At 40.9% G+C, this 46470-nt stretch carries 47 protein-coding genes and 1 riboswitch; of the genes, 34 read left to right on the forward strand and 13 right to left on the reverse strand.

Annotated elements, in window-relative coordinates:
• Positions 1-587 (forward strand): hypothetical protein (locus tag B7E07_RS01655; RefSeq protein WP_080843758.1); only part of this gene is annotated, 587 nt, incomplete at its 5' end.
• A 405-nt stretch (positions 588-992) separates the two neighbouring features.
• On the opposite strand, the gene B7E07_RS01660 is transcribed toward B7E07_RS01655, so the two are convergent.
• Both B7E07_RS01660 and B7E07_RS01665 read right to left on the reverse strand, forming a co-directional pair.
• Complete coding sequence (locus tag B7E07_RS01660) at positions 993-2741, reverse strand: ABC transporter ATP-binding protein (protein ID WP_080843759.1); 1749 nt, start codon at positions 2739-2741, stop codon at positions 993-995.
• On the reverse strand, positions 2725-3507 hold the full coding sequence (locus tag B7E07_RS01665) for a MerR family transcriptional regulator (protein WP_176215086.1): 783 nt from the start codon (positions 3505-3507) through the stop codon (positions 2725-2727). The genes B7E07_RS01660 and B7E07_RS01665 overlap by 17 nt, the downstream gene beginning before the upstream one ends.
• Positions 3508-3683: 176 nt before the next feature.
• On the opposite strand from B7E07_RS01665, the gene B7E07_RS01670 reads away from it, so the two are divergent.
• From B7E07_RS01670 to B7E07_RS01685, 4 genes are all read left to right on the forward strand, one after another.
• Positions 3684-3878: a hypothetical protein gene (locus B7E07_RS01670; protein WP_080843761.1), complete on the forward strand. Its 195-nt coding sequence runs from the start codon at positions 3684-3686 to the stop codon at positions 3876-3878.
• 515 nt (positions 3879-4393) lie between these two features.
• Positions 4394-5248: a Cof-type HAD-IIB family hydrolase gene (locus B7E07_RS01675; RefSeq protein WP_080843762.1), complete on the forward strand. Its 855-nt coding sequence runs from the start codon at positions 4394-4396 to the stop codon at positions 5246-5248.
• Between the two features lie 15 nt (positions 5249-5263).
• Complete coding sequence (locus tag B7E07_RS01680) at positions 5264-6322, forward strand: PQQ-dependent sugar dehydrogenase (RefSeq protein ID WP_080843763.1); 1059 nt, start codon at positions 5264-5266, stop codon at positions 6320-6322.
• Between the two features lie 72 nt (positions 6323-6394).
• Positions 6395-6859 (forward strand): SRPBCC family protein, encoded by a 465-nt coding sequence (locus tag B7E07_RS01685; protein WP_080843764.1) that lies wholly within the window; start codon positions 6395-6397, stop codon positions 6857-6859.
• Positions 6860-6977: 118 nt separating this feature from the next.
• Here B7E07_RS01685 and bshB2 read toward each other — a convergent pair whose 3' ends face one another.
• The 3 genes from bshB2 to pdxK form a co-directional block, all read right to left on the reverse strand.
• Positions 6978-7643 carry a bacillithiol biosynthesis deacetylase BshB2 gene (bshB2, locus tag B7E07_RS01690; RefSeq protein ID WP_080843765.1) on the reverse strand — a complete coding sequence of 222 codons (666 nt, stop codon included), beginning with the start codon at positions 7641-7643 and terminating at the stop codon, positions 6978-6980.
• A 50-nt stretch (positions 7644-7693) separates the two neighbouring features.
• Complete coding sequence (locus tag B7E07_RS01695) at positions 7694-8041, reverse strand: YojF family protein (protein ID WP_080849073.1); 348 nt, start codon at positions 8039-8041, stop codon at positions 7694-7696.
• A 586-nt stretch (positions 8042-8627) separates the two neighbouring features.
• Positions 8628-9446 carry a pyridoxine/pyridoxal/pyridoxamine kinase gene (pdxK, locus tag B7E07_RS01700; RefSeq protein ID WP_066442195.1) on the reverse strand — a complete coding sequence of 273 codons (819 nt, stop codon included), beginning with the start codon at positions 9444-9446 and terminating at the stop codon, positions 8628-8630.
• A 323-nt stretch (positions 9447-9769) separates the two neighbouring features.
• Between pdxK and fdhD the strand changes: the two genes are divergently transcribed.
• From fdhD to B7E07_RS01780, 15 genes are all read left to right on the forward strand, one after another.
• Positions 9770-10537, forward strand: a complete 768-nt coding sequence (gene fdhD, locus B7E07_RS01705; protein ID WP_080843766.1) for a formate dehydrogenase accessory sulfurtransferase FdhD — start codon at positions 9770-9772, stop codon at positions 10535-10537.
• Positions 10538-10713: 176 nt separating this feature from the next.
• Positions 10714-13701: a formate dehydrogenase-N subunit alpha gene (fdnG, locus tag B7E07_RS01715; protein ID WP_139785553.1), complete on the forward strand. Its 2988-nt coding sequence runs from the start codon at positions 10714-10716 to the stop codon at positions 13699-13701.
• On the forward strand, positions 13701-14513 hold the full coding sequence (locus tag B7E07_RS01720; protein ID WP_080843769.1) for a 4Fe-4S dicluster domain-containing protein: 813 nt from the start codon (positions 13701-13703) through the stop codon (positions 14511-14513). The genes fdnG and B7E07_RS01720 overlap by 1 nt, the downstream gene beginning before the upstream one ends.
• Complete coding sequence (locus B7E07_RS01725) at positions 14506-15192, forward strand: formate dehydrogenase subunit gamma (protein ID WP_080843770.1); 687 nt, start codon at positions 14506-14508, stop codon at positions 15190-15192. Before B7E07_RS01720 ends, B7E07_RS01725 begins: the two co-directional genes overlap by 8 nt.
• Before the next feature lie 91 nt (positions 15193-15283).
• Positions 15284-16087, forward strand: a complete 804-nt coding sequence (locus B7E07_RS01730; protein ID WP_080843771.1) for a formate dehydrogenase accessory protein FdhE — start codon at positions 15284-15286, stop codon at positions 16085-16087.
• 18 nt (positions 16088-16105) lie between these two features.
• Entirely contained in the window at positions 16106-16705 is a 600-nt protein-coding gene (gene mobA / locus B7E07_RS01735) for a molybdenum cofactor guanylyltransferase (RefSeq protein ID WP_080843772.1), read from the forward strand.
• Positions 16702-17931 (forward strand): molybdopterin molybdotransferase MoeA, encoded by a 1230-nt coding sequence (locus tag B7E07_RS01740; protein ID WP_080843773.1) that lies wholly within the window; start codon positions 16702-16704, stop codon positions 17929-17931. The genes mobA and B7E07_RS01740 overlap by 4 nt, the downstream gene beginning before the upstream one ends.
• Positions 17932-18008: 77 nt before the next feature.
• Complete coding sequence (locus tag B7E07_RS01745; protein ID WP_080843774.1) at positions 18009-19922, forward strand: molybdopterin biosynthesis protein; 1914 nt, start codon at positions 18009-18011, stop codon at positions 19920-19922.
• Between the two features lie 32 nt (positions 19923-19954).
• Complete coding sequence (locus B7E07_RS01750; protein WP_080843775.1) at positions 19955-20419, forward strand: molybdenum cofactor biosynthesis protein MoaE; 465 nt, start codon at positions 19955-19957, stop codon at positions 20417-20419.
• Positions 20412-20645: a molybdopterin converting factor subunit 1 gene (gene moaD / locus B7E07_RS01755; protein WP_080843776.1), complete on the forward strand. Its 234-nt coding sequence runs from the start codon at positions 20412-20414 to the stop codon at positions 20643-20645. Before B7E07_RS01750 ends, moaD begins: the two co-directional genes overlap by 8 nt.
• 6 nt (positions 20646-20651) lie before the next feature.
• On the forward strand, positions 20652-21671 hold the full coding sequence (locus B7E07_RS01760; protein WP_080843777.1) for a thiazole biosynthesis adenylyltransferase ThiF: 1020 nt from the start codon (positions 20652-20654) through the stop codon (positions 21669-21671).
• Positions 21672-22060: 389 nt separating this feature from the next.
• Complete coding sequence (locus B7E07_RS01765) at positions 22061-22504, forward strand: Lrp/AsnC family transcriptional regulator (RefSeq protein WP_373886036.1); 444 nt, start codon at positions 22061-22063, stop codon at positions 22502-22504.
• A 180-nt stretch (positions 22505-22684) separates the two neighbouring features.
• Positions 22685-24292, forward strand: a complete 1608-nt coding sequence (locus B7E07_RS01770) for a gamma-glutamyltransferase family protein (protein ID WP_080843779.1) — start codon at positions 22685-22687, stop codon at positions 24290-24292.
• Between the two features lie 74 nt (positions 24293-24366).
• Positions 24367-24900, forward strand: a complete 534-nt coding sequence (locus B7E07_RS01775; RefSeq protein WP_080849074.1) for a chromate transporter — start codon at positions 24367-24369, stop codon at positions 24898-24900.
• Complete coding sequence (locus B7E07_RS01780) at positions 24897-25445, forward strand: chromate transporter (RefSeq protein WP_080843780.1); 549 nt, start codon at positions 24897-24899, stop codon at positions 25443-25445. The genes B7E07_RS01775 and B7E07_RS01780 overlap by 4 nt, the downstream gene beginning before the upstream one ends.
• Before the next feature lie 48 nt (positions 25446-25493).
• On the opposite strand, the gene B7E07_RS01785 is transcribed toward B7E07_RS01780, so the two are convergent.
• On the reverse strand, positions 25494-25826 hold the full coding sequence (locus B7E07_RS01785) for a YflT domain-containing protein (RefSeq protein WP_080843781.1): 333 nt from the start codon (positions 25824-25826) through the stop codon (positions 25494-25496).
• 167 nt (positions 25827-25993) lie between these two features.
• On the opposite strand from B7E07_RS01785, the gene B7E07_RS01790 reads away from it, so the two are divergent.
• The 5 genes from B7E07_RS01790 (at position 25994) to B7E07_RS01815 (ending at position 29623) form a co-directional block, all read left to right on the forward strand.
• Positions 25994-26665 carry a uracil-DNA glycosylase gene (locus B7E07_RS01790; protein WP_080843782.1) on the forward strand — a complete coding sequence of 224 codons (672 nt, stop codon included), beginning with the start codon at positions 25994-25996 and terminating at the stop codon, positions 26663-26665.
• Between the two features lie 264 nt (positions 26666-26929).
• Complete coding sequence (locus B7E07_RS01800) at positions 26930-27235, forward strand: YwdI family protein (protein WP_080843784.1); 306 nt, start codon at positions 26930-26932, stop codon at positions 27233-27235.
• A gap of 53 nt (positions 27236-27288) precedes the next feature.
• The gene (locus B7E07_RS01805) at positions 27289-27660 is read left to right on the forward strand and encodes a DUF423 domain-containing protein (RefSeq protein WP_080843785.1); all 372 of its coding nucleotides are present in this window, start codon (positions 27289-27291) and stop codon (positions 27658-27660) included.
• Positions 27661-27725: 65 nt separating this feature from the next.
• Positions 27726-27915, forward strand: a riboswitch (cobalamin riboswitch).
• A gap of 216 nt (positions 27916-28131) precedes the next feature.
• The gene (locus B7E07_RS01810; RefSeq protein ID WP_080843786.1) at positions 28132-28659 is read left to right on the forward strand and encodes a hypothetical protein; all 528 of its coding nucleotides are present in this window, start codon (positions 28132-28134) and stop codon (positions 28657-28659) included.
• A 10-nt stretch (positions 28660-28669) separates the two neighbouring features.
• The gene (locus B7E07_RS01815) at positions 28670-29623 is read left to right on the forward strand and encodes an ABC transporter substrate-binding protein (RefSeq protein WP_080843787.1); all 954 of its coding nucleotides are present in this window, start codon (positions 28670-28672) and stop codon (positions 29621-29623) included.
• 85 nt (positions 29624-29708) lie between these two features.
• On the opposite strand, the gene gerQ is transcribed toward B7E07_RS01815, so the two are convergent.
• The 3 genes from gerQ to hemQ all read right to left on the reverse strand — a co-directional run bounded on the left by gerQ (position 29709) and on the right by hemQ (position 31729).
• Positions 29709-30203 (reverse strand): spore coat protein GerQ, encoded by a 495-nt coding sequence (gerQ, locus tag B7E07_RS01820; protein ID WP_080843788.1) that lies wholly within the window; start codon positions 30201-30203, stop codon positions 29709-29711.
• 39 nt (positions 30204-30242) lie between these two features.
• The gene (locus B7E07_RS01825; RefSeq protein ID WP_080843789.1) at positions 30243-30665 is read right to left on the reverse strand and encodes a cell wall hydrolase; all 423 of its coding nucleotides are present in this window, start codon (positions 30663-30665) and stop codon (positions 30243-30245) included.
• 317 nt (positions 30666-30982) lie between these two features.
• Entirely contained in the window at positions 30983-31729 is a 747-nt protein-coding gene (hemQ, locus tag B7E07_RS01830; RefSeq protein ID WP_080843790.1) for a hydrogen peroxide-dependent heme synthase, read from the reverse strand.
• Positions 31730-32072: 343 nt separating this feature from the next.
• Between hemQ and pta the strand changes: the two genes are divergently transcribed.
• Positions 32073-33050, forward strand: coding sequence for a phosphate acetyltransferase (gene pta, locus B7E07_RS01835; protein ID WP_080843791.1), 978 nt, complete (start codon positions 32073-32075; stop codon positions 33048-33050).
• A 444-nt stretch (positions 33051-33494) separates the two neighbouring features.
• Positions 33495-34340, forward strand: a complete 846-nt coding sequence (locus B7E07_RS01840; RefSeq protein WP_080843792.1) for an octanoyl-[GcvH]:protein N-octanoyltransferase — start codon at positions 33495-33497, stop codon at positions 34338-34340.
• A gap of 524 nt (positions 34341-34864) precedes the next feature.
• On the opposite strand, the gene B7E07_RS01845 is transcribed toward B7E07_RS01840, so the two are convergent.
• Positions 34865-35638 (reverse strand): RsfA family transcriptional regulator, encoded by a 774-nt coding sequence (locus B7E07_RS01845; protein ID WP_080843793.1) that lies wholly within the window; start codon positions 35636-35638, stop codon positions 34865-34867.
• Positions 35639-35972: 334 nt separating this feature from the next.
• On the opposite strand from B7E07_RS01845, the gene B7E07_RS01850 reads away from it, so the two are divergent.
• From B7E07_RS01850 to B7E07_RS01860, 3 genes are all read left to right on the forward strand, one after another.
• Positions 35973-36197: a YuzB family protein gene (locus B7E07_RS01850; RefSeq protein ID WP_080843794.1), complete on the forward strand. Its 225-nt coding sequence runs from the start codon at positions 35973-35975 to the stop codon at positions 36195-36197.
• 284 nt (positions 36198-36481) lie between these two features.
• Positions 36482-37792 (forward strand): HD domain-containing protein, encoded by a 1311-nt coding sequence (locus B7E07_RS01855; RefSeq protein ID WP_080843795.1) that lies wholly within the window; start codon positions 36482-36484, stop codon positions 37790-37792.
• 55 nt (positions 37793-37847) lie between these two features.
• Positions 37848-38357, forward strand: a complete 510-nt coding sequence (locus tag B7E07_RS01860; RefSeq protein ID WP_080843796.1) for a YwgA family protein — start codon at positions 37848-37850, stop codon at positions 38355-38357.
• A gap of 46 nt (positions 38358-38403) precedes the next feature.
• Here B7E07_RS01860 and B7E07_RS01865 read toward each other — a convergent pair whose 3' ends face one another.
• A complete protein-coding gene (locus B7E07_RS01865; RefSeq protein WP_080843797.1) occupies positions 38404-38592 on the reverse strand; it encodes a 2-hydroxymuconate tautomerase in 189 nt (62 codons plus the stop codon).
• A gap of 192 nt (positions 38593-38784) precedes the next feature.
• On the opposite strand from B7E07_RS01865, the gene B7E07_RS01870 reads away from it, so the two are divergent.
• Positions 38785-39444 carry a site-2 protease family protein gene (locus B7E07_RS01870; RefSeq protein WP_080849075.1) on the forward strand — a complete coding sequence of 220 codons (660 nt, stop codon included), beginning with the start codon at positions 38785-38787 and terminating at the stop codon, positions 39442-39444.
• 16 nt (positions 39445-39460) lie between these two features.
• Positions 39461-39967 carry a YwhD family protein gene (locus B7E07_RS01875; protein ID WP_080843798.1) on the forward strand — a complete coding sequence of 169 codons (507 nt, stop codon included), beginning with the start codon at positions 39461-39463 and terminating at the stop codon, positions 39965-39967.
• Between the two features lie 183 nt (positions 39968-40150).
• On the opposite strand, the gene B7E07_RS01880 is transcribed toward B7E07_RS01875, so the two are convergent.
• Positions 40151-42235 (reverse strand): transglycosylase domain-containing protein, encoded by a 2085-nt coding sequence (locus B7E07_RS01880; protein WP_080843799.1) that lies wholly within the window; start codon positions 42233-42235, stop codon positions 40151-40153.
• A gap of 476 nt (positions 42236-42711) precedes the next feature.
• On the opposite strand from B7E07_RS01880, the gene speE reads away from it, so the two are divergent.
• Positions 42712-43539 carry a spermidine synthase gene (gene speE, locus B7E07_RS01885; RefSeq protein ID WP_066442262.1) on the forward strand — a complete coding sequence of 276 codons (828 nt, stop codon included), beginning with the start codon at positions 42712-42714 and terminating at the stop codon, positions 43537-43539.
• Between the two features lie 54 nt (positions 43540-43593).
• Positions 43594-44469, forward strand: a complete 876-nt coding sequence (gene speB, locus B7E07_RS01890) for an agmatinase (RefSeq protein WP_080843800.1) — start codon at positions 43594-43596, stop codon at positions 44467-44469.
• A gap of 447 nt (positions 44470-44916) precedes the next feature.
• On the opposite strand, the gene B7E07_RS01895 is transcribed toward speB, so the two are convergent.
• Complete coding sequence (locus B7E07_RS01895) at positions 44917-46368, reverse strand: IS1182 family transposase (RefSeq protein ID WP_080843532.1); 1452 nt, start codon at positions 46366-46368, stop codon at positions 44917-44919.
• Positions 46369-46470 lie beyond the last annotated feature (102 nt).

The raw sequence follows: 46470 nt of genomic DNA on the forward strand, positions 1-46470 counted from the left end.
TGACCATATTAAGAAACTTTGAAGAACACTCCAATCTTGCGACTGTTTTTATGAAGGAACAAACACATACGTTAAATATGGAACTGATTATGAAGCTTCATTTTTATGATAAACAAATCAATCGTGCCATCCTGAAAATGATTGATCAAATTTATGGTGATTCAATTGCGGCCACAAAGTTTGATTTGCTTTATTGTGTAAAGGGATTTATGAAAATGTACTCGGAGCTTTTTATCTTTTCAAAGCTTCCGCTTGATTTGAAGTTGCTGGCCAGCTCACTTGTTGAAAAAACAAATTTGCTTGCAAAGCATTCTACGGTCCCTTTTGTTACAAAAGAGCTTGTTAATTTGCTCGATCTGCCGGCAGAAGGTCCTCCGACACAAGAAACCTTAGTCAAACATATAAATGATCTCATTGCTGAGGTACAAGAAGGATTTGTAAAAGATGCACTGCATGAGTTAAAAGAACAAATAAATAAACAAACATTAGATATCCTGCTGATTAACGGATTAGTAGAAATCGTGCGCCAAGATGCTCAGTGCATGTGGGTTGCATTTCTCCTTCGCCGCTATTTTAATTTAAGCTGAGATTAACGATTAAAAAATTAGTGCTGATTCAGTGATAAGGTTCATTTCACGGAACCGAGACATGATTTCAAACGAATAAATGAAGCTGGGACAAAACAAAATTAATCTTTCTAAAACACGAATATTAATATTTTGATTTAGATATTTAAACAAGTCCGTTCCACCTGCGCTGCGGCCCCTCGCTTTCCGTGGGGAGGAAGCTGAGCCTCCTCGAAGCAAAGCTTCTGCGGGGTCTCACCTTTTCCTCTATTGCCCACAGGAGTCGAGGGTCCTCCGCTCCATTTCACTCATGTTCATAAAATATATTTTATAATCATAAATAAAAAACCGAATGATTAGAAAGATAACTTCCTAACCATTCGGTTCTATGAGTGTGTTAAATACTTATGTCCCAACCTCTCCATGCTATGCTTCTGTTTTTAACTGTTGTTTCGCAAGCTTTTGGTACAATTCATGCGTTTTATACAGTTCCTCATGTGTCCCAATTCCTGTAATATTGCCTTTTTCCAAAACCACAATTTGATCCGCATCAAAAACGGTCGAAAGTCTATGAGCTATTACTAAAGTGGTTCTATTCTTCATCAGCTGCTGAAGAGCTTCCTGTACAAGCTGTTCAGAGGCGCTGTCCAGGTTAGACGTAGCTTCATCTAATAATAAAATTTTTGGATCCCGAATGACTGCTCTTGCGATAGCAATTCTTTGGCGCTGTCCGCCAGATAATTTTATTCCTCGTTCACCTACCTCTGTTTCGTACTGATCTGGCAGGTTTTCGATAAACTCAGCTGCATTGGCTACCTTTGCAGCCTGAAGCAATTCGTCATCTGAAACAGGACGGTCCAATCCGTAGCAGATATTGTCACGAATTGAACCGGACATAAGCGGGCTTTCCTGAGATACATAGGCAATTTGACTGCGCCAATTGTGAAGGTCAAAATCATCTATATTCTGATCTCCCAGGAAGATGGCTCCGTCTGATGGGGAGTAAAAGCGTTCAAGCAAGGCAAAAAGAGTGGTTTTTCCGCTGCCGCTTGGGCCTACAAAAGCTGTTGTTTTTCCTGCTGGAACCTGGAGATTAATATTTTGAATAACGGGTTTGTCTTGATAGGAAAAAACAAGTTCTTGAAAAGAAATATCTTGAGTACTGCTGTTATCGGGCTTTGCCAAGCCAGTCGCTTCACTGTTAAGTTCCAGCATTTCTTGTATTCTTTCCGTTGCTCCAAGTGCCTTCTGATAGGCTGTAAAAAAAGAAGCCATTTGTGTAAATGGAACAATAATCTGAAACAGATAAATAATGATGGCTACTAGTGCACCTGCTGATAGAGTTCCTGCTGCGACTTTTACTCCTCCATATCCAATGAGAATAACAAGAACGAGCATCATAATCAGTGTCATAAAAGGAGAAACAATGGCTTGAATTTTAGCTTCTTTTAACCCGAACTGAAAGAGATGAGTAATTCCCTTTTCACCGCGTTCAATTTCTGTTTTTTCAGCATGATAGGCCTTTACAAGCCGGATATCAGCCAATACCCTGCCTAAATTTCCCGAGAAATGAGCCATTTCATCTTGTGTAGAAAGAGAGATTTTATAAATTTTTTGCCCTAATGGCAGGATGATCAGGACGGATATAGGAACAGATATCAGCATAATCAACGTCATTTTCCAATCAATTACAAGCAAAATAATAATGGCTCCAATGATGGAAATGAACCCTGTAATAAAGGTGACTAAATGCTGAGTAATCAATGCTTTCACAATATTCGTATCCTGTGTAATCCTGCTCATGGTTTCTCCGGATTCGTGCTGGTCAAAATAAGGGATCGGCAAGGTTAACACATGCCGCCAAAGCCGCTGCCTTAGGGAAGCGACAATTTTTTCCCCCATATATGTCATAAAATAATAAGAAAATCCTGAGGAAATGGTCTGCAGAATAAAAGCTGCTGCAAAAAAGATAATGAGTGAAGCTTCAAGTGCAGAAGCTGCCATCTGGTCAACAAGTGATTTAGTTAAAAGGGGTACAACCAAACCAGCCGCAGTCTCTACAAGACTTAACACAATGGCTATGATGAAGAGCCATTTCGGAGGATTGGACATTTTAATTAACTGCCAGAAGGATTTCCACGCTCCAGCTGAAGCCTTCTCAGGATGTGCTGCCATATGGATCAGCTCCTCTGCTGTCTAAATAGATTTCCATTGCTTTTGCAAGCCATTCTTCTTCTTTTTTTGAAAATGGTGAAGCGAGGAAAAGCGGATCATTTTCCAGTTCTGCTTCTACGAGTTGTTCATTCTCCAAAATTTCTTGAAACAGCACTTCTTCTCCACCTACTATTTCTGCAGTCAGCATGAATATTTGACCTACCAGTTCTTGAACCTTAGGATCCTCTGGTTTTCCACCAACAGCTTCTTTAAGCTGTGTGATGAGAACTGCTGTTAGTCTGTTTAATTCCCTTTCTCTGTCATCAGAAATATTAAAGATTTCTTCAACCCGTTCTCCTGGTAATAGTCCTTTCAGCCAATCTTTAAATTCATTCTCCATTTGGATGTTGTGAATGATCATAAGAAAAATGGAGGAGTTCACTTGCCCCTGTGACTCTGTGATATCAATGGCATTATCCAAAGCCCGAATGACCCGTTCAATATGTGCCTTCTTTTTAAGCATCTCCTCTCTTTGAAAGAGAAGAGAGTCCATTAAATTCCAATCATTTAAATGCAAAAATTCTTTAATCTCCTCTAAAGAATAGCCTAAAAATTTTAGTGAGATGATTTTTTGAAGCTGAACGATATTTTCCTCCGAGTAATATCTGCGTCCAGATTCTGTCGTAATTGAAGGCTTTAGCAGATTAAGTTCATCATAATAGTGAAGAGTTCGGATGGTCGTTCCTGTCTTTTTCGAAAATTGGCCAATCGAGTATGTGTCACTCATTTTTTCCCCTCCTGAAAACTTATCTGTCTTTATCATAAAACCTCACGTAACGTAGGAATCAAGCGGTAAATGAAATTATTTTTTGTTTTTTTTTGTCTAAGATAATTGTATAGCAAGAAAAGAGTAAAAATGGAAACAATGTCAATAAACTGGTATAATAAAAAGGGGTGATATAAATGTGGGTTATAATCCTTTGTGCAGCATTACTGGGAATCGGTTTTTTAGTAGACTGGGGAGCCAAGAGAAAGGGACTTACCAACTATGATCCGGAAGAAAATGCAAAACATGTGTCACCATCAGAACGAGCTTACGCAGAATCATATATGGACCAAATAAAAGATAATAACAATAACGGTGGAGGCGGATTTTAAGTCTCCATTAGTAAATAGTTGGGACACACTACAATAGAACTGAATGGTTAGGAAGTTTTTCTAATCATTCGGTTTTTTATTTGTTATTTTAAAAATCTTTCTTTTTAAACATGAGTGAAATGGAGCGGAGGACCCTCGACTCCTGTGGGCAATAGAGGAAAGGCGAGACCGCAGGAGCGCCAGCGACGAGGAGGCTCAGCTTGTGATCCCACGAAAAAACAGGGTCCGCAGCGCAGGTGAAACGGGCTTGTGTAAACTCGCAAACCATAACTATGAATATTCGTGTTTTAGGTTGTCCCAGCCTGTTTTTTTTGAACCCTATAAGGAGCGAACCGAGCTTTCTTATGTGGAATTGGTAAGCTATTTTTGCCAATGGAAGCCTTATGTTTTTTAGAAATATAGTAAAAACTATACATATAGGACATGTTTCATGCTTTGTGTATTATTTTGGTTCATGTCAGGAACATGATAAAATGGCAAGATAACAGGTGACTAAATGATGAGGTGAATACGGAATGATTAAATGTATTGCAAGTGATATGGACGGTACGTTATTAACCGCAACTCAAACGATTACAGATGAAAATATTGCAGCGATAAAAAAAGCGCAGGAAAAGGGAATAGAAGTAGTTGTGGCTACAGGCAGATCCTATCAGGAAGCGATCTTTGTCTTAGAGGAGGCGGGATTAGAGTGTCCGATTATCTGTGCAAATGGAGCAGAAGTCCGTTCAGCACAAGGACAAATAGTATCTAACAGCCCACTTGATAAGGATTTGGCTAAGCGTACTGCAAATGCGTTAACAAAACTGGAAGTATATTATGAGGTCTACACAAATCAAGGTACATATACAGTAGATAAAAATAAAGGCATTAAAATTATGGCGGATATATTTCTAAGCGGCAATCAGGAAGCAGATGTTGAAGAGGTACTGAAGGCGGCTGAAGAAAGATTCGAAAAAGGGCTTGTACATAAAGTAGACAGCTATGATGTTCTTTTTGAAAGTGAAGATCATCAAATATATAAGCTTTTAGCCTTTACATTTAACCCTGAAAGTATGAAAGAGGCAGAGGAAGCATTGCAGGACTTCGAAGGTTTAATTATCAGTTCATCCGGGCATGGAAACCTAGAACTCACGAGTAAAAGTGCACAGAAAGGTGTTGCGCTAGAAGCGTTTGTAAGAGAAAAGGGGATTTCATTAGAAGAAACGATGGCACTTGGCGATAATTATAATGATCTTTCAATGTTTAAGGTTGTTGGAAGAGCAGTTGCGATGGGCAATGCAGATGACTATATTAAGTCACAATGTCATACGGTTACTCTCACGAATGAAGAGAGCGGTGTAGGAAAGGCGATTTTAGACGTATTATAAACAAGAGGTGATAGGATGAAAAAAGCAGCTGCAATTGTTTCCATGGTATTGATTCTATCTGGATGTTCTGATGAAAATAGCAGCCGGCAGGAAGATCAGGAAGTCACAACCAATTCAGTTGAGAATGAGGAATCTTTAGCAGCAAAGCTTAACACACCTTGGCAAATTAACCATCTAGATGGTGGTTTTTACTTATCTGAACGAACAGGCACGATTACAAAAGTGGAAAAAGGAGAAAGTATACGGCAGTCTGTACAGCTTGAAAGGCCACTTTCTTCTGCTGCAGAAGCAGGACTGCTCGGATTTGTGCTCGCACCTGATTTTTTAGAAACAAACGAGGCGTATGCCTATTACACGTATGAAGAAGATGGGCAGCCATTTAATTCCATCATTGTTCTGGAGCTGCAAAATGATCAGTGGATTGAGACCGAGGTTCTCATTGATGGTATACCAAGCGGCAGTTTTCATCACGGCGGCAGACTTGCGCTTGGCCCAGATGAAAAGCTTTACGCTACTACAGGTGATGCCTCTAATCCAGAACTGGCTCAAGATCTAAATTCACTGGCAGGGAAAATTCTTAGGATAAATTTAGATGGATCGATCCCAGATGATAATCCATTCACTGACTCTTATATATACAGCTATGGACATCGCAATCCTCAGGGGCTCACATGGGCAGATGACGGTACGATGTATGCAAGTGAACATGGTCCATCTGCGAATGATGAGATCAATAGGATCACAGCTGGATCAAATTACGGCTGGCCGGAAATAACAGGGAATGAAAGCAAGGATGGAATGGAATCTCCCCTATTTACATCTGGTGATGACCAGACATGGGCACCATCTGGGATTGCATACTATCAAAATCAGCTGTATGTTGCCGGATTAAGGGGAGAAGCCGTAATACGCTTTGACCTGGAAACTGGTGAGAATGATGAACAGATTTCTAATCTTGGCAGAATTCGCGATGTGCATATTACTGATGGACAGCTCTACTTCATCAGCAACAATACAGACGGACGCGGCACACCGGGCGAAAACGATGACCAGCTATACAGCATCCCATTATAACGTTTTATGAAAAGATCAGTATTTTGTTATATACTAAACATATAATACTGAGACTAATTGAGGTGCAGATAGATGGCAGATTTTCGTTCAAGCATAGTTATTCATAAGCCGGTAGAGGAAGTATTTCATTATGTCGTGAGCATGGAAAATGTGCACGAGCTCATGCCAAATGTAGTGAAAATGGAGAAACAGACGGAGGGGCAGCTTAAAGCTGGCACCATATTTTTAGAAACACGTCTAATTAGCGGAAGAAATATTCAGGCAGAGGTCGAAATGACGGAGTATACAGAAAACCGGTCATTTGCCACAAAAACTAACTCAAATGGCTTGATTACTGAATATCAATATCATTTCCACCCAGTGGAAGAAGGAACACAGGTAGACCTGGAAGCTACAATTACAACAACAGGTTTAAAGATGAGGATGACAAAGCCAATCTTAGTAAAAATGATTAAACGTGAAGACGGCAATCAGCTTGTGTACTTAAAAGAAATGTTTGAGCAGGACAAGAGTGAAACAGAAACAGAAGAAGAGTAAATATGACCATATTAAAACCCGAACCATCAGCAGACGTTTATATTCTGTCGAATGGTTCGGGTTTTAAGTTGTTATAAGATGGTCATTCTTATGGTCTTCACCATCTAGAGTTGTTTCATTATAGCGGATAAGTCCAAAATCTTTCATTATGAACTCTTGCCATCACTTGCGGATCTTGCTTTTTCAGCTGTTCTTCCATTTCTTTTGCCATTAGCTGGGTTTGAGAAAGATGTGCCTTGATTGCAGCAATTTTAATATGTGCAACAGCACTAACCTCATTAACGATATCAGCTTGCCCGATTTCCTCCTCACAATTACGCGAAAAGGCAACACATTGCAGCTTCGGTCTATCGTTTGCCGGCATATTTCTCACCGCTCTGACAACTGCAGCCCCTGTTGCATCATGATCAGGGTGAACAGAATAGCCAGGATAAAAGGTAATGATTAAAGACGGATGAACTTCATCAATGATCGCAGCAAGTTCATTTGTCAGCTTATCATCATCTTCGAACTCGATGGTCTTGTCACGGTATCCCAGCATGCGTAAGTCCTCAATGCCCATTACAGCCGCAGCATCCTGGAGCTCTTTTTTACGAATTTTAGATAATGTTTCACGGTTAGCAAACGGAGGATTCCCCATGTTGCGTCCCATTTCACCTAATGTAAGACACGCATATGTAACAGGAGTGCCGTTTTGTACATGAGTCGCAATCGTTCCTGAAACACCAAATGCCTCATCATCAGGATGAGGGAAAATAACTAAAACATGTCTTTCTTTTTCCACGATATGCTCCTCCTTTCATTTCCGATACTTTTTTTAAAATCATCATTTACCTATTCAAAAGGTGTCTCGCTTATTTGCAGGGCAACAGCAAGTTTTCCGCTGAAATCATGGCCTGCAAGCAAAAGTCTTCCTGTTCCATCCTTTTCATAATGAGTGATTCCTTCTGCATATACCCACCCGATGGCTGTTTTCAGCCCCACTCGAAAGGGTCCGTTGCCTGTGATTTTTCCGTGCTCATATTCAAGCTGCGCATTACGTATATAAGCTCCAGATGAAAAAAATGTTTCATCAAAATGGGAAGCATATGCTCCATTGGTTGTTTCAAGATGAATATAAACCGGCTTTTTCGCATGTCGGTCCAGCTCTGCTTGAACATCTTGGCTAATTACTGGTTCCATCATCTGCTACACCCCCTCTTCAAAAAAATTTCTATATATAAAAGTTTTATACCTTGAGTAAATCAAACCCTATTTTACTAAAAAATCCGTTGAAAAGCTAAAAATGAGATTAAGGAAATAGAAAACCTGCCGATTGGCAAGTCCTGAAGGGACGCAGATAGAAGCTTAGTTACCCTTACACTGCGTTCCTAAAATGAGCCACTGCCGCTGTTCATTTATACCTTCTGATAGTGTAGGACTAAATTGCCTTTGAATTTTTCCAAAAATGCAAAATGACAAATCTCATCAATAGGGGGAGAAATTTCGCTTAAATCTCAAAATCACTGAAAATAGGCTTAAATAGACGGAGAAATTCCGTCTAACAGACCGAAAAACATGTAAATGGGCGAATTTATTCAAGATAACCGGAAAATCTCCGCTTATTTTGTCCCAAAATAGATCAATTCTATAAATAAGGATAAAATCTCCGCTTATTTCACTGGTTTTTTCATAATAAAATCAGCTCTTGCAGTGATTACAAAGGACAATAATCACTCAGAAAAAAGCTTAAAAAAACAGAACCGTCTCCGGCTCTGTTTCAATTACCTTATTTTTCTTCTGCTTTTAAATGACGGCTAGCACCTTGTCTAGTTGGTCCTACATATTCATTCAGTTTAAATCCATGATTAATGGCATCTGAAATAAATTCTTTGGCAGCAGTTACGGCTTCAATAACTGATTTTCCTTTTGCCAGCTGAGCTGTAATGGCAGATGAATATGTGCATCCTGCTCCATGTGTATAGGTTGTTTGAATTCTTTCACCTTCAAGTACTGTGAAATCAGAGCCATCATACAAGACATCAACAGCTTTTTCATGCTGAAGCTTGCTGCCGCCTTTGATTAAAACATATTTCGGTCCAAGCTCATGAATCTTAACAGCTGCTTCTTTCATATCTTCAATCGTTTTAAGAGGAGCTGTTTTCGCAAGCTGTGATGCCTCAAAAAGGTTAGGTGTAACAACTGTTGCAAGTGGCGTTAATATTTCTCTCAATGCATCTGCTGTTTCAGGGTGAAGGACTTCATCTTCACCTTTGCAGACCATAACAGGATCAATTACGACATGCTTAATGTCATTTTCAGTAATCGTTTTCGCTGCAAGCTTGATGATGTCCACTGAACCAAGCATCCCAGTCTTCATAGCGTCTACGCCCACAGAAAGAATGGTTTCTAATTGTGTTTGAAGTGTTTCTATATCGATAGGGAAGACGTTATGGTGCCAGTCGTTTTTAGGATCCATTGTAACGATCGTTGTCAGAGCAGTCATCCCATAAACGCCATGCTCTTGGAAGGTTTTAATATCAGCTTGGATTCCTGCACCGCCGCTCGTATCAGAACCTGCTATTGTTAATACTTTTTTCATTGTCATCTGTCTTTCCTCCCTGAATATATCATTTCATTCTTTTCAGTATATCAATTTCGATTAACGTAATAAAGTGTAAGTTCTCGGAAAAGTGACAAACCAGAAAAAGTGAGGTACATCGCTTTGCAAGTTGTTAATGATCTTCAATAACATTGTCATATTTTGTGAAAATTGTCGATTTGAAGAATAAATTATGAATTTTTTGTGACCTAGGGCGATAATCTTCATTTTCTCTTTTTGAGAGTGATAAAAGTTACATTTCCATCTGGAAATGATGTGTAGGATAGAACTATAAACAACTTGTGTGTGCTTTTAAAGGGGGAGAAGCCATGAACCATAAAGGCAGTCCTGAGGAATTCCCTATTACATTGCTTATTAACGGGTTTGAAATTGCGGTGTTTCAGCTGACGAATGAGGATTTAGAGGACTGGACTTACGGATACTTGTATTCTGAAGGCTTAATTGAACAGGCGGAAGATATTCGCACCTTTCGATTTGTGGAGGATTCCAACAGCATTTATGTAGAGCTGCAAAATGACTTTCAGCCAGAGTGGATGTTCACAAAGAAAAAGCATTACACCGCTGGCTGTGGAAGAGGGGTCACATTCTTCTCAATGACAGATGTGAAAGCGTTTCCCAAGATTAACAGTATAAGAACGGTCACAATGAGTTTTCTTTTAAAGAAAAGAAGTGAGTTTGCAAAAAGTTCCCCACTGTATTTGAAGACAGGTGGTATGCATGGGGCTTGTATTGTTCATGAATCAGGAGAAATAACTGTGCGGGAGGATATTGGCAGGCATAATGCTGTTGATAAAATCATTGGTTTCGCCTTACGCAATAGATTAGAGCCATCAAATTTACTGCTGCTGACAACAGGAAGAGTGTCTTACGAAATGCTTTCCAAAGCTGCTAAATTTGGGTTTCCTGTTATCGGGTCAAGAACGGCAGCAACAAAGCAGGCGGTTCAGCTTGCCAAGTTCCTAAACATAGAAGTAATCGGATATTTGAGAGGGAAAATGGCCATTCCATATACTTCAGCAGGCAGAGTTGTCAATGATCTTGAAAAGCGGCAGTTTGACAGTGTTAGAGATAGCTAGAGTAGTGGAGGCTGGATCAGTCCTACAAGCATAAGCCAAATCATGCGCGAGATAATTCTTTACCTATTTGGCTAATGACCTCAAGGAGCTAGTCGTAGGAACAGGATCAAGGCACATACGCTAAGATCAATTTCATTAACAAGCTAGAGTACAAACTTAGAATTGGGGGGAGAAAAGTGGAATTAAATGTAACACGAAGAAAGTTTCTGAAGATATCAGGAGCGGTAGCTGCTACATTAGCGGTTGTTGAGCTTGGTTTTGATGATAAAACAGCTAGAGCAAAGGCAAAGGAATTAAAAATTTCAGCGTTAAAACCAACACCAACCATCTGTCCTTATTGCTCTGTGGGCTGTGGGATTTTAGTGTATTCAAACGGAAAAGATGTTGTTTATACAGAGGGAGATCCGGATCATCCGATCAATGAAGGTTCGCTTTGCAGTAAAGGTACAACTGTGAGGCAGGTATACACAACAGAAAAGCGCATCACAAAGCCATTATACCGAGCTCCAGGAAGCGGAGAATGGGAAGAGGTTGATTGGGACTTTGCGCTCGATAAAGTAGCGAAAAATATTAAAGATACGCGCGATCGCACATTTGTGCAAAAAGAAAACGGCCATACTGTCAACAAGACAGAGGCAATCGCTTATATGGGCGGAGCGGCACTCGATAATGAAGAAACGTATTTGCTTTCTAAACTTTTCCGTGCAGGTCTAGGCTTAACATATATCGAGCATCAGGCCCGAATATGACATAGTTCTACGGTTGCCGGTCTGGCACCTTCGTATGGAAGAGGCGCAATGACAAATCATTGGAATGATTTACAATATGCGGATGCACTAATGGTCATAGGTGCAAACCCTGCTGAAAATCACCCAATCAGCTTTAGATGGATCTCAAAAGCGAAGCAAAAGGGAGCAAAGCTGATTTCAGTTGATCCAAGGTATACGAGAACGTCACAGATGGCCAATATTTACGGTCAGCTACGTTCAGGAACAGATATTGCTTTTATAGGCGGCATGATCCATTATGCGCTGGGAAATGACATGTATCATAAAGAGTATGTAGCAGCCTACACGAATGCGTCATTTATTGTGGATGAGCAATACTCCTTTGAAGATGGCATCTTTAATGGCTACGATGAATCAACTAGGAATTATGATAAAACAAAATGGGCCTTCAAAAAGGATGAAAGCGGCGAGATAGTAAAGGATCCAACCTTACAGGACCCCCGCTGTGTTTTTCAACTTATGAAAAAACATTATTCACGCTACGATGTTGATACAGTAACAGGTGTTACAGGCACGGATAAAAATACGTATCTCGAAATCTGTCAAACATTCACAGGAACAAGTGAAGTAGGCAAAGCAGGCACCATTCTATACGCTATGGGCGGTACGCAGCATACAGTTGGTACACAAAATATCCGCTCATACGCCATTTTACAGCTTTTACTCGGAAATATTGGCATTGCCGGCGGCGGCGTGAATGCATTGCGCGGTGAGTCGAATGTGCAAGGATCAACAGACTTCGGGCTGTTATATCACAATGTAAATGGTTATATGGAAGTGCCAACAGGATCGGATCAGGATTCTACGTATCAAGGATTCCTGGAGAGAATTACACCTGAATCAGGTTATTTTTCAAACAAACCGAAGTTTTACACAAGCATGTTGAAAGCTTACTACGGCGATTCAGCAACTAAGCAAAATGAATTTGCCTATCATTTAATGCCAAAACTGACACCAGGAAAAGACTATTCACATATGCGCTTATTTGATGCGATGTACCGCGGAGAGCTTGAAGGGCTGTTAATGTTTGGCACTAATCCTGTTGTTGGCGGACCAAATGCAGGAAAAGAAAAAGAAGCATTGAGCAACTTAAAATGGATGGTTGCTGTTGATTTATTTGAAACAGAGACTTCATCTTTCTGGCAAAAAGAAGCGGGAGCAGATCCAGCCTCGATTCAAACCGAAGTGATTTTCCTGCCAGCCTGCGGATCTTTTGAAAAAGAAGGCTCTGTTACGAACTCAGGACGCTGGATGCAATATCGCTGGCAAGCAATTAAACCAAAGGGCGAATCAAGAGCAGACCTGGAAATCGTTCATATGCTTGCTAGAAAGCTGAAAGGATTATATGAAAATAGTCCGAAGCAGAATGATCTGCCGATGAAGGCTTTGACATGGGAATACGGGGAGTCTGATCACCCTGATATTGATATGGTCTGCCGCGAAATTAACGGCTACGATATGAAAACAAAACAGCAGATTAAAGGTTTCGGAGATTTGAAAGACGATGGTTCTACATGCAGCGGCAACTGGATTTACAGCGGATTTTATCCTGAATCTGAGAACCTATCAAAACGAAGAGATAATACAAATGAGGGTATGAGCAACTTCTTGAACTGGTCATTTGCATGGCCGGCAAATAGGAGAATTCTTTATAACCGTGCAAGTGCTGATTTGAACGGAAAGGCTTGGAACAAGGATCGGGTCGGAATTGAATGGAATGCAGCAGAGAAAAAATGGAGCGGCTTTGATGTTCCAGACTTTGTTGCCACGAAAGGTCCGAATGATCCAACCTTTAACGATCCGTTTATTATGATGGATGGAGGAAAAGGAGCCTTATTTTCTTCAAAAATTAATGAAGGTCCATTCCCAGAGCATTATGAGCCTTATGAAAACCCAATTTCCAATGCTTTTTCCAGTATTCAGTTAAATCCGGCTGTCAAATTCGGCGAGAAAGAAATGAATGCCCAAGGAGATGCGTCTGAATATCCGATTGTTGCAACAACCTATCGTGTGTCAGAGCATTGGCAGTCTGGAGCAATGACAAGAAATATCCCATGGCTGGCTGAGCTGATGCCGCATATGTACATTGAAATAAGCGAAGAGCTGGCACAAGAAAAAGGGATTTCAAGCAAAGATCGAGTGATCGTAAAAACGGCCCGTGGTGAAATTGAAGCTTATGCCATGATTACCAAACGCTTTAAACCGTACAAATTAAAAGATAAAACCATCCACCAGATTGGCATGCCATGGCACTTTGGCTATAAAGGGATCGCAACAGGTGCAAGTGCTAACACCCTGACTCCTCATATTGGAGATGCAAATACGACCATACCTGAGTATAAAGCGTTCCTATGTGATGTTAGGAGGGCGAAATAATGGCAGATTATATTAAATTTGTGGATGTAACGAAGTGTGATGGCTGCCGGGCATGTATGGTTGCCTGCAAAAATTGGAACGATCTTCCGGCAGAGCCAGAGGACTTTAATGGGAGTATACAATCTCATAGTGATTTAACAGCAAATACATGGAATGTCATTACGTTTAATGAACAGGAAACATCAGATGGAAACTTTGAATGGCTGTTCCGCCATATGTCCTGTCTGCACTGTAATCAGGCTGCCTGTGAGAAAGCTTGTCCGGAGAATGCGATCAGCTATACAAAATTTAATTCAGTCGTCATTGATGCGGAAAAATGCGTAGGCTGCGGCTATTGTGTTCAAAACTGTTCCTTTGGTGTTGTGCAGCTTGCTACCTATAAAGATAAAAATGGCAGTGAATACCGAAAGGCTCAAAAATGCACCCTTTGCACAGATCGGCTTGAACAAGGCCTGCAGCCGGCCTGTGTGGTTGCCTGCCATACAGACTGCTTAATTTATGAAGAAAAGGAGCTTGTCTTAGCTGAAGCAAACAAGCGCCTAGGTGAAGTGAAGGAACGTTTTCCGAATGCAAATATTTATAATCCACAAGGGATAGATGGCACTAATACCATCTATCTTCTCACTGACAAACCATCTGTCTATGGATTGCCTGAGAATCCAAAAGTGGCTTTATCTCAAGTGGTTTGGAAGGACTATGCTCAGCCGCTTGGCAAAATGATGCTTGGAGCTACAACAATGGCTGTTATTGGGGCTGCTATATCAAATGCTGTTAGAAAAGATCAATCGGAAGGGGATCATGACCATGAATAAAAAGGAATCAAAGATGGTTAAGCGATTCTCAAAGCATGTCATATTTGCACACTGGTTAAATGCTTTGGCATTTTTTGTCCTGTATCTAACCGGTCTGCCTCTCTATACAGAGTTTTTTGATTGGCTATATGTTGTTTTTGTAAGCCCAGCCGGTGCACGTCTTGTGCATAGAGTGGCAGCTGTATTTTTCATCCTTCCTGTTATTTATATTTTGTTCGCAGATCCAAAGAGCTTTATTCACTGGATGAAACAGATCTTTTCCTGGAAAAAACACGACTTCCAATTCTTTTTACATTTTCCAAAGGAGTTTTTCGGCGGCCACACAAAAATACCAAAGCAAGATTTTTACAATGCGGGTGAAAAGTTAAACTCTCTGCTGACAATCCTGACAGCTGTTATGCTCATTTGTTCAGGACTTGTTATGTGGTTTCCGCAGTACTTTCCACAAGAGCTTGTGATGTGGGCCTATCCGCTCCATAATATCGGACTTGGGTTATCCACAGCCGTTGTAGTCGGTCATGTTTATTTATCGGTTGGCCATCCCGGCTCCCGCGCTTCTTTTAGAGGAATGACAAAAGGGGATATTCCAGAAGAGTATGCCCGTGATCATCACGGCCGCTGGTACGACGAGCTTAAGGAACAGGAAAAAGAACAGGAACAAGAGCAGAAGCGTGCTTAATGGCAAACAAACCTAATTATAAGAAGAAGCTACCCATTATTGGGTAGCTCTTCCCGCTTTTTAAAAAAGAACATTGAAAGAAGGGATCTATATGTCGAACACGAATGTAGTAGAAGAAAGCTATGAGAAGCTGCAGGCGGAAATAGAAGAATTAATAAAAGAATGGCGCAAGTCTATAAATGAAACAGCTGTAGTGAAAGATTCTTCGTTTGAACTCATCTCCTCACCCCTTATTCCACAGCTTGACCTTGCAGCAGATATGAATCAATATCATCGTTTTATAGTTGAACTGTTTGACTTTTTAGCTGAAAGACAGCCAGGAAATCATGAGTATTGTGATATCTTAAAAGAGAATTTAACCATTGACATAGTGAGTAAATGGTTTAAAGAAGTGATCACTGTAAATCAATACTACTTTCATGCAGTTGCAGAACAATATCAGGTACCGGAATGGCTCCCGCTGTTTGCAGCAGAACAAGCTGCCCGCCCTTTCTTACAAAAAGCTGCAGCAGAGCTGGAAACCGTCCTGACAAAATATCAGCATGATCCATGCTGTCCGGCATGTGGAGAGCCTTCGCGCTTTGCCGTTGTAGGAAAAAAGGGGAAAAAGGAGCTTACATGCCCGCGCTGCCTGCATAGCAGAGAAGAGAAAAAGCTGCGCTGTGCCCATTGCGGCACAGAAGACCATACCCAAATGGTCATTATGAAGGTGGATGGCGAAGAAGGAGCGGAAATTCACGGCTGTCAGACATGCAAGGGGTACACAAAGGTGATTGATATGAGAAAGCTTCTGAAAAAGGAAACACCTGCCCTCATGGATATAAAAACAATTCATTTAGACTATATTGCGCAAGAAAAGGGTTTTGGCACGGCTGAGAATGGCAAATACCATTAAGATTGGCTGGTGATAGAAGTGGAGACAACAGGCATCATTTTAGCAGGCGGGAAATCAAGCCGGATGGGTACCAACAAGGCACTGCTGCAAATAGACGGAAAAACGGTCATTGAGCTGATTGCAGAAGAGCTTGCAACCATTGTCGATCATGTTATTGTCGTAACGAATACGCCTGATGATTATGCATTTTTGAGATTGCCAATGATTGCAGACAACTATATAGGAAAAGGGCCGCTTGCTGGAATTGAAGCGGGGCTGTCTTTTTCAACAACGGAAAAAAACTTAATTGTTGCCTGTGATATGCCATTTATATCGGCACAGCTCGGAAGCTATTTATTAAGCAAACTGGATCATTATCAAGCTGCCGTTCCGGAGAGAGACGGCCAAAAACACCCTCTTTTTGGTGCCTATAGAAGGGAAGCAAGAAATTGTGCGGAAATGTTCTTAAAGGAAGAAAAGCTGGCTATCCGCAATATGCTAAACTATATGCAGACAGTGTATATAAGAGTTGAATCTTTAAAAATGCCAATCAATGATTTAACCCTTTTTAATATGAATCACCCAGAAGAGTATAAAAAAGCAGCACAGATTTCTTCGGAAGGCAAAGAGCAGTTATGAAATTTTTTAATGTAAAAACAGTAGAGGAAACATTCCAGCTAATAAAAGAATATTATTCTCCCATTCAGGAATGGAAGATGGTTCCGCTTGAAGAGGCGGTACAGCACATCCTTGCCAAGGATATGCACGCGGCAGAAAATGTGCCTGGCTTTCGGCGTTCTGCGGTTGATGGCTATGCTGTCATAGCGGGGGATACATTCGGAGCTTCTGAGAACCTGCCTGCCTTTTTAAATGTCACAGGTGAAGTGAAAATGGGAGAACAGCCCACAAAGCCTCTTTTTAGCGGGGAAGCTTTGTATGTGCCTACTGGCGGGATGCTTCCAGAGAATAGTTCTGCGGTTATTATGATTGAGCATTGTGAAGATTTAGATGGTCTTCTTAATTTATATAAACAAGTTATGCCTGGGGAAAATGTGATTGAAGCGGATGAAGATCTTCGGCAAGGAAACCTCCTGCTGAAAAAAGGAACCTTGCTTCGGGCGCAGGAGCTCGGGGCGCTTGCCTCACAGGGGATAACGGATGTTCCAGTTGTGCGCAAGCCTGTTATTGCATATTTATCAACAGGAAACGAAGTAAAAGCACTAGAAACGAAAGAACTTTTGCCCGGTCAGGTTCGTGACATGAATTATATGACGATTGGTGCCCTTGCAAAAGAATGGGGCTATGAATGTAAATATGGCGGGATTGTGCATGATGATTTTAATGATTTGCAAAGTAGAATGAGAGAAATGCTTGCTGAAGCAGATTGTTTGTTTATTTCAGGGGGAAGTTCAGTTGGCATTATGGATTATTCTTCTGACGTTATAAACTCGCTGGGGAAACCAGGTGTTTTTGTTCATGGCATTTCCATCAAGCCTGGGAAACCAACGATTATGGCATGTGCAGAAGGGAAACCAGTGATTGCACTTCCAGGTCATCCAGCTTCGGCTATGGTCATTTTTCATATCTTCGCTAAAAAAATCTTAAACCAATTGCAAGGATATGAAGGGCTGGACTCTTCGTTTTTAGTTGCAAAAACGAACAGAAATATTCCTTCTGCTGCAGGACGAACAGATTATGTAAGAACTCGTCTTCTTCAGAAGGAAGGACAATGGCTGGCTGAACCTATTTTTGGAAAGTCGGGACTTATTTCAACCCTTGTGAACAGTGATGGGCTGATTGAAATTCCTGCCCGCAGTGAAGGTGTGCAAAAAGGAGAACTTGTCACCATTAAATTATTTCTTTAAGAAGCATTAACAGCTCCAGCGCTTATCATCGCTAACTATAGATAGATAAGTCGCCTTGGTATTAAAGGAGTGTTAACATGTCATCATACAAACGAAAGATATATTTAGAGGATAAGCCTCGCCAAGAAGCACAGCGTGAGATGCTCGCAAATTTTTGTCCTAACCGGAAAGTGGAATGGATATCAAGTGTGTCTGCTCTTGGGCGGATTACAGCAGAACCTGTTTTTGCAAAGAGCTCGATGCCTCACTTTCATGCCTCAGCGATGGATGGCATAGCGATTGTGGCAGAAGAGACCTTTTCCGCTTATGAACAAAACCCGCTGGTGCTAAGGAAAAATGAAGATTTTATTTATGTGGATACCGGGAACGAAGTGCCGCCTCCATTTAATGCTGTAATCATGATTGAAAACGTAGAAGAGCTCGATGAAGACAGCGCAGAAATCATTGAACCGGCTGCTCCCTGGCAGCATATCCGCCCGATTGGCGAGGATATTGTTCAAGAAGAAATGCTTTTCCCGCAGGGACATAAAATCAGACCCGCTGATATTGGTGCATTAGTTGCTGCTCGAACTTTAACGATTCCGGTCCTTAAAAAACCGTTTATTACAGTTATTCCGACTGGTAATGAGTTAGTTTCCGCGGAGGATGCTGCATCAGCTGGACAGTTTATTGAGTTTAATGGAAGTGCCTTTGTTAATTATATAAGAGAGTGGGGCGGAGATCCGTTCCTCACACCAGTCGTTAAAGATGATCCGAAAAAAATAAAAGCCGCTTTGCTGGAAGCAGCAGATACATCAGATATTGTGGTCATCAATGCCGGGTCTTCGGCAGGATCAAAGGATTACACCGTTCATATTTTACAAGAGATTGGCACCGTATATACGCATGGAATCGCTACAAGACCTGGTAAACCTGTCATCATTGGCAAGGTAAATGGCACGATCGTTGTTGGTATCCCGGGGTATCCTGTGTCAGCCTATTTAACCTTAGAATGGTTTGTGCGTTTGCTTATTTGTGATTACTTAGGTGTAAATGAACCCGAACGGCAAAAGCTGAAAGTGAAAATTGGCCGGCGTATTGTCGGATCAATGGGGGCTGAAGATTTTATTCGAGTGAGTATAGGGTATATTAATGGGGAATATGTGGCAACCCCCTTATCAAGAGCTGCTGGAGTGACGATGTCGCTTGTGCGCGCAGATGGCATCCTTGTTATCCCAGCCGATATTTTAGGGTATGAGCAAGGAGAATATGCAGAAGCAGAACTTTATAAACCGAAGCATGAAATTGAAAATGCCATTGTGTTCAGCGGCAGTCACGATCTGACAATCGACCTTTTATCTTCAAAACTAAAAGCACAAAATCGAACGTTCAGTATACAGGCTTCACATACGGGCAGCATGGCCGGTATGATGGCTATTAAAAAAGGGGAAGCTCATTTAGCAGCCGTACATTTGCTTGACCCTGACACAAAAGAATACAACACGTCCTATATAAAAAGATTTTTGCAGGGTTCAGAAGTTGTGTTATATCCCTTCTTAAGGAGGAAACAAGGCTGGCTTTTGCCACAAGGCAACCCGCTTAATATACAATCGGTACATGATATAGCTAAAGAAAATGCAAAGTACGCCAATCGGCAAAAAGGTGCAGGCACAAGAGTTCTTTTTGACATGTTGCTGAAAGAAGAAGGAATTACCCATCAGCAGATTACTGGTTATGAACGTGAAATGTTCTCCCACTTAAGCGTTGCTGCAGAGGTGAAAGGAAATCCTAATGGAGTTGGCCTTGGCATCTACTCTGCCGCTAAGGTGATGAAGCTCGACTTTATCCCAGTCGCAGATGAACATTATGATCTGCTTATGTCAAAAAGCTTCTTCGAAAGTGAGCAGGGGCAGTCACTTATTAAAGTCATTCAATCCGATGACTTTAAGCAGGCTGTTGAACAGATTGGCGGCTATGCTTTTGTGCAAGAACCTGAACCTTTATTCTTTTAAAAGGTCTAAAGACTAATAAGAGGTGACCAGCAATGAACTATGAAATTTCAAAAGAGCCAATTAACACACAAGCTGTGATCGATAAAGTTGTTCAGCGGGAGGCTGGTGCCATCACAACCTTTATTGGCACCGTCAGAGAGCTGACACATGGCAAGAAAACCTTATTCTTAATCTATGAAGCGTATGAACCAATGGCTGTGAAAAAACTCGAGCAGATTGGGAATGAAATAAAAGACAAATGGACCGGTGCAGAAGTTGCCATTACTCATCGCGTCGGAAAACTTGATATTACGGATATCGCTGTGGTCATTGCTGTTTCCACTCCTCACCGCAACGATGCTTATGAAGCGAATCGCTATGCCATTGAGCGCATCAAGGAAATCGTTCCTATTTGGAAGAAGGAACATTGGGAGGATGGAGAAGAGTGGGTTGGCAATCAGCTTGAGACGGTAGCCTATCCCTCAGGTAAACCAGAGGAGAGTGACTTAAATGAATAAAATTATGCTTTTTGCTCACTTGCGTGATGAAGCAGGTGCAGAATCTATTGAAATCCAGGCAGAAGGAAAAACAGTTGCAGAAGTTAAAGCGCTAATAGCAGAAAAATATAATCTAACAAAGCTGGATAGTACAATGTCAGCCATTAATGAAGAATTTGCAGGAGACGATGAAGTGATCCAAAAGGGAGATATCATTGCCTTTATTCCGCCTGTCAGTGGAGGGTAAGCTGCTATGAGTGATCGCTATTCACGACAAACACTATTTGCACCAATTGGGATTGAAGGCCAGAGGATGATCAGCCAAAAGCACGTTTTGCTAATTGGTGCTGGAGCGCTTGGTTCTGGGAATGCCGAAGTGCTTGCAAGAGCAGGTGTTGGCGAAATCACCATCATTGACCGTGATTATGTCGAAGAAAGCAATCTCCAGCGGCAGCAGCTTTATACGGAACAGGATGTCATAGAAAAGCTTCCAAAAGCAGCAGCTGCTGAAAAGAGATTACTAGAAATTAACCATGAGCTAAACATAAAGGCTGTTATTGGCGATGCGACACCTGAAGTGATAGAGGATTTGTGCAGGGAAGTGGATTTGATCCTCGATTGCACCGATAATTTTGAAACGCGGATGCTCATAAATGATGCTTCCCAAAAGCATGGCGTTCCTTGGATTTATGGAGCATGTGTCAGCAGTTATGGGATGAGCCTGACGATCATTCCTGGAAAAACACCATGCTTAAATTGTCTATTAAAGAAAATTCCAATTCAGGGAATGACATGTGATACTGGTGGAATCATAGGTCCAGCCGTACAAATGGTCATTGCCCATCAGTCTGCTGAGGCTTTGAAAATTCTAGTAGAAGATTGGGAGCATATTAGGCAATCCTTTGTCAGCTTCGACCTTTGGAATAATCAGTACACAAATATTAAAATTTCAAAAGCAAAGGATGAGGGCTGCCTCTCGTGTGGCACCAGCCGAACATACCCATATCTTCAAAGTGAAAATCGAACCAAAACCGCCGTTCTATGTGGCAGAGATACAGTGCAAATTAGACCGCCCCACGACATGATCATTAGCCTTGAAACTCTCTCAAAGCAACTAAAATCATTAGGCTATGAGATTAAAGGAAATCCCTATCTGCTCTCTATTGAAATGGAGGAGCAGCGTATGGTTCTTTTTCAGGATGGCAGAGCACTAATCCATGGCACAAAGGATATTACTCATGCGAAATCGGTGTATCAGCGTATTCTTGGATAAGTGATTAGTATAGCTAGAAATAAATAGTTCTAAGCAGCCCTTAGCTTAGAGCTATTTTTTATGCAGCTTTTTTTCCTTCCTCTTAGCAGCTGTTATGATCTGATCTTCTTCCCCTCTTCACGCTGTCATTCTTAGCTATAATGTATGTCCTCTCTCCCAATCACTCCCTATTATTCTGCACTCTTTTCTCTTTTTCCCCTTTTTCCGCATATTCATTTCCCTTTTTATAACAAATGTTCATGCTTGGTTAGATTAACAAATGATCAAAAAACATGTATTTTACTTTCTTTTTGTCTTTAGGTTGTTTACACTGAATCTATGAAAAAGTTTAACTTAGAGTCAAATTAGTGATCTTATAGTGGTGAAAATAGAGAGGAGCTAGAATCCTTATGGACAAAGTAGATCGTGAAATTCTGCAGCTTTTAACGGATAACGGTCGTTTATCTTATGTGGATATTGGTAAAAAACTGGGTCTTTCCAGAGTTGCTGTGCGGGAAAGAGTCAATCGCTTAGTGGAAAACGGTGTGATTGAGCAGTTTACTGTTGTGATCAACAGCAGCAAGGCTGGCAAGGAGGTATCAGCTTTTTTTGAAATTGACTGTGAGCCAAGCTCTCTTGTGAAGGTTGCTGAAGCTCTTGCTGAAAATCCGAATGTAGCGAGCTGTTATCAAATGACAGGGCCATCCACCCTTCACACGCATGTCCTTGTTGATAATTTCGATGCGCTGGAACGTTTTATTAATGAAGAATTATATGCACTCGAAGGTATCACCCGCGTTGAAAGCAACATACTCCTCAGAAGATTTAAAAGCAGACGCGGTTTAAAGTTATAAATCCTTGAAGTCCTTCGTTATTCGAAGTAAATTAGATAAAAATCATAGATTTCTGAATATTTATGTTTTATAATCATATTATGCTTAATAATCATTTGGTAATTAAAAATAAAGAAATGATTAACAAATGTTCATTCTTGAGTTTAAAAAATCAATATACTGTGCCGAGGAGGAATACATATGGATTACTTACATCACCCATTTCCATCAAAAAGGAATACGGTTTTTGCAAAAAAAGGGATGGTTGCTACATCACAGCCGCTTGCGGCTCAGGCAGGCCTTGAAATTTTGCAAAAAGGCGGGAATGCCATTGATGCGGCGATAGCAACGGCTGCGGCTTTAACAGTTGTTGAGCCAACTTCGAATGGAATTGGCGGTGACGCATTTGCTCTTGTTTGGGTAAAAGATGAGCTTCATGGATTAAATGCATCAGGACCAGCTCCACAATCCATCTCAGCAGAAAAAGTGAAAGAGCTTGGCCATGAAAAAATGCCTGTATTCGGGACTGTTCCTGTGACAGTACCTGGTGTGCCTGCTGCTTGGGCAGCGTTATCAGAACGATTTGGAAAGCTTTCTCTTGCAGAAGCATTAAAGCCTGCCATTCGCTATGCGGAAGAAGGGTATCCGCTCACGCCGATCTTAGGGAAGTATTGGAAAATGGCGTACAATCGTTTTAAAAAGGATTTTACCGCTGAAGAATATGCCGCATGGTTTGAAACGTTTGCGCCGAATGGCAGAGCACCGGAAATCGGCGAAATGTGGAGCTCGAAGGGGCATGCATCAACATTAAAATCGATCGGAGAAACAAAGGCAAGGTCCTTTTATGAAGGGGATTTAGCGGATCAGATTGATGAGTTTATGAAAAAGCATAATGGATTTTTAACAAAAGAAGACCTTGCAGCGTATAAGCCAGAATGGGTTAAGCCTATATCTGCAAATTATAGAGGATATGATGTCTGGGAAATTCCGCCGAATGGTCAGGGAATGGTGGCTTTAATGGCGTTGAATGTATATGCGCAGAAATCTTCAGGTCCTTTATGGCAAAATGCGGAAGCACTGCATGAGCAAATTGAGGCAATGAAGCTGGCTTTTACAGATGGTCAGGCATTTATTACGGAACCGGAACATATGCCGATTTCAGCAGAAGAGCTATTATCAGAGGCGTACGCAAAAGAGAGAAGCAGGGTAATTGGCGAAGAAGCATCCGATCCGCAGCCTTATGAGCTTCCAAAGGGAGGAACCGTTTATCTGGCCGCAGCGGATGAAGAAGGCAATATGATCTCTTATATTCAAAGTAATTATATGGGCTTTGGATCAGGGATTGTCATTCCTGGAACAGGCATCAGCCTGCAAAATCGCGGTCATGACTTTTCGCTCGAAGGCGATCATCCGAATGTTCTTCAGCCTGGCAAAAGAACCTATCATACCATTATTCCAGGCTTCTTAACAAAAGACGGAAAAGCAGTGGGACCATTTGGTGTTATGGGTGGCTATATGCAGCCGCAGGGTCATTTTCAAGTCGTAACAAATACGGTTGATTATTTGCTGAATCCACAGGCAGCATTAGACATGCCAAGGTGGCAATGGATAAAAGGCAAATCAGTGCATGTAGAACCCGAGTTTCCAAATTATCTGGTGCAGGCACTGGCACGAAAAGGTCATCAGATCCATGTAACGTCAGATGGAGGCAGCTTTGGGCGCGGACAAATCATTTGGCGGAATGAGCAAACGGGTGTACTAATGGGCGGAACCGAATCACGTACAGATGGATCCATTGCAGCTTGGTAAATCCAGTTGTAAACACACAGCCTGAAGCTCCGCTGCCGAGTCCAGGCAAAAACAGAAAAACACATCTGCACTTAATGCTCGCTTTCTTTCGCTCCGGCATACTCGGATTTGGCGGCGGCCCATCCGCTATTCCGCTCGTACATCAAGAAGTAGTCAAAAAATATAAGTGGATGGATGAAGAAGAGTTCAGTGATACACTTGCGCTTGCAAATACAATGCCGGGACCGATTGCTACGAAGATGGCCGGTTATATCGGCTATCGGGTAGGCGGAATCCTTGGCGGTATTGTTGCTCTATTGGCAACCGTTGCACCGACTGCTTTGATGATGATTTTTCTGCTTCAGCTCTTGCAGACCTTTAAAGATATTCCATGGGTACAGCATATGTCCGCATCCGTTGTACCGGTTGTTGCCGTGATGCTTGCTGTTATGACTTGGGACTTTATTAAAAAATCCGGCAGCTCCCTAGGATGGAAAAAGGCCATTGCATTTTTGGCAGGTTCTCTTGTCATTATGGAATTTTTAAATATTCATCCGGGTATTTTAATTGTCTTGATGATTTTAATTGCTTTTATCCCGGAACGTAAAAGGGGGGAGGGCACCTCATGATTTATTGGCAGCTCTTTTTAGCCTTTTTTATTCCAGGAATCCTTGGCTATGGCGGTGGCCCATCAAGCATTCCACTTGTAGAAAATGAGGTGGTTGGCCAATATGGCTGGATGACCTCAAGAGAATTCAGTGAAGTGCTTGCTGCGGGGAACGCATTGCCTGGACCAATCGCAACAAAAATGGCCGCCTATATTGGGTTTACTGAAGGCGGCATCATTGGAAGTCTTGTTGCACTGTTTGCCACAGTAGCACCATCCATACTGCTTATGCTCCTTTTAATGGCGATTTTATTAAAATATAAAGATACTCCTCAGGTGAAAAATATTTCAAATAATGTTAGACCTGTCATCGCCATTTTACTGGGTGTGCTGACGTATCAGTTTGTTAAGGATTCTATTGTTAGTACGGGAACACTATATACATTGCTCCTTGTGGTGGGCAGTTATATCTTAATGGAGAAAGTGAAGGTGCATCCTGCTTTAGTCATCGTGATTGCGCTGGCAATAGGAGCGGTCACAGGAATCATTCAATATGGTATTCACTAACGACAGAAAAAAGCCCGAATCAACAGATTCGGGCTTTTTTATATATTCTTATTTCTCTGCAGAATCAGAGCCTACAATGACTAATTTTCCATGGTCTAGTACTTCTTCATATTGCTCAGCTTCAGCTGTTGTTAGACCAAGTGATTCAAATTTAGTGCGAAGCTCGTCTCCGCGCTTTTTGAAGACATTACCAACAGAGTCAAATAAACCTTGCTCCTTCATGCCGACAGAGCCAGTATCTGTTGCATCTGTTAGATTCTCAGAACGATCTTTGTCATGAGCGAAAATATAAATATGCTCTTTTGAATACCCTTGATTATTTAACATATCGATTGTGTTTGTAGCTTGCACACCATTTTCTACAACTTCAACTTTATACATATTTAGCACCTTCCATTCAATTATTTTTATGATAGTCGGGAGCTTGTCCCTGCTAGTATATATTTATCCGCTATGAAAATTTTAAAACCTATTATTTTCATTTCTGCTTTATACTAGATAAATGACGGGAAGATAATAACTAGAATGAGAGAGGAGGAAAGACGTACATGTTAGTGCAAAATGACTGGCAGGAAATTTTAAAAGCAGAGATGGAAAAGCCTTATTTTCAGCAGCTAATCGAGTTTATTGAGAAGGAATATGAACAGGAAACGATATATCCTCCTAAACAGGATATTTTTAATAGTTTAAACGATACAGCATTTGCTGACACGAAAGTGGTTTTATTAGGCCAGGACCCTTATCATGGACCAGGGCAGGCGCATGGACTAAGTTTTTCGGTGAAGCCTGGAGTGAAGATTCCTCCGTCTCTTCGAAATATGTATAAAGAGCTTGAGAATGACTTAGGCATCCAGCCTGCAAATAATGGGTATCTTGTAAAATGGGCACAGCAAGGTGTATTAATGTTAAATACCGTGTTAACCGTTAGAGAAGGTGAAGCCTATTCACACCGCGGAAAAGGGTGGGAACAATTTACCGATGAAATCATAAAAAAGTTGAATGAACGGGAAGAACCCGTTATCTTTATTCTTTGGGGCAAGCCAGCCCAAGAAAAGATGAAATTGTTAAATCTGGAAAAACATCAGGTGATTACATCTCCACATCCAAGTCCGCTCTCAGCAAGAAGAGGCTTTTTTGGAAGCAGACCCTTTTCAAAGGTAAATGCCCTTTTAAAGGCACAAGGGCAGAAAGAGATACATTGGAAAATAGACGATATTTGACAAAATCCTGTTTGTTTCATGTGAAACAGACAGAATTCGCGAAAGGCTGAGTCAGGATGGACAGTAAGAGAGTGGATTGTTTTAAATGTAAATTCTTTTATATTACATGGGATCAGAACCATCCAAAAGGCTGCAGGGCATACGGATTTAAGACAAAACGCTTGCCTTCGCTTGACGTATTTAGAGCATCAGGAGTGCCGTGTTTGCGTTTTGAAAAGAAAACTTGATAATATTTAGAGTAATGATGAAACAGAGGTGAAAAATGTGAGTATATCTGTTCAGCAGCTTTTAGGAAAAATGGAAAAAGAGCTAAGGGAAGCAAAAGGCCTTACTCAAAGTTCTTTAGTTAGAGAAAGAGTACATGCCATTAAATCACTTTGTGAGCTGATTTTAGAGAATGGCGGAGAATCGCAGCAGATGAGCTCTATGCCTGTTTCATATTCTGTGCCAGTTCCACAGCCGCAGCCACAGCCTCAGATTCTGCCGCAGACTCCTGTGCCAGCGATTCAGCCGGCGAAAAGGCTGGAAATGGAAGATGAAGCAAATGGAGATTCATTGTTTGATTTTTAATTTTCTTTAAAAAGTAGAGAATTAATTCAATAGAAGCGAAATGGGGATTTGGCATGAAATTATTTATTATTTTAGGAGCAATTAATGCATTTTTATCAGTTGCCCTAGGTGCATTTGGTGCTCATGGTTTAGAAGGCAGAGTAGAGCCAAAGTATTTGGAAACATGGAAGACAGGTGTTACCTATCAAATGTTCCATGCTACTGGACTGCTGATTATCGGAGTATTGCTTGGGAAATTGCCGGCAAGTTCTCTTTTATCAACTGCAGGATGGCTGATGGTAGGAGGCATTATCTTATTCTCTGGAAGCCTGTATGTGTTAACACTCACGAAAATTAGTGTGCTTGGAGCGATTACGCCGCTTGGTGGATTGTCCTTTTTAGCTGCATGGGTATTGCTCATTATTGCAGCAGTGAAATATTTATAATGCAAGATTCTGTCGGAAAGAAACCATATGTCCTTTTTAAAATATGGTAAACTGATTTTAAGTGAATAGAAACGAAACGAATTGGTGCTGAGCAATCAGCTTAATAGGGAATTCGGTGTAAAACCGAAGCTGTCTCCGCAACTGTAAGTGCTGACGAAATAAGAAGAAACCACTGTTTGTTTTTTTACAAATGGGAAGGTTCTTAAATTAGGATGAAGCACAAGCCAGGATACCTGCCAGTTCTGAAAGTATTTTACTCTTCGGAAGTTAAGAGAATTGTACGGTGTTATGTTTGATTGTATTTGTTGTGTAATCAAATATGGATGTATAGCCGGCCAATTTTTTGGGCGGCTTCTTTATATGGAGTAAAAGATCATTCACTTTTTTAAGGGCTGGAAGTCTTATTTAAAATTAAAAGCCAGCCTGCCCAGTTGCATCGAAAGCAATCGAATTTTAAAAATAGGGAGGTGGATGAAAATGGAGAGAAAAGACAATCGCTTTTTATGCTACCCGTTTATGCGTGAATCGGCTTCGACGGTTGATTATGAAATTCGCACAGATTCATTGACAACAAGAATTGGAGAAGCGGCTTCTTTAACAGCAGATATCCCGAAAGTGCATCAGGATTTAATGGGGCTGCTGCCGATGGCGTATCATCTGAATGGGTCTGTACGCGGAAAACTGGCCATTTCAGAAGATGACTTACAATCGCTAAGCAGTCTTTACGATGAATACGTAGAGGAAGTGAAAGAAGAGATTAGAACTTTTCTCCTTCCACAAGGCACGCAAGCAGCATGTGTTTTACATGTTTGCCGAAGTGAAGCAAAGAAATCGGTCCGTGCCTTACATAAAGTCAGTCTGGAAAGAAATGTTCCAGACATCTTGTTTGATTATACGCATTTACTGGCCAATGTATTATTTGTGATGGCTGTATATGTCAATAAAGTGAGCGGAGTAGAGGAAATCCGCTTTACAAGCAAATCATATAAAATGAGATAGGGGAATATGAATGAAAAATAAAAAATTCGCAGGATGGTTATCATCCTTTATGTTGATTCTTTTCTTAAGCGCGTGTAATACAGCAGAAGATAACACTGAAAGGAATGAGCAATCAGAACAGCCGCAGGAAGAAGAATCTGCTTCATATACCGTAACAGATGATATGGGAACAGAGGTAACGTTTGAAGAAGTGCCTGAAACCGTTGTTTCACTGCAGCCAAGTAATACAGAAATTCTTTTTGCCTTAGATGCTGGTGATAAAGTTGTCGGGGTCACAGATGTCGATAATTATCCTGAAGAAGTTCAGGAAATCGAAAAGGTTTCCGATTCGATGACCGTTAATGCTGAGAAGGTCATTGAGCTGAACCCTGATGTCGTAATCGCATATACGGTTGGTGCAGAAGAGCAGCTGCAGCCGATTATTGATTCTGGTATCCCTGTTTTCGTCATTCAGTCTGCTTTAACATTTGAAGACGTATATGGAGATATTCAGCAAATCGCTGATGTAATGGGCGTTGGAGAAAAGGGTGAAGAGCTTGTCCAAAGCATCCAAGAGCAAATCGCGTCAGTTGATGAAAAACTGGAAGGAATTGAGCAAGAAAAGCAGCTTTATTTAGAGATTAGCCCTGCTCCAGACATTTATACAACAGGAAGCAATACATTCCAGCAGGAAATTTTAAAGGCAGCACATGTGGGGAATGTGTTTGGAGATCAAGAAGGATGGATTAAGGTATCAGAAGAAGACATCATCAGCCGCAATCCAGAAGTGATTGCAACGACTGTTAACTATGTTGATCATCCAATCGAGGAATTAAAGGGCCGTACAGGCTGGGACCAAATTGCTGCTATTTCTGGCGATGCTGTGTATCAGCTTGATAGTGATATTACATCAAGACCTGGACCGCGTATTGGGGAAGCTGTGCAATTGGTGGCAGAAACGGTATATCCTGAAGTTTTTCAATAATCACTTTGCAGAATAGCTCAAAAAGAAAAGCGTGAAAGAAATTCCTTTCACGCTTTTTGTATGGTTTTTATTAAATGGAATGCATTTATCTAGGGGAATATTGAGTTAATCCCTGCACGCCGCCAAATGTTGGATAATCGTACTCAATTTCTTCATCAAATGTTACATAATCTAAGTAGATCATTGGGATTAAGTATCGTAAACCAGTTTCCGGATCGCTCAAAATGAGGTGATCTCTTCCTGCTGCTTCAATAAGACCTTTAAATACGCGGGCATTCCATTCTGTATTGTTTTCAAATGTAGCGTAAACGGTCGCCAGCTTTCCTTTATTTAAGCGAAGAATATTCTCAATATACGATTGCTCAATCGGCAGCATGCCAGGAACTTGCGGCGCTTGAGTTGGTGCTTGACCGCCAGTGGCCGGAAGCATAGCTCCAGTAGGCATTTGCGGCGGGTAGGCAACAGGCTGCTGAACAGGATAAGTATTTGCTTTCGGTGCTGCTGTGTAAGCCTGTTGTTGTTGTTGTTGTTGTTGCTGGTAACCATAATAAGGATATTGATTGAAATTTGATTGACTCATTTCTTTTCCCTCCTAATGATTCCTATAATCTTAGGCATGCTAAAAAACAGTCGGACAATCCTGCTGTGTCGGCTGATAAAAACAATGTGCCTTATACCGGCCGGAATTCCATTGGTTATACCATTGAGACGGACAATTACCTGCAGGACGGAAAAACCATAAAGAATTGCTTGCAGGATGATTTCGCTGCCCTTTAATGACTTTCCGGGCTAAATCAATTTCTCCTTGTCTGGCTCCCTGATAAAAATAACCTTTTTGAGTCGCTTCAAAGCCGCCGGGATTTTGATAGACCATTTGCCTAATGGATCGGATATCGCGAAAATCAAGACAGTCACCCCGCACCCGATTCACACCGACATTGCCAACCATCAGCATGCCAAGATTTCCATCTCCTTCGGCTTCTGCTCTCATCAATCTTGCCAACAGTTTGACATCTTCTTCGTTGTACGCAATAACACCCATCCATTCACCCCCTAAGATGTTTTCTGGCTGATTGGTGAAATGTAAAATCTGGGTTATCAAAATAATTCAACTCACTATTTCATTCCTATGATGGAGCTTGTTTTTTTATGCCAACAAAATCATGAGGTAAATGAAAGAAAGCGGTCATAAAGATATTTTAATGATTGGCAAGTCCTGAAAGGAGGCAGGCAGAGGATTAACTGCATGTATACTATTTCTAAATGTTGTCGCGCCTCCTTCTGCGTTACTCATTAATACTTTCTGATCGTATAAAAAAAACTCCCCAGGCTGTTTTTGCCTAGGGAGCTTTCAATATATTAATTTACATGTAAAAAGTGGCTGACCTTGTCTTCTTCCAGCAGGTTGCCAACGAAGAATGAACCAAATTCGCCATAGCGTGCACTTACTTCATCGAATCTCATTTCATAAACGAGTTTCTTAAATTGAAGAACATCATCTGAGAAAAGGGTAACGCCCCATTCGTAATCATCAAAACCTACAGAACCGGAAATAATTTGTTTTACTTTTCCAGCATATTGACGGCCAATCATGCCGTGACTTCTCATCATGCTGCGGCGGTCTTCCATAGGGAGCATATACCAGTTATCTTCCCCTTGGCGGCGCTTGTCCATTGGATAGAAGCAAACATATTTTGCTTTTGGAAGAATCGGATACAAGCGTGCCAGGACTTCAGGGCTTTGATATGGATCTTGACCAGATGGCAGATAATTGCTTAGCTCTACTACTGAAACATAAGAGTGAGCTGGCATTGTAAACTCCGCAAACTTTGTTTTATTGAATTCTGTTTCAAGTTCATTTAGCTCTTCCATTGTCGGACGAAGAAGCATCATCATAAAGTCAGCTTTTTGGCCAACAACCGTATATAACGCATGGCTTCCGTTTTTCTCTGCCTGCGTCTTATTCCATTTTTCCACTAAAGACAAAAATTCATGGATGGCTTCCTGGCGCTCTTCGCTTGAAAGCATCTTCCAAGTAGTCCAGTCTACACTACGAAAATCATGCAACACATACCAGCCGTCAAGAGTCTTGGCTGCTTCACTCATGAAAATCACTCCTATATATGTACTTATCACAAAATAACTATAACATAGTTTGACCATATACCATGTGAATAAAACTTGAAGATTAAACTTAGGTGATGGATCTTAAAAAAGTTTCGAAATTAATTTTACGGATATTTTAAAGAGAGAAACGAAATATTAACGAGAGAAGCGGGTATTGTGAACAATCAATGACAGAATAGAAAGACATTTAATGTGAAAGCGATAACAAAAATGTGAAATCCTTGAAATTTATTATGTGTGGGGTATGCTAGGAATGTAGATCATTTCGATTTGTTTTTAGGGTTTATACATAAATTTTAATAGCTTGGAGGAAATAAATAAAATGAGCGACTTATTCTCAGGATTAAAAGAAAAAGTAACAGGAAACAATCTGAAAATTGTTTTTCCTGAAGGTCTTGATGAAAGAATCTTAACAGCAGCTGGCCGTTTAGCTGAAGAAAAATCGATTACACCGATTTTAATCGGAAACATTGCAGAAATCGAAGCAAAAGCGAAAGATTTAAATGTATCTTTAGAGTCAGCTGAAATCTATGATCCAAACAATTTTGCAATGATGGACGAGCTTGTGGCTGCATTTGTTGAAAGACGTAAAGGGAAAGCAACAGAAGAAGACGCACGCAAAATCCTTCTTGATGAGAATTACTTCGGAACAATGCTAGTATACCTCAACAAAGCAGACGGACTTGTCAGCGGAGCAGCACATTCAACAGCTGACACAGTAAGACCGGCATTGCAAATTATTAAAACGAAAGAAGGCGTTGGCAAAACGTCTGGCGTATTCATCATGGTGCGCGATGAAGAGAAGTATGTATTTGCAGATTGTGCGATCAATATCGCTCCAGACAGCAACGACCTTGCTGAAATCGCGATTGAAAGTGCAAAAACAGCCAGAATGTTTGATATCGAACCACGCGTTGCGATGTTAAGCTTCTCAACAAAAGGTTCTGCAAAATCTCCTGAAACAGAAAAGGTTGCAGCAGCAGTGCAAGAAGCACAAAAACGCGATCCTTTATTAATCTTAGACGGAGAATTCCAATTTGACGCAGCATTTGTTCCATCTGTTGCTGAAAAGAAAGCACCAAACTCTCCGCTTCAGGGCGATGCAAATGTATTTGTTTTCCCAAGTCTTGAAGCAGGAAACATCGGCTACAAAATTGCTCAGCGCTTAGGTAATTTTGAAGCGGTTGGTCCGATTTTACAAGGATTAAACCGACCAGTAAATGACCTATCCCGCGGCTGCAATGCGGAAGACGTTTATAAGCTTGCTTTAATTACAGCAGCGCAGGCATTAAATCAATAAAATGGATTATGGTCAGACCCGGTTGGGACTGGCCATTTTTTATGTGGGTGAGGCATGAGGGGGGAGATTGGGTTTGGCGGATATATGCGTGTTTTTGGCGGATAAAAAAATTTAACGGCGAATATATTAAAATAACGGCGGATAAGTTGGCTTTTACGGCGAATATATCTTCTGGACGGCGAATATACGTAATTTTTGGGTATTTTAGAGTTGGTTTTTCTTACTTTTTCTTATATTTAGGACAATCCAAACCTCAAAATGGACCATTTTAATTAAAATGGCCCCTCGGTTGTGACCCCATTCTGTTTTTTGTGCCTGAAAATGGCACTCACCCTGCATTTCCCTCTATGCAATTCCTTTTGTACAGTCTTTCACTATTGGCTTCATTCTTGCTATAATACTCTTGTTTACTAGAAATGTTTTTCCGAAAAGGGGATTTATAATATGAGTGCTGTTCAAGATTTGTTGCAGCAAAAGCAGTGGAGAATTATCGATGAATCCGTAACAGGACTTCACTTAAGTGCCTTGCATTCTTTTGGGATGGATGATAGCTTGTGCGAATCCATTGGTTCTGGAATATCACCTCCAACGGCCAGGAGCTGGGTGCATGGAAATACAGTCGTTCTTGGCATCCAGGATACAAAGCTGCCCTACTTAAAAGAAGGAGTTGCTTTTTTAAAGGAACAAGGATATGACGTTATTGTCCGAAATTCAGGAGGCCTTGCGGTTGTGCTGGATGAGGGAGTGCTAAATCTATCATTGCTATTTTCTGAGCATGAAAAAAGCATTGACATCAATCGTGGATATGAAGCCATGTGGCAGCTTATTAAGGAAATGTTTTCTGATTTTCATAAAGAGATAGAAGCAAGAGAAATTGTAGGCTCTTATTGCCCAGGGAGCTATGATTTGAGCATTGACGGCAAGAAATTTGCTGGTATATCACAGCGCAGGCTGCGGGGAGGCATCGCTGTTCAAATCTATCTTTGTGTAAATAAAAGCGGCAGTGAGCGCGCTGAGTTAATTAGAGAGTTTTATTCGATAGCCAAGAAGGATGCTGTTACAAAGCTGGTATATCCAGATATTGAACCGGCTGTCATGGCTTCGCTTTCAGAGCTATTAAATACAGAATTGACGGTTAATGACTTGATGTTCCGCATTCTGAATGCTATAAAAAACAGAAGTGAGCACCTTTATTCAGCAGGAATGTCTCCAGAAGAAACGGTGTTATATGAAGGCTACTTGAAAAGAGTCGTCGATCGAAACGCCAAGATTATGGCAGACATTATTTAATATTTGCGTATATTCAAAAGCCGTGAGCAAACCTGCTCACGGCTCTTTAAATGGTGCTGCTGCCAACTTCTCCAATAAGGCTATCTATTTTTTATAAATATGCTGTTTCAGTAAGCTTGTAAACAAGGATGAATACGGTTATCCGTAAAAAGGAATGGATTTCCGTGAAAATTTGCTTGTTTCCGTAAATAATACTGGTGTATCTGTAAAATCAGCCGTATTTCGGTAAAGACGAATTGTCGCAGCTGGGCGAGCCGCCTCCGCTTTTCGAGATGTCTAGCTCCGGCGGCTAGCCCCTCGAGGTCATAAGCCAATCTGCCCTAAAGGTCAAAGAACGACCTTTATGCCAGCTCGTCTTATGCTTGTCGGGGCTGAACGAGCCGCCTCCGCTTTTCGAAATGTCTAGCTCCGGCGGCTAGCTGCTCGAGGTCTTAAGTCAATCCAGCCATAAGGTCAAAGGGCGACCTTCTGTCTGGCTCGTCTTAAGCTTGTCGCAGCTGAGCAAGCCGCCTCCGCTTTTCGGGTCACTCAGCTACTTTTTCCAAGTTGCCATTTCGGTCCATTTTGAATTTGGTGGCTGGGCGTTCTTCTTCGTCAAGGATGGCGAGTTTTCGGGCTCTGTTCATGATGTTCATTAGTGTTTCGTAATCCTCTTGAATCGTGACGGTGTTTTGTTCGAGTTTGCTGATCTTAAGTTCGAGTTCATGATTCTGAGATCTCAGATCGGCATTTTCGCGTTTAAGTCTTTGATTTTCCGATTTTAATATATCTGCTTGAATATCAGTGTGGTTTAATGTTTTCAAGTAAGCTATTACATCGTCTAATTCAATTCCTGTTCGCATACTAGGCTGTTGTATAGAAGGATAGCTAGGAACATTGTAAACTGTTTCTTGCTCCATCTCCGTTCCTTCTGCTTCGGCTCCCGTTCGTTCAGCCGTTTCCTCAGCTGCAGGCATTTCAAATTCAAAGGTATCGTCTTCCGGAGAAATAATAGATTCCATATCCTGCATGCTTGGCACTGGCGGAGAGTATAGCAGTTTCTTTTTGCCGGCCTGTTCTTTGCCTAGCATTCTCTGGCGCTGTTTTCTTTGTTTTTTGGCAAGCTGTAATGCTTTTTCATATTGATGCCTAACGACTGCATTCCAGCGGAAACCGCAGGCAGCTGATGTCCGGTTCAGTTTATCTCCTACCTCTTCAAACGCATTTAATTGCGTGCTGCCTTCCCGAACATGTCTTAAAACTGTTTCAGCGAGCAATAAGTCATTTTCATCAGTCCATGCATCTTGTCGTACTTTCATATCCTCAACTCCCATATGTCTTTTCACTTTTTATGAAGCTCTATCTAAAGGATTGACAACAATGAAAGTATTTATACATCCGTGTTTAACAGGATAGTAGAGTTTTTCAATAGATAGGTATGTTTTCTTTCGTGAATTTGAAGGTTCACAAAAAGGACATATCTGCAAAGTGGGCTGCGGCAATTAAGCGAAATGAGGAATCACACTACTGATGACCATTAAATCTGGTTAAATACGTCTCTAATGCTAATCTCTGCAGCTTGCATTCAGTTTTAAAAAATTGTAAAATACCCTTTAGCTTATGTCGTTTTATGACGAAGAGAGGGTTGTAAAGATGGCAAACGAATTTCGTGTTTGCGATGATTGTCAGGCAGTAAATCTTAAAACGTTGATTCCAAAGCTGAAGGAGATCGATGGAGAGGCCCCAATTGATGTTGGCTGCCAATCCTATTGCGGTCCAGGCAGGAAGAAAACATTTGCCTTTGTTAATAATCGTCCGCTTGCAGCACTGACAGAAGAAGAATTAATGGAAAAAATCAATAAAAAGTTAAAAAAATAAATCGCCTCCTGACCATACGTCTTTAGGTGATTTTTTAATTCGATTATAGATTAGGTATTTCGGAGGCTGGCTGTTAATAGATTCCTTGTTAGGGGTATATGGAAAAAGTCGAAAATTTTTTTTGCTGTGCAGAAGCCTTGTCGTGAAGCAGTTTTCCCTCTAAATCGGAAAAATGCCGCGTGAATGGAGACTTAATTTTAGCTATAATGGACGAAACACATATTTGAAGTGGCTGTATCAACGACAGCCTCTTGAACTGATCTTCAAGTTGACGGAGGGAAAGAATGGCTTATTCGTCGGAAAAATTAAGCGAAGAAAAAGTATTTAAAGATCCCGTGCACAGGTATGTTCATGTAAGAGACAGGCTTATTTGGGATTTAATTGGCACGAAAGAATTCCAGAGACTTCGAAGAATTAAACAGCTTGGCACTACGTATTTAACCTTCCATGGAGCAGAACACAGCCGTTTTAACCATTCCCTTGGAGTGTATGAAATTGTACGCAGAATTTCTGACGATGTGTTTAGAGGGAGACCAGAGTGGAATGACGAAAATCGCCTCTTATCTTTATGCGCTGCCTTGCTTCATGATTTAGGGCATGGACCTTTTTCTCATTCCTTTGAAAAGGTGTTTGATCTAGATCATGAACATTTTACGCAGGAGATCATTTTAGGAAATACCGAAGTTAATGAAGTGCTTCGCCGGGCTGGGGAAGATTTTCCGAAGAAAGTACAGGAAGTTATTGCTAAAACCTCTAAAAACAAGCTGGTCATTAGTCTTATTTCCAGTCAGATCGATGCCGATCGGATGGATTATTTGCAGCGCGATGCTTATTTTACCGGTGTGAGCTATGGTCATTTTGATATGGAAAGAATCTTACGCGTTATGCGGCCGCAGGAAGATCAGGTTGTAATCAAACATAGTGGCATGCACGCAATTGAAGACTATATCATGAGCCGTTATCAGATGTATTGGCAGGTCTATTTTCACCCTGTCACGCGAAGTGCAGAGGTTATACTGACTAAAATACTGCACCGTGCTAAGGATCTGTTTCATCAAAAGTATGCATTTAAGCTTGAGCCTACTCATTTTTATTCGTTCTTTGAAGGCAAAGTGACAGTTGAAGATTACGTCAAGCTGGACGAATCGATTGTCCTTTATTACTTTCAAATGTGGCAGGAAGAGGACGATTCGATCTTGAGGGATCTCTGCTGCAGATTTATGAATCGCAATCTCTTTAAGTATGCTGAATTTGATCCTGCCAAGGAATATAAAAAACTGGCTGAGCTGTCAAGGCTGTTTGAAAAAGTGGGTCTTGATCCTGAATATTACTTAGTTGTCGACTCTTCATCTGATTTGCCGTACGATTTTTACCGTCCAGGCGAAGAAGAAGAGCGGCTGCCAATCAATTTACAGATGAAAAATGGGGATATCCGTGAACTGTCGCGTGAATCTTCTATTGTGGAAGCTGTCTCAGGAAAAAGAAGAACAGACCATAAGCTTTATTATCCTGTTGACGTATTAAGAGACAATAGCACGAACCCCAAAATCAAAAAGCAAATTCGAGAGCTTTTGGAAATAAGTGAACGAATGTAATCAGGCCCCGATATGTAATAGACACAGTACTAATTGAAGTAGGAGATGACTTGCCTTGTTGAAAGACCACGCAAAGCTAATGCAGGCCATTGCTGATGCCGATGAAATTATTGGACGCAAAAAGTTGCAGAAAATGATCTATATTGCGAGGAAAATAGATTTTCCATTTCAAGAGCGGTTTCAATTTCATTTTTACGGACCTTATTCAGAAGAACTGACTTTAAGGGTGGAAGAGCTGTGCAATATGGGATTTGTGAATGAAGTGAAAGAGAAAAAAGGCGGCTATTATCAGTACCGTTATGCACTGACAGACAGCGGCCGTGAATTTTTAGGCTTACATGAAACAAATATGCCTTATCTGCAGGAATGTCTACAAGATATGAATGAGCAGAATGCTAGATTTCTTGAGCTTGTTTCGACGGTTTTATATTTTGATAATCTCCCTAAAGAAGAGGTAAAGGAAAAAGTATTTACTCTCAAAAGCAAGCAGCGTTATACAGATGAGGAAATTGAAGAGGCATATGCTTATATAGAGTCTCTTAAAAATAAAGCTGGGCTGCAATAAGCAGGGATATGAAAAGCCGGACTATAAAAAAGTCCGGCTTTCATTTTTATTCCTTGTCGCTCAAACGTACGCCTGCGACACCATAATGATTTTTTTCCATTTCTTCAATAAACACGACAACATTTTCTTTTGGAGCTCCAGTTGTTTCACTGACCGCATCAGTTACCTTTTCTACTAGTGCTTTCTTTTGATCTTCTGTACGGCCGCCTAGCATTTTCACTGTTACATAAGGCATATGACAAACCTCCTCTTGCAATAATTTGTATTCTAAAAGTAGTTTTTCATAAAATTGCCTTATATGCAAGCGCTGTTTCTGCCGTGATCTTTTCACATTCACGTTTAGATCATGTATAATTTTACTAGATGATTCCATACATATAAAAGAATGATCGAATACTTTCAGTGAGGAGCTGGAGCTTTGGACTTTTTGGAGAGTGTGTTGGCGTTTCCTCTCAGTCAACTTCCATTTGTTATTATTACATTAATAATTGCTTTTACGGTGCATGAATTTGCCCATGCGTACACGGCCTATAAGTTTGGTGATCCAACGGCCAAAAATCAGGGCAGAGTCACATTAAATCCCATCCAGCATTTGGATCCGATCGGAACGATTTTAATTCTAATCGCTGGTTTTGGCTGGGCGAGACCGGTGCCTGTCAATCGTTATCATTTTAAGAATCCAAAATTAGCCGGTATAACGGTTTCCATAGCAGGACCATTGAGCAATCTATTAATGGCCATTTTGGCTTTTATCATCTGGTATGGACTGGGAGGTCTTGGGTTATTAGCATCTACCCCTATGTTTGTTAACGAGTTTTTAAATACTTTCATTAATTTAAATCTGGTGCTATTTGTTTTTAACTTGCTGCCTCTCCCGCCATTAGATGGATATCGCATTATTGAAGACCTGGCTCCAGCAAATATTAGAGCGAAAATGACACAATTTGAAGTGTATGGTTCACTTATTTTTATCATTCTTGTGATTACGCCTTTAGGCGATTATACGATTCAGCCGATATTTGAAACAGTTTTACCTTTCCTTAGTGGAGGATTAGATGAGTTCTTTTATCGATTATTTATGACTTAATATGGAGGTTTAGAGGATGTCTGATAAAAAGAAAAGCTTAGAATTTAACATTATTAAAAATGATCCGACTGAAGGGCATGGCGGCTTTGGTGTGGGAAGCTTCAGTCTGGATAATGTTTCACCGGTTATTATTGATGTTGATGCAGGGGAAGCTTCCATTGAAATTGGAGCGATGCATGCAAGAAGCGCGGTGGAGCGTGGCATTAAATTCTTGAAAACGAAAGAAGAGGTGCCAAACGGTAAACCATATTGGCTGATTTGGGTGACGATTAATCGAAAAGAAGAAGGCCCTTATTTTGCTGGTGTGACTGCCTGTGAAATGACCGTTGATCGTTCAATTCGCAGAGGTTATAAATCACTTCCAGAGCATGTAAACAGAATGGATAAATCAATGAAACATCATATCATCGTCGATCATATGGATACGAAATCGAAAGAAATTTTAGCTCAATTCTTAAAAAAACACGATGAGGGTATGTGGGAAAGATCTTCAGATCAGCTTAAACAAGATTTGCAAGCGTAAAAGGTAAAAAAGTCCATATATTTGTCTAAAATGTGACAGTTTATTGACGTACTTTTCGAAACACTTGCTCAATGGAAATAAAAAAAGTAAACTAATTTACAGTGCAGATGCACGGTATAGAACTAGGACACGAAAAACCTCAAGGATTTCTTCCTTGAGGTTTTTCACATTTTGATCACATATCTACGTACCCCAGCGGAAAAATTTTCGGAACCATGGCACATCTTCTGCTGGTTTCTCTTCCTTGTGATCTTCTGGTTTCTGTTCAAATTCTTCATATTGCGGCAGATGGGAAGAACAATATTCGGTCGGCTCGGTCCCTGATACAAAGTAAGTGAGCCTTTTTACAGGACAGTTCTGTGTAGCCAGCAGGCCTGATTCCGGTTCAATATAAACGCCAACCGTGCCTTTCGGCGATTTGAACCCTTTAACAGGCAATCCTTTATGCGCTTCCTCCATAAAACCTGCCCAAATATCTTTTGCGTAGACCTTATCGGCAGCAAGCTCTATTCTTTGCCCTTGATCATAGCCTGTCCATACGGCGGTCACAAGCTGAGGTGAAAAGCCCGCCATCCAGCTGTCTGTTTCTGTCGAGCCTGATTTGCCTGCATAAGGTCTAGTTAGTTCATCGCTCAAGGTGCTCCCGGTTACGCTCGTATATCCATTTAATCTTCTGTCGAATATACCTGTCATCATATGCGCTGTGACAAAAGCGAGTTCAGGCTTTAATGTTTGCTCGGTGCTATTTTTATTTTCATAAATGATTTCACCTTTATGATTTTCAACTTTGGTGATTAAAACAGGCGAGATTTCTCTTCCGCCGTTTGCCAGCATGCTATAGGCGCCGGCAAGCTCAATCACCCGAATGCCTGAGGTTCCAAGTGCAAGGGAAGGAACTTCGGCCATTTCAGATGAAATTCCAAATTTTTTGACCGTGTTTACAAGCTTATCTTCGCCAAGAAATAAGTGAGTTTTGACCGCATAGATATTGTCAGAAAGGGCGAGTGCCTGCATCATCGTAATTTCGCCATCCGCATATTTACTGTTGAAATTATGCGGAGAATATTCAGCTCTGCCGTCATCAAAACGGAAGGTTGTCGGTTCACTGCGAACCATTGTAGCGGGTGTAAAACCGCTTTCGAGAGCTGCATAATAGAGAAGCGGCTTAATAGTAGAACCCGGCTGTCTTACAGCCTGTATCGCTCTGTTAAAAGGGCTTTCTTCATAATCCCGGCCGCCAACCAAAGCCTTTACATGACCTGTCTTTGGATCCATTGCTACTAATCCTGCTTGAATATTGCTTTCGGAAGAAACTGTGTTTTTAACAGTATCTTCAGCTATTTTCTGCTGTTTTAGATCAAGGGTCGTATAGACCTTTAATCCGCCTGTTTCAATGGTGTGCTCATCAAGCTTCAGCTGATTCTTTAATGCTGAGCGGACGGCATCCTGAAAGTACGGTGCGGTCTCCGTCTGGTTGTGAGGGTGCTCGCCAATGATAGTAAGCTGTTCATTAATGGCTGTCTCAATATCAGCCTTTTGAATGTAGCCATCCTCATGCATGGTCGTTAAAATAATTTTTTGCCTCGATTTGGCTTTCTCAAGAGAGGAAGTGGGTGAGTAAATGCTTGGCCCTTTCGGAATGCCTGCCAGCATGGAGGCTTCAGCAAGTGTAAGCTCACTAGTGTCCTTCCCAAAATAAAACTGGCTTGCCGCCTGAGCCCCATATGCACCATTTCCGTAATAAATGGTGTTTAAATAGCCTTCAAGTATTTCATCTTTTGTATAATTCATTTCCAGGCGAATCGTATAAAATGCTTCACGCAGTTTTCGTTTCCATGTTTTTTCATGGGCAAGAAAGAGATTGCGGGCATATTGCTGAGTGATCGTGCTTGCTCCTTGAACCTTTGCCATTGCTTTTAGATCAGCAAGGGCAGCACCGGCAATTCGTTTATAGTCAAAACCGTTATGTTCATAAAAACTTTTGTCCTCAATGGCAATGGTAGCGTTAATCAGCTCTGGACTCATGTCCTTCAATCTTGCCCAATAACGCTTTTCTCCATTATGACTTTCACCGATGACTGTCCCATCGTCAGCCAAAATTAATGAAGATTGAGGCACCGTGAGCGGAGGCGGCCCGAGTACCTTTGCATAGACTAAAATACCGATCACTAAAAGGATTGAAATCCCAAGCATAATGAGAGCCGCAAAAAATAAGGCCCGCAAATATTTAAACGTTTTCCGAAACCGCTGATCTGTCATAATCTCCATTCAAGCCACCCCGCTTTCATTTATGTATAAATTTCCACTTCTACTAGTATTTAAATATCTTTGTTATTTTAAACATGAATGTGTTAAAAATAATGCTATTGGTTAACCAGTAAAAATAAAAATATGTTAGTTTTCAGGTTTATAGATGAGGTAAAGGGGTTGATAGATTTCCACTCCAGGGTATTCGCTTTCCGCGGGTGGAAGCCTGAGCCTCATTGGCGCTCTCACGCCTGTGGGGTCTCAACCTATCCACTTCTCCCGCAGGAGTCTCGCACCCTTCCGTTTCAATCAATAAGCTTAGTACTGTAAAACAGAACAAAACAGTCTCTCATAAGTTTTTTTCTCTTGCATTTTCGCTAGAATCAACTATACTTTTTCTGATGTTTGTATTTATGCCTTTAGGGAAGTATAAAGGTTGAATCTTTGTTTTCTTCTAGAAGGTAAATACTTTTTTAAAAAAGAAAGGGTTGAATAAAATGGGTCTTTGGTTTACTGAGAAACAAACAGATCATTTTGGTATTACAATGAAGGTTAAGCGCACTTTACATACAGAACAGACAGATTTTCAAAAGCTAGATATGGTAGAGACGGAAGAATGGGGCAACATGCTTTTGCTTGATGATATGGTCATGACTTCTGTGAAAGATGAATTCGTTTACCATGAGATGGTGGCGCATGTTCCATTATTCACACATCCAAATCCTGAAAACATTCTTGTAGTAGGCGGCGGTGACGGCGGCGTTATTCGTGAAGTGCTGAAGCACCCAAGCGTGAAAAAAGCAACACTTGTTGATATCGATGGAAAAGTAATCGAATACTCTAAAAAGTATCTGCCTGAAATTGCAGGCATGCTTGATGATCCTCGTGTGGATGTTCAAGTCGATGATGGCTTTATGCATATTGCCAACAGTGAAAATGAGTATGATGTCATCATGGTTGATTCAACTGAGCCTGTTGGCCCAGCTGTTAACTTATTTACAAAAGGCTTCTATGCAGGTATTTCAAAGGCATTGAAAGAAGACGGAATCTTTGTTGCACAATCTGATAATCCTTGGTTCAAAGCAGATTTAATCCGCGACGTTCAAAAGGATGTTAAAGAAATTTTCCCGATCACACGCCTTTACACAGCAAACATTCCAACATATCCAAGTGGAATGTGGGCATTCACAGTAGGCTCTAAAAAGCATGATCCATTAGAAGTAAGCGAAGAGCGCTTCCATGAGATTGAAACGAAATATTATACGAAGGAGCTTCATAAAGCTGCATTCGTATTGCCTAAATTTGTACAAGATCTAGTGAAATAATAGAAGGAAGCAGGCTCATGCCTGCTTTTATACATAAAGCGAGGGATATAAGACATGCGTTTTGATGAAGCTTATTCTGGTAATGTGTTTATTAAAAGTCATCCGAATTACGAGGAAAGCGAAGCGGTATTATACGGAATGCCGATGGATTGGACCGTCAGCTATCGCCCAGGTTCACGCTTTGGCCCAGCGCGCATACGCGAGGTATCAATTGGACTTGAAGAATATAGTGCATACCTTGACCGTGAACTAGAGGAAGTAAAATACTTTGATGCAGGCGATATTCCGCTTCCATTCGGAAATCCGCAAAAAAGCATTGAGATGATCGAGGAATATGTCGATGGACTTTTAAAAGACGGCAAGTTTCCACTTGGTATCGGCGGTGAGCATCTCGTTTCTTGGCCGGTTATTAAAGCAATGTATAAAAAATATCCTGACCTGGCGATTATTCACATGGATGCTCATACTGACCTTCGCGATGATTATGAAGGAGAGCCTTTATCTCATTCAACACCGATCAAAAAAGCAGCACAGTTAATCGGCCCTCCAAATGTATACTCCTTTGGCATCCGTTCCGGCATGAAAGAGGAATTTCAATGGGCAAAAGAAGCTGGCATGCACATTTCAAAATTCGAAGTGCTTGAACCATTAAAAGAAATCCTGCCTAAGCTGGCTGGCCGTCCGGTATACGTGACAATCGATATTGACGTGCTTGATCCAGCTCACGCACCTGGAACAGGAACAGTTGATGCAGGCGGTATCACCTCGCGAGAACTGCTCGCATCCATTCATGAAATTGCCCGTTCTGAAGTAAACGTTGTCGGTGCTGACCTCGTAGAAGTAGCTCCAATTTACGATCATTCAGAACAAACAGCAAACACAGCAAGCAAACTTCTGCGTGAAATGATTCTTGGGTGGATTCAGAAATAAGAAAAAAACGGAGACGACGGTCTCCGTTTTTTTGTGTTTTCCGAAAGTTTAATGGTTAGCACAGTAGAAGTTTCAAAGCAGCAGCTTATTTTAAAAAGATCAGTGCAACTTAACTTTTGTCGGCGCCTTTTAAGCTTGCTAGTGGGCTAGGGTTCATTATGCTTTTTTAAAGGATTATTGTTTTAATAATCGATTTTAGAAACATAGCATTTTTGCAGTGTTTCTGTTGATTGGAACGGAGGGGTGCGAGACTCCTGCGGGACGAGTGGGGAGCTGAGACCCCGCAGGAGCGAAGGCGAGGGCACTGATTTTCTTAAGGTTTTTCGTTTTTCTTTAACCTGGTAAAATCTTATAAAGATAAAAAAGCCAATTTCTGTCTATTATTAGAAAGAAATTGGCTTTATTTTTGTCTGAATCCCTTAATTTTGGACTATGTTGTCCATTTTCTTACTTTATTAACTTTAGAATTCGTTTTATATTTACCGCAAATATGGTGGTTGCCCCTTGAATTTGCATGCCAAATAAACCCGAGGATTTCGCTGTTTCATACTCGTGTGCATGTTTTAATTCGCTATTCTTAGCCTCAATCTTATATCGATTTCGAGATAGCTCTTTAAATTTAACCGTCTTTTGAAATGCTTCCTGATCTTTATGCTCTGTCGATTTTATTGTGACAGAATAGGATTTTGTTTTCGCTCCTTTTTTATAACAGCCCTCTTGTAAGGGACAAGTGTTGCATTTATTCGTATCAAATAAATATTTAATTCTTGGATTTCGATCTTGACCTTTTCTTTCTTCAAATTTCTTTTGGATCGCCAAATGGCCAGCCTTACACACATATATTCCTGCATCTTTATTAAACGTGAATTCGTCCTCTTTTTTTCGCGTACCATGCGTTACATGTGGATGCAATTTTGAAACAAGTTCCAAATTTTCTTCTTTTATATAACGAATATTTTCTTTCTCAGAATAGGCCGTATCTCCAATAACCGTTTTAATTTCCATTCCTGTTTTGATGCTTTTTTCAACTAATTCTTGAAGATATTTTCCATCACTTTTCTCTCCAGTTGTGATCACCGCTGCCGTAATAATCCGTTCGTTAGCCATTGCCAAATGTGTTTTGTATCCAAAAAAAGAGGAGTCTGCCGATTTATGTCCTACTTTGGCATCTGGATCCATGGAAAAACTCAACTGTTCTGTACAATCCTCAACGACTTCTTTTAATACATTTAACTTTTCTTTCACCGCAGGTAATTCTGAAATTCTTGGCTCTGATTCGATGGCGGTAATAAGATCTTCGCAGTACTGTAATTCATCTTCAACACTATTCGTTGTTGTTTTGGCCGGTAAATTCTCTTTCATCGATTCATCGATTTGGTAGACAGACCGACGTACATTCTTTGATTTTTCCTGTAAAAATTCTTTAACGGACTTTTGATTATAACGGGATTTTGTGTGAGTTGAGTCAACAATAATCGTTTTACTTTTAATGATGTCTTTCTCTAATGCGATTTCAACACTTTTATTTATAAGCATATCTAATAAATCCACATCTTTTAGACGAAGCCTACGAAACTTCGTTAGGGAACTGGGGTCAATAACAGGATCTTCTGGCGCCATTTCAAGGAAGTATTTAAAGGACATATCATACTTTGATCGTTCGACCACATCTACATCTGATAAATTAAAAATGGATTTAAGCAAGAGATATTTGAACATACGGATCGGGTGAACGGCATTACGACCGTTATCTAGACAGTACTTTGATTCTAACTCTTCTAGAATAAAGCTGAAGTCCACAAGATCATTGATTTGACGAAGCATATTATCTTGTGGAACAACAAGATCGTATATCTGTAAATAGGGGCTGAAACTAAGGGATTGTTGGTTGGAGATCATTTTATATACCACCTGCGATAAGTTAATACCTCTATTATAAAACAAAAAGCCAGTGAAACAGTAAATGTTTCACTGACTTAAATGGACTTTTTCAGTGCCCTC

The organism is Cytobacillus gottheilii (assembly GCF_900166665.1).
Lineage (GTDB): Bacteria > Bacillota > Bacilli > Bacillales > Cytobacillaceae > Cytobacillus > Cytobacillus gottheilii_A.

What these genes read in the sequence shown, in the direction of transcription:
- B7E07_RS01660 (WP_080843759.1), bottom strand. Translation starts at nt 2,741, where the DNA reads ATGGCAGCACATCCTGAGAAGGCTTCAGCTGGAGCGTGGAAATCCTTC.
- B7E07_RS01665 (WP_176215086.1), bottom strand. Translation starts at nt 3,507, where the DNA reads ATGAGTGACACATACTCGATTGGCCAATTTTCGAAAAAGACAGGAACG.
- B7E07_RS01670 (WP_080843761.1), top strand. Translation starts at nt 3,684, where the DNA reads ATGTGGGTTATAATCCTTTGTGCAGCATTACTGGGAATCGGTTTTTTA.
- B7E07_RS01675 (WP_080843762.1), top strand. Translation starts at nt 4,394, where the DNA reads ATGATTAAATGTATTGCAAGTGATATGGACGGTACGTTATTAACCGCA.
- B7E07_RS01680 (WP_080843763.1), top strand. Translation starts at nt 5,264, where the DNA reads ATGAAAAAAGCAGCTGCAATTGTTTCCATGGTATTGATTCTATCTGGA.
- B7E07_RS01685 (WP_080843764.1), top strand. Translation starts at nt 6,395, where the DNA reads ATGGCAGATTTTCGTTCAAGCATAGTTATTCATAAGCCGGTAGAGGAA.
- B7E07_RS01695 (WP_080849073.1), bottom strand. Translation starts at nt 8,041, where the DNA reads ATGGAACCAGTAATTAGCCAAGATGTTCAAGCAGAGCTGGACCGACAT.
- pdxK (WP_066442195.1), bottom strand. Translation starts at nt 9,446, where the DNA reads ATGACAATGAAAAAAGTATTAACAATAGCAGGTTCTGATACGAGCGGC.
- fdhD (WP_080843766.1), top strand. Translation starts at nt 9,770, where the DNA reads ATGAACCATAAAGGCAGTCCTGAGGAATTCCCTATTACATTGCTTATT.
- B7E07_RS01720 (WP_080843769.1), top strand. Translation starts at nt 13,701, where the DNA reads ATGGCAGATTATATTAAATTTGTGGATGTAACGAAGTGTGATGGCTGC.
- B7E07_RS01725 (WP_080843770.1), top strand. Translation starts at nt 14,506, where the DNA reads ATGAATAAAAAGGAATCAAAGATGGTTAAGCGATTCTCAAAGCATGTC.
- B7E07_RS01730 (WP_080843771.1), top strand. Translation starts at nt 15,284, where the DNA reads ATGTCGAACACGAATGTAGTAGAAGAAAGCTATGAGAAGCTGCAGGCG.
- B7E07_RS01740 (WP_080843773.1), top strand. Translation starts at nt 16,702, where the DNA reads ATGAAATTTTTTAATGTAAAAACAGTAGAGGAAACATTCCAGCTAATA.
- B7E07_RS01745 (WP_080843774.1), top strand. Translation starts at nt 18,009, where the DNA reads ATGTCATCATACAAACGAAAGATATATTTAGAGGATAAGCCTCGCCAA.
- B7E07_RS01750 (WP_080843775.1), top strand. Translation starts at nt 19,955, where the DNA reads ATGAACTATGAAATTTCAAAAGAGCCAATTAACACACAAGCTGTGATC.
- moaD (WP_080843776.1), top strand. Translation starts at nt 20,412, where the DNA reads ATGAATAAAATTATGCTTTTTGCTCACTTGCGTGATGAAGCAGGTGCA.
- B7E07_RS01760 (WP_080843777.1), top strand. Translation starts at nt 20,652, where the DNA reads ATGAGTGATCGCTATTCACGACAAACACTATTTGCACCAATTGGGATT.
- B7E07_RS01765 (WP_373886036.1), top strand. Translation starts at nt 22,061, where the DNA reads ATGGACAAAGTAGATCGTGAAATTCTGCAGCTTTTAACGGATAACGGT.
- B7E07_RS01770 (WP_080843779.1), top strand. Translation starts at nt 22,685, where the DNA reads ATGGATTACTTACATCACCCATTTCCATCAAAAAGGAATACGGTTTTT.
- B7E07_RS01775 (WP_080849074.1), top strand. Translation starts at nt 24,367, where the DNA reads ATGCTCGCTTTCTTTCGCTCCGGCATACTCGGATTTGGCGGCGGCCCA.
- B7E07_RS01780 (WP_080843780.1), top strand. Translation starts at nt 24,897, where the DNA reads ATGATTTATTGGCAGCTCTTTTTAGCCTTTTTTATTCCAGGAATCCTT.
- B7E07_RS01785 (WP_080843781.1), bottom strand. Translation starts at nt 25,826, where the DNA reads ATGTATAAAGTTGAAGTTGTAGAAAATGGTGTGCAAGCTACAAACACA.
- B7E07_RS01790 (WP_080843782.1), top strand. Translation starts at nt 25,994, where the DNA reads ATGTTAGTGCAAAATGACTGGCAGGAAATTTTAAAAGCAGAGATGGAA.
- B7E07_RS01805 (WP_080843785.1), top strand. Translation starts at nt 27,289, where the DNA reads ATGAAATTATTTATTATTTTAGGAGCAATTAATGCATTTTTATCAGTT.
- B7E07_RS01810 (WP_080843786.1), top strand. Translation starts at nt 28,132, where the DNA reads ATGAAAATGGAGAGAAAAGACAATCGCTTTTTATGCTACCCGTTTATG.
- B7E07_RS01815 (WP_080843787.1), top strand. Translation starts at nt 28,670, where the DNA reads ATGAAAAATAAAAAATTCGCAGGATGGTTATCATCCTTTATGTTGATT.
- gerQ (WP_080843788.1), bottom strand. Translation starts at nt 30,203, where the DNA reads ATGAGTCAATCAAATTTCAATCAATATCCTTATTATGGTTACCAGCAA.
- B7E07_RS01825 (WP_080843789.1), bottom strand. Translation starts at nt 30,665, where the DNA reads ATGGGTGTTATTGCGTACAACGAAGAAGATGTCAAACTGTTGGCAAGA.
- hemQ (WP_080843790.1), bottom strand. Translation starts at nt 31,729, where the DNA reads ATGAGTGAAGCAGCCAAGACTCTTGACGGCTGGTATGTGTTGCATGAT.
- pta (WP_080843791.1), top strand. Translation starts at nt 32,073, where the DNA reads ATGAGCGACTTATTCTCAGGATTAAAAGAAAAAGTAACAGGAAACAAT.
- B7E07_RS01840 (WP_080843792.1), top strand. Translation starts at nt 33,495, where the DNA reads ATGAGTGCTGTTCAAGATTTGTTGCAGCAAAAGCAGTGGAGAATTATC.
- B7E07_RS01845 (WP_080843793.1), bottom strand. Translation starts at nt 35,638, where the DNA reads ATGAAAGTACGACAAGATGCATGGACTGATGAAAATGACTTATTGCTC.
- B7E07_RS01850 (WP_080843794.1), top strand. Translation starts at nt 35,973, where the DNA reads ATGGCAAACGAATTTCGTGTTTGCGATGATTGTCAGGCAGTAAATCTT.
- B7E07_RS01855 (WP_080843795.1), top strand. Translation starts at nt 36,482, where the DNA reads ATGGCTTATTCGTCGGAAAAATTAAGCGAAGAAAAAGTATTTAAAGAT.
- B7E07_RS01865 (WP_080843797.1), bottom strand. Translation starts at nt 38,592, where the DNA reads ATGCCTTATGTAACAGTGAAAATGCTAGGCGGCCGTACAGAAGATCAA.
- B7E07_RS01875 (WP_080843798.1), top strand. Translation starts at nt 39,461, where the DNA reads ATGTCTGATAAAAAGAAAAGCTTAGAATTTAACATTATTAAAAATGAT.
- B7E07_RS01880 (WP_080843799.1), bottom strand. Translation starts at nt 42,235, where the DNA reads ATGGAGATTATGACAGATCAGCGGTTTCGGAAAACGTTTAAATATTTG.
- speE (WP_066442262.1), top strand. Translation starts at nt 42,712, where the DNA reads ATGGGTCTTTGGTTTACTGAGAAACAAACAGATCATTTTGGTATTACA.
- speB (WP_080843800.1), top strand. Translation starts at nt 43,594, where the DNA reads ATGCGTTTTGATGAAGCTTATTCTGGTAATGTGTTTATTAAAAGTCAT.
- B7E07_RS01895 (WP_080843532.1), bottom strand. Translation starts at nt 46,368, where the DNA reads ATGATCTCCAACCAACAATCCCTTAGTTTCAGCCCCTATTTACAGATA.